Below are 54481 nucleotides of genomic sequence, written 5' to 3'. Positions count from 1 at the left end.
TCGCCAAGTCGCTGGACCTGGACGGGATCATCGCCAAGGTCAACGGCGGCTACGCGCAGCGCGGCACCGGCCCGATCCCGCCGGTGTTCGGCGACTACCACTTCACGCCGGAGCAGGCGCACCCCTACGACCCGGCCGCGGCCAACGCCGACCTGGACCGGGCGGGCTACGCGCGCGGCGCGGACGGCATCCGCGTCTCGCCGCAGGGCAGGCGGATGGAGCTGCGGCTGCTCGGGCACGCGAGCCGCGCCTACGACGAGCAGGCCGGCGAGTTCGTCAAGCGGTCGCTGGCCGACCTGGGCATCGTGGTCGACGTGCAGATCGTGTCGGACAACCAGCTCAACGAGTCCAGCACGGCCGGGACGTTCGACCTGGTGTTCTCCGGGTGGGGCACCAACCCGGACCCGGACTTCATCCTGTCGCTGCACACGTGCGGCCAGCGGCCCAACGCCGACGGCAAGGGCGGCACCACCGACACGTTCTTCTGCGACCCCGAGTACGACGCGCTCTACGCGCGGCAGCGCGCCGAGTTCGACCCGGCGAAGCGGCGCGAGCTCGTGCGGCAGATGCAGCAGCGGTTCTACGACCAGGTGCCGGCCGTGGTGCTGGGCTACGACAACGCGCTGGAGGCCTACCGCAGCGACAAGTTCGCCTCGTTCCCCGTGCAGCCCGACCCGGGCGGCGTGATCATGGCCCAGAACGGCGTGTGGGGCTACTACGGCGCGACGCCGGTCGCGTCGACCGGGGAGCCGACCGGGTCCGGCACGGGCTTGGTGCTCGGCGTGGTCGGCGGCGCGTTGATCGTGCTGGTCGGCGGCGCGTGGCTGATCGGCCGGCGGCGCGGGCTGCGCGCGGAGGACCGCGAGTGATCCGGCACCTGGCGGGCAAGGTCGGCGGCGCGCTGGTCAGCCTGTTGTTCGTGGTGGCGCTGGGGTTCCTGCTGTTCCGGGTGATCCCCGGCGACCCGGTGGTCGCGATGACGCGCGGCCGGCCGGTGACCGGCGACCAGCTCGCCGAGCTGCGCGCGCGGCTGGGCGTGGACAAGCCGTTGGACGAGCAGTTCCTCGACTACCTGACCGCGGCGCTGCGCGGCGACTTCGGCACCTCCTACGTCTACAGCAGGCCGGTGCTGGAGCTGATCGGCGAACGGCTGTGGCCGACCGTGCTGCTGACCGGCACGTCGACCGTGCTGGCCGTGGTGATCGGGCTGTGGCTGGGCATCCGGGGCGCGTGGCGGCGCGGGTCGCGGTCGGACCGGATCTCCACCGGGCTGGCGCTGGCGCAGTGGGCGATGCCGACGTTCTGGCTGGGCATGCTGCTGTCGCTGGCGACCGGCGACCTGTTCCCCAGCGGCGGCATGCGCTACCCGGACACGCCGCCGGACTTCCTGTCGCAGGCGGTCGACGTGGCCCACCACATGGTGCTGCCGTGCCTGACCATGATCGCCGTGGTCTACGCGCAGTACCTGCTGGTGATGCGGTCGTCGTTGCTGGAGGAGATGCACGCCGACTACCTGACCACGGCGCGGGCGAAGGGGTTGCGCGACGACCTGGTGCGGCGGCGGCACGCGGTGCCCAACGCGCTGCTGCCGACCGTGACCCTGGTGTTCCTGCACCTGGGGCTGGTGGTGTCGGGCGCGATCACGGTGGAGACGGTGTTCTCCTGGCCGGGGCTGGGGCTGTTGACCTACGAGGCGCTGACCGGCCCGGACCTGCCGCTGCTGCAGGGCACGTTCGTGGTGCTGGCGGGAGCGGTGATCACCATGAACGTGTTCGCGGACCTGCTGTACCGGGTCCTGGACCCGCGGGTGCGTGCGTCGTGACGACGATCGCGTGGCAGCGGCGGCGGGCCGCGGCGCGGGCGACGTGGCGGGAGTTCGCCTCCCAGCGCGGCGGCCTCGTGGGGCTGATCGGGTTGGCGGTGATCGCGGTGCTGGCGGTGCTGGCGCCGTGGGTGACCGACGCGTCGGGGCTGGACGTGACGCGGGTGACCGCGCGGCCGTGGGAGCCGCCGTCCTCGGAGCACTGGCTGGGCACGGACCACAACGGGCGTTCGGTGCTGCTGCTGACCTGGTGGGGCACCCGGATCTCGCTGGTCGTGGGCCTCGCGGCCACGGTGTTGTCGGTGCTGATCGGCACCGTGGTCGGGATCGCGGCGGCGCACTTCGGCGGGTGGCTGTCGGCGGTGCTGATGCGGTTCACCGACTTCTTCCTGGTGCTGCCGTCGCTGGTGCTGGCCATCGCGCTGTCGACCGTGCTGCCGCGCGGGCTCGGCACGATCGTGCTGGCGATCGGGGTGACGTCGTGGCCGGCGACGGCGCGGCTGGTGCGGGCGCAGACGCTGGCGGTGGAGGCGCGGCCGTTCATCGAGCGGTCCCGCGCGTTGGGCGGCGGCCACGGGCACGTGATCGGGCGGCACGTGCTGCCCGCCGTGCTGCCGCTGGTGTTCGTGAACACGACGTTGACGGTGGCCAGCGCGATCGTGGCGGAGTCGACCCTGTCGTTCCTGGGGTTGGGCGACCCGACGCGGGTGTCGTGGGGGTCGCTGCTGCACGCGGCGAACATGCACGGCGCGGTGTCGCAGCGGGCGTGGTGGTTCCTGGTGCCGCCGGGTCTGGGCGTGGTGTGCGTGGTGCTGGCGTTCACGCTGTGCGGGCGGGCCCTGGAGACGGTGCTCAACCCGCGGCTGAAGGGGGAGCGGTGAGCAGCCTGCTGGAGTTGCGCGACCTGAGCGTGCATTACCGGACCGCGCGCGGCGAGGCGACCGCGGTGCGGTCGGTGTCGCTGGCGCTGGAGGCGGGGCGCACGCTGGGGTTGGCGGGGGAGTCGGGCTGCGGGAAGTCGACGGTGGCGATGTCGGTGCTGCGGTTGCTGCCGCGCAACGCCCGCGTCGAGGGCCAGGTGCTGCTCGACGGCGAGGACGTGCAGGGGATGTCGTGGGGCCGGCTGCGGGCGGTGCGGTGGGCGGCGGCGTCGGTGGTGTTCCAGGGCGCGATGCACGCGTTGAACCCGGTGCACCGGGTGGGGGAGCAGATCGCCGAGCCGATGCGGCTGCACGGCGTGACCGGGTCGGTGTCGGCGCTGCTGGACCAGGTGGAGCTGCCGGCGCGGGCGGCGCGGGCCTACCCGCACGAGCTGTCGGGCGGGCAGAAGCAGCGGGTGATGATCGCGATGGCGTTGGCGTGCGAGCCGCGCCTGGTCATCGCCGACGAGCCGACCACGGCGCTGGACGTCGTGGTGCAGGCGCAGGTGCTCGACCTGCTCAAGCGGCTGGTGGCCGAGCGCGGGATCGGGCTGGTGATGATCAGCCACGACCTGTCCGTGCTGGCCTCGACGTGCGACCGGCTGGCCGTGATGCGGCACGGGCAGGTCGTGGAGGAGGGGCCGGCGCGGGAGGTGATCGCGGCGCCGACCCACCCGCACACGCAGGCGTTGGCGGCGGCGTTCCCGACCGTGGGCGATCCGGCGTCGAGGCACGTGACGCCGTCGGAGGTCGCCCCGGACGGGCCGGTGCTGCTGCGGGCGGAGGGCGTGCGGGTGTCGTTCGGCGCGACGCAGGCCGTGGCCGGGGTCGACCTGGAGGTGCGGGCCGGGGAGATCGTCGCGCTGGTCGGCCAGTCGGGCTCGGGCAAGACGACGTTGGCCCGCACGTTGCTGGGACTGCAGAAGCCGACCGCGGGCCGGGTGCTGTTCGAGGGCGTCGAACTCCCCCGGTCGGCGGCGGGTCTGCGCGCGTACCGGCGGCAGGTGCAGCTGGTGCTGCAGGACCCGACGAGCGCGCTGAACCCCCGGCACTCGGTGTACGAGGCGGTCGCGGAGGGCCTGCGCATCCACCGGGTGCCCGGCGACGAGTCCGCGCGGGTCGCCGAGGCGTTGTCGCAGGCCGAGCTGCGGCCACCGGAGCTGTTCTTCCCGTCGTTGCCGCACGAGCTGTCCGGCGGCCAGCGCCAACGCGTGGTGATCGCGGGCGCGTTGGCGCTGGGCCCGCGGCTGCTGGTGGCCGACGAGCCGGTGGCGTCGCTGGACGCCTCCGTGCGCGGGGAGATCCTGGCGCTGCTGCTGCGGCTGCGCCGTGAGCTGGGCCTGGCGGCGCTGGTGATCACCCACGACCTCGGTCTGGCGTGGACGATCGCCGACCGGGTCGCGGTGATGTACCGGGGCGAGCTGGTGGAGCAGGGCATGGTGGAGCAGGTGCTGCTGTCACCGCGGCACGACTACACGCGCACCCTGCTCGCGGCCGTGCCTCACGACCAGCGCAACACCCGGCCGAACTGGACCAGCTCGCCGTAGTGCTCCGGGCGGCGCGCGCCGAGCGCCAGGTCGAGCAACGGCTTCGCCGCCTCGGCCGGACTGGCCGCGCCGCTCATGTCGGAGAACCACGGGCGGGAGGCGTCGGTGTCGACCAGGCCGGGGCAGACGGCGGCGATCAGCGTGCCGGTGGCCGAGTCGGCGTCGCGGCGTTCGGCGGCCACCGCGCGCACGGCGGCGACCTGGCCGACCTTGGACGGGATGTTGATCCAGTCCGGCCAGCCCTGGGCGGCCGCGGTGCCGTCGAGCACGGCGTCGCGCCAGGCGAGCATCGTGGCGTCGACGTCGTCGAGCGACCGTGCGGCGAAGTGCTCGTGCAGGTGGTGGGGCAGTTGGCGCACGGTGCCGAAGGAGCTGGCCACGACCAGCAGCGCGCCGCCGGGGCGCAGCAGTGGGGTGAACGCGCGCAGCACGTGGGTGGTGCCGAGGTTGTTGGTGGCGACGAAGGGTCCGACCTGGTCGCCCCACGGCGCGCCGGGGGTGAGCCTGGCGGCGGCGTTGGAGAGCATGACGTCCACCCCACCGTGCCGTTCGCGCAGGTCGTCGGCGAAGGCGGCGACGGCGTGGCCGTCGCTGACGTCCAGCACGTGGGTGCGGATCGCGGCGTGGTCGATGCGGGCGGCGGCGTCCGCGACCCGACCGGCGTCGCGACCGGTGAGGTAGACGACGTCGGACGGGGCGGCGCGGTGCGCGAGGCCTTCGGCGAGGGCGAAACCCAGGCCCTGGTTGGCGCCGGTGACGACGGAGATGCGGGTCATGTCGGCCATGATCGCGCAGGTCCAGGAACCGATCGGTTCCTCACGTATCGCTCTGACCTGCGCTTTCACGCCCCGTGTCGTGCACGAACGGGTGAACCTGCTCGCGACCTTCAAAGAATACGGCGTTATCATTGAACTCGAACGTCGGTTGAAACAACGAGGCCGGCAACCAACCCATGGCCCGCCAGCTCACCGGAGGCCGCCTCGGGACACTCGCCTCAGAACAGTCGCGCCGGGACACTCGCCCTCGGGACGCCCCGGTAGACCCCGTCCCTGAACATCCCCCGGGACCACCACCCCGGGCCTCGGGACATCGGACACCGGCCGCCTGCCTACCCGCCCACGGACCCCGCCGCCCTCGCGCCCGCCGCACTACGTGCTGCCGCCCTGCTATCGCACCGCGTGCCGCCGCACGTCGAGCGGTTCGTCCCGTGGCGGGGCCTGGCGCCCCGCGTCGAGCACATCGGCATCGACGCCCGCGTCTACGCCCGCGCCCACGTCGGCGTCCCGCCGGGCGTCGAGCAGTTCGCCGGTGTGCTCCTCGGCCCACGCCGCGAGCGCGCGGACGGGTGTGAGCAGCGACCGACCCAGGTCGGTCAGGTCGTGCCACCCGTCCACGCTCGTCAGCAGCCCGTTGCCCCGCAGCCGGGCCAGGGTCTGGGTGAGCATCTTGTTGCTGATGCCGCCGATCCGGTCCAGCAGCTCCCCGTACCGCAGCGGCCCGTCGCCCAGCGCGACGACGACCACCACCGACCAGGTGTGCCCGACGACCTCCAGGGTCGTGCGGGCGGGGCAGTCGGCGAGGAACACGTCGAAGTCGCTCACCAGTCACAAATACCGCTTGAGCTCCCGCTTCGCCAACGACATCCGGTGCACCTCGTCGGGGCCGTCGGCCAGGCGCAGGGTCCGCGCCGCGGCCCACAGCTCGGCCAGCGGGAAGTCCTGGCTCACGCCGCCCGCGCCGTGCGCCTGGATCGCCTTGTCCAGCACCCACTCGGCCATGAGCGGCGTGCCGATCTTGATGGCCTGGATCTCGGTGTGCGCGCCCTTGTTGCCGACGGTGTCCATCAGCCACGCCGTCTTGAGCACCAGCAGCCTGGCCTGCTCGATCCGCACCCGCGACTCGGCGATCCACTCCTGCACGACACCCTGGCGCGCGATCGGCTGCCCGAACGCGACGCGCGAGATCGCGCGGCGGCACAGCAGTTCCAGCGCGCGCTCGGCGATACCGATCAGCCGCATGCAGTGGTGGATGCGGCCGGGACCGAGACGGGCCTGGGCAATCGCGAAGCCCTCGCCCTCGCCGGCGATCAGGTTGTCGGCCGGCACGCGGACGTTGTCGAAGACGATTTCGGCGTGCCCGCCGTGGGAGGCGTCGGTGTAGCCGAACACGTGCATGCCGCGCTTGACGTGCACGCCCGGCGTGTCGCGCGGCACCAGGATCATGGCCTGCTGGCGGTGCCGTTCGGCGTCCGGGTCGGTCTTGCCCATCACGATGAAGATCGCGCAGTTGGGGTTCATCGCGCCCGACGACCACCACTTGGTGCCGTTGACGACGTACTCGTCGCCGTCGCGGGTGATGCTGGTGGCGATGTTGGTGGCGTCGGAGGACGCGACGTCCGGCTCGGTCATGCAGAACGCCGACCGGATCTCGCCGTCCAGCAGGGGCCGCAGCCACTGCTTCTTCTGCTGCTCGGTGCCGAACATCGCCAGCACCTCCATGTTCCCGGTGTCCGGCGCGGCGCAGTTGAGCGCCTCGGGCGCCAGGTGCGGGCTGCGGCCGGTGATCTCGGCCAGCGGCGCGTACTGCAGGTTGGTCAGGCCGCCGCCGTGCTCGGGGTCGGGCAGGAACAGGTTCCACAGGCCCTGCCTGCGCGCCTCCGCCTTCAGCTCCTCCAACACCGGCGGGCGCGCCCACGGGTCCGCGGCGTCGGCCAGCTGCCGTTCGGCGACCGGCTCGGCGGGGTAGACGAACTCGTCCATGAACCGCAGCAGCTTCTCGCGCAGTTCCTCGGTCTTGGCGTCGTAGGCGAAGTCCATCAGTGCTCCCCTGAGCTCGCGGCGAGTCCCTGGCGCACCAGCGGCAGGGTGAGTTGGCCGATCTGGTCGAACCCCGCTCCCACGGTCTGGCCGTGGGTGAAGCGGAAGTGGATGCCTTCGAGGATCACGGCGAGCTTGAAGTAGGCGAACGCCGTGTACCAGGCCAGTCCGCCGGTGTCGGCGCCGCTGCGCTCGGCGTAGCGGCGCACCAGCTCGTCGGTGCCGGCGAACCCGGGCAGCGTCGGCACGGTGCCGGTGATCGGGTCGTCCTCGCGCGCGCCGATGCCGTTCCAGTACACGCACAGCAGGCCGACGTCGGCGAGCGGGTCTCCCAGCGTGGCCATCTCCCAGTCCAGCACCGCGCTGATGTCCAGCGGGTCCTCGGTGACCAGGACGTTGTCCAGCCGGTAGTCGCCGTGCACGATCGTGGCGCGGGCGGAGTCGGGGACGCTGTCGGCGAGCCGGTCGCGCAGCTCGTCGATGCCGGGCAGCTCACGGCTGCGGGAGGCGTCGAGCTGCTTGCCCCAGCGGGCGACCTGGCGCTTGAGGAAGCCGTCCGGTCGGCCGAAGTCGCCCAGGCCGACCTCCTTCGGGTCGACGGCGTGCAGGTCGGCGAGCACGTCGACCAGCCGTTCGGACAGGGTGCGTGCCTTGTCCGGGATGAGCCAGGGGCACTGGTCGCGGTGCCGCAGCGCCACCCCGGGCACCTCTTCCATCAGGTAGAACGGCGCGCCGATGACGTCGGTGTCCTCGCACAGCAGCTCGACGCGCGGCACGGGCACGGCGGTGTCGGCCAGGGCCTTGATCACCCGGTGTTCGCGGGACATGTCGTGCGCGGTGGCCAGCACGTGGCCCAGCGGCGGGCGGCGCAGCACCCAGCGCTCGTGGCCATCGGTGACGCGGTAGGTCAGGTTGGACCGTCCGCCGGGGATCAGGTCGCCGGTCAACGGGCCGGTGCCCAGGTGCGCGGCGAGCCGGTCGAGGTCCAGGCCCGGTAGTTCGGTCATGCGGCGACTCCCCTGAGCTGGGCGATCACCGCACGGGTCGTGTCGGCGTCGGTGTGCCGGTGGGCGTGCAGGCCGACCGCCTGCGCCGCGTCGACGTTGACCGGCGCGTCGTCGAAGAACACGCACCGTTCGGCGGGCAGGCCGATCTGGTCCAGCGTGTGCCGGAAGATGCGCGGGTCGGGCTTGCGCAGCCCGATCCGCCCGCTGATCACGATCGTGTCGAACAGCTCGAGCAGCAGCTCTTCGGGGTAGCCCTCGCCCCAGCTGTTGGACAGCAGCACGGTCCGCAGACCGTCGGCGCGCAGTTCGCGGACCAGGTCGACCATCTTCGGGTCGGGGTGGGCGCTGCCGAACATGCGGCGCAGCAGGCCCTTCGACGCCACCTCGCGTCCGTCGAGGGTGGTCAGTTCGGCGGCCAGGAGCGCTTCGAACTCGCCGGTCTCGAGTTCGCCGGTCTCCAGTCGGGCCACCGGGCTGTCGGGCAGCGCGTCGCGGCCCATCCAGTCCCGCATGGTCCGGCGGTAGTGGTCCCGGTCGATGTTCTCCGAAGTCAGCCAGTCCTCGATGAAGGCGGGCACGGAGACCGTGAGCACGCCACCCCAGTCCAACACCACCGCGTCGATGCGCCGTTCGTCCACGTCGCGAGGGTACCGACCGGTCGGTATGTGGGCAACCCCGCGTCGTTGTCCCCCATTTCCGGAAAACGTGAACAGCGTGTTCGTGTTTGACAATTCGGCATTTGTTTCGGCATCGTCCGACTCGGCGATCGAACCGTGCTCCCCATGGTCCTCACCAGGGCTTATGAGTCGTGCCTTCTTGTCTTGTCCGGAGGAAGCAATGCCGATTCTGGTCACCGGTGCGACCGGCACCGTCGGACGATGCGTGGTGCGTCGACTGCTCGACGCGGGGCGGTCGGTCCGGGCGTTGACCCGTGATCCGGCGGCTGCTCGGCTGCCTGCGGCCGTCGAGGTGGTGGCCGGCGACTTCACCGACCCGGCGTCGCTGTCGGCGGCGTTGCGCGGGGTGGAACGGGTGCACCTGGTGTCGATGGAAGGCGACGGCCCGGCCATCGTGGACGCGCTGGTGGGCGCCGGGGTGCGGCGGGTGACGCATCTCGGGCACAACGACCCGAGCCGGTCCGAGGACGATCCGCTGGAGTCGTGGCACCGGGTGTTCCACCGGGCGATCGAGGCCTCCGGGATGGAGTGGACGCACCTGTTCCCGGGCGAGTTCATGGCGAACACGAGGGAGTGGGCGCCGTCGATCCGCGACGAGGGTGTCGTGCGAGCGCCGTTCGGTGATTGGCACAGCGCGATGGTGCACGAGGACGACATCGCGGCGATCGCGGTGACGGCGCTGGTGGAGGACGGGCACGGGGGCCGGACCTACCAGCCGACCGGGCCGGCCCCCGTGCGTCGGCGGGACGCGGTGCGGATGATCGGTGAGGCGATCGGCCGTGACGTGCGGTTCGTGGAGCTGACCCCGGCCGAGGCCCGTGAGCTGTGGCGTGACGTCTACCCGGCCGTGGTGGCCGAGTGGTTCCTGGAGATGGGCCGTCATCCCGAGGGCAACAGCTGGGTGTCGCCGGACGTCGAGCGGGTGCTGGGTCGGCCCGGCCTGACGTTCGACCGGTGGGCACGCGACCACGCCGCCGACTTCCGCTGAGCTGCGGCAGTCGTGCTGGTGGCAGTCCAGTCGCGCCGGCCCGGTGGTGGTGGCCGCGCGTTCGTCAGTCCGGTTCGGGCAGGGCGTTGCGCAGCCGGATCCCGCTGAACCCGAGCGTGCTCGTGACCACCCGCCGCCAGAACGGCCACAGGTTGGCCATCAGCCGCAGCTCGATGCCCGCGTCCTCGTGCAACGCGAGCAGGTCGCCGACCGCTTCGGGCGCGCCGAGCGGTTCGACCGGTTCGGTGGCCACGTGGGCGTTGGTCGGTTCACCGAACGGCCGGAACGCCCCGGCGTCGAACCGGTAGGCGTAGAGGCGGGTGGTCTGCATCCGACGCAGCCAGCCGAACTCGATCGCGTGGACCCGCTCGACGCCCAGCCACGCCCGGTCCTCGGCGCTGGTGGTGGGTTCGACCCACGTCAGCGCGCGCGGGCACTGGCGCGGGAACCAGTAGTCGGGCGACCGTGCGTGGTCCACGGCCCACACGTACGCCTCGGGTTGCCGGGCGGTGGCGGCGACGTGCGGCTCGAACCGGGTGATCGCGGGGTCTTCGGAGAAGTGCAGCACTTCCCCCTGTGCCGGTCGCATGGTCGGCGATCCTGTCGGATGCCAGCCGGCACGATCCACCGATTTCCGCCGATGCCACGCCGATTGCCGGGCCGGCGACCGACCGGGCGGTCGACCGCGTTGCGGCGGCACCGCGTCGATGGATCCGTCGGCGTAGTGCGGTGGGTGTGGGCGAAGTCGTGGTCGGTGGACGACGTGCGCCGGGCCTACCTGCCGTAGACCCGGCGCACATCCGGTATCCGACGGCGTCGACGTGTCAGGCGTTGATCTCCTTCGGGGCGTCGTCGGTCTGGCCGATGGCGATCTTGCGCGGCTTCGCCTTCTCCGCGATCGGGATGCGCAGCGTCAGCACGCCGGAGTCGTAGTCCGCCTTGATCCGGTCGACGTCGAGCGAGTCACCGAGGAACAGTTGGCGCGAGAACACGCCCAGCGGTCGCTCCGACAGCTGCATCTCGACGTCGTCGGTGCGGTTGGGGCGACGCTCGGCCTTGACGGTGAGCACGTTGCGCTCGACGTCGAGGTCGATGGCGTCCGGCGTGACACCGGGCAGGTCGAACTCCACCACGAACTGGTCCCCGGCGCGGTAGGCGTCCATCGGCATGGGCGTCGGCCGCGACCAGGTGCCCGGCCCGCTGAAGAACTGCTGCGCCAGCCGGTCCAGCTCCCGGAACGGGTCCGTGCGCATCAACATCGGGAACACCTCCTGGTCTACGTGGTCAATGCGCTGGTGATTGCGCTGCGATTCAGTTGTACCACGTCGTCATCCGGTTGACAAGACCAGATGTCGTCGGTAAGTTGACGTCATGGCGATCGGGGATTACGAGACCGTCCGAGCGGCGGCGACCGGGGAAGACCTCAGTGCGGGGCAGGTGCTGTCCGCACTGGTCCTCCTGCGGCGCTTGCGCGACGAGCTGGCCGGATGGGAACCGCAGCTGATCGCCGCGGCACGCGAGTTGGGCACCAGCTGGGCCGAGCTGGCGCCCGCGCTCGGGGTGGCCAGCAGACAGGCGGCGGAGCGCCGGTACCTGCGGCTGCGCCCGTCCGACCTGGGCGCGACGGCCGAGGGCCGGGTGCGTGCCGAGCGGGACCGGCGGGCGGCCGACCGCGCGGTGTCGCAGTGGGCCCGGGACAACGCGGCGTCGTTGCGCAGCCTGGCCGGTCAGGTCGGCCGGATGGACGTCGTGGTGCGCGAGGCGCTGGCGGCCGACGACGCCGTGGCGCTGCTGGAGCCGTTGATGGCGGCGCTGAGCAGGATGCGGACCAGTCACCCGGAGCTGGCCCAGGAGATCCAGGCCGTCGGCGACCAGGCGGAGGAGGTGCGACGCGACACCCAGACACTGCGGGACAACCAGATGCTCCGCGACAACCAGTGACCATCCCCTAACCTCCGCTAACCACCACGTGGCGAACACTGGCCGTCACCTCACGTCGGCTGTGGCCGTCACCTGACATCGGCCGGTGGCTGCCGTCAGGGCGGACGACCGGCCGTCATCCGCAGCGCTCGTGCCGCCCGCCGGACGCCGTGGAGGGTCGGTCGACCTCCTGACGGACCGTCGCGGCAAGCCGCTCTGACGACTCCGTGGGGTGCACCGGGAATCCTGCGGGTGGCACCTCCTGCCGAGCGGCCAGTCGCGCGTCGCGGTGGTGACCCGAGCCTCCGCGACGGCGGTCCGAGCTGTCGGTCGGGCCGTGGATCGGGTCACCAGGTCGTGGGTCGGTCCGGTCGCCGAACGCGGCGGCGGCCGTGGTGCCGGCCGTCGGGTCGGCGGCGGAGGGTAGTCCGTCGAGGGTGGGTCGGGATCAACCGATCGGCTCGGTCGGGGTGGACCTTCTCCCGACGGGATCGGGTCCTTTCGTGGCTCGTGGTCGTCGGGTTCCGCTGTCACGGTGGAGAGGCTTTCCACGATGGCAGGGGGATGGAATGCCGATCTCTGAACGGGTAGTGGCGTTGGTGGCGGCGGCTTCGGCGGTGGCGTTGCTCGGGGGCGGGGGCACGTCGGCCTCGCCGGGGCGGCCCGAGCGGTCGGGTGACTGGGTCACCTGGTCGAAGGACGCGTCCGGGTCGCGGTATGCGGCGGCGGAGTGGCGGATCACGCCTCGCACCGTGTCGAAGCTGAAGGTGAAGTGGGCGTTCGCGTTCCCGAAGTCGGCGGCTCCGGTGCGGAGCCAGCCCGCCGTGGTCGGCGGGGTGGCGTTCTTCGGCGGGCCGGACGGGAAGTTCCACGCGCGGGACGCGCAGACCGGCGCGGAGGTGTGGACGACGGACCTCTCCGGCATCGCTCCGGGCGCCCGGCCGGCAATCCCGTGGGACAGCCCGTCGGTGTCGGGCGGGCGGGTGTACTTCGGCGACATCCGGGGCTTCGTCTACTCGCTGGACCAGGCCACGGGTCGGGTGGTGTGGGCCGAGCAGGTCGACGCGCACCCGGCGGCGACGGTGACCAGTTCACCGATCGTGCACGACGGGAAGGTGTACGTCGGCACGTCGAGCGGTGAGAACGCGGCCACCAGCCCGGACGGGACCGACGACCCGAACTACCCGTGCTGCACGTTCCGCGGCCACCTCGACGCCCTCGACGCGCGCACCGGCGAACTGGTGTGGCGCCACTACACCGTGCCCGAACCGCAGGCGGTCGGGACGTGGCCCAGTGGCGCGACCCGGTACGAGCCGTCGGGCGCCGGGGTGTGGAGCTCGCCGGTGGTCGACCCGCGCAGCGGCACGGTGTACGTCGGCACCGGCCAGAACTACACCGGCAGCGCGGGCGACTTCGACACGTTGCTGGCGCTGGACCACCGCACGGGCGCGGTGAAGTGGCGCAACCAGGTCACGAAAGCCGACACGTGGCGCGGGTTGTGCACCAGCCCCGACCCGGAGGGCTACTGCCCCGGCCTGAAGGACGGCTCGGCGTTGGACTACGACATCGGCGCGACGCCGAACCTGTTCACCGTCGACGGGCGGCGGCTGGTCGGGGTCGGGCAGAAGATGGGCGTCTACCACGTGTTCGACGCGGCGACCGGCGAGGTGGTGTGGCGTCGGCAGCTGGGCGTGCCGCTGCCCAACGGCGGCATCTCGGGCATCCAGTGGGGCACGAGCTACGACGGGCACCGGCTCTACATCGCGACGTACTTCGCCGACCCGGGCACGGTGTTCGCGGTGGACCCGGCCACGGGCCGCGTGCTGTGGGAGACGCCGAACCCGGCGGACGGCTGCACGACCGGCGGCGCCGCGGCGCACCCGGAGGTCTGCACGCTGGGCCACGGCCCGGCGGTGACGAGCAGTCCGGGCCTGGTGTGGGAGGGCGGCAACGACGGCAAGCTGCGGGCGTACTCGGCGCGTGACGGCCGGGTGCTGTGGACCTACGACACGATCCGGGACTTCACCGGCGTCAACGGCCTGCCGGGTCGCGGCGGCACGATCTCCGGTGGTGGCGGTGGCGCGGTCGTGGCCGACGGGATGGTGTACGTGCAGGCGGGCTACTCGCCGGAGTACCCGAACCCGGACGGCGGCGACGTGCTGCTCGCGTTCGGCCTGTGACCGTCGGACCGGGGGAACGGCCGGACCCGGTGAGGACCGGCGACTGGAGCCGGTGACCGGGTCAGGTGGCAGCGACGGCGGCGACGCCGGGGTGCTCACGTCACGACGGTGACCACCCCGGTGCCGCCGTCGACCTCGACCGGCACGCCGAGGGGCACGGTGAGCTGGCCCTCGCAATGCCCGAACCGGGCGTCGGCGACGATCGGCACACCGAGTCCGCCGAGCCGGTCGGCGAGCACGGCGGACGGGTCGCCGCACCCCGTCCACGAGCCGAGGACGAGCCCGGCGACCTGGTCGAACCACCCGGACCGCAGCAAGTCGGTGAGCATCCGGTCGAGGCGGTACGGCTCTTCGTTGACGTCCTCGAGCAGCACGACCGCGCCGGGAGGCGGCGGCGCATCGAGCAGGCTGAGGTTGCCGCCCACGGCGACACCCCGCGCGACTCCGGGCGCCATGCCGACGCCCCGGTAGGACGTCACGCCGGTGAACAGGGCGGTGCGGAGCCGTTCGCGGGCGTCGGTGTCCTCGACGAACGCCCTGGTGCCGATCATCGGCCCGAACCACGTGGGCACGCCGTGCGCCAGGAACCGCTCGTGCAGCACGGTGGTGTCGCTGGAGCCGACGAACACCTTGCCGTCCGCGGCGGCCGCGACGGCGGTCCAGTCGACCAGGTCGACCATGCGCAGGCTGCCATAGCCGCCCCGGGCGCACAGCACCCCGGCCACGGTCGGGTCCAGCCAGGCCCGTTCGAAGGAGCGGGCGCGGTCGGCGTCGTGGCCGGCGAGGTAGTCCAGCGTCGGGTGGGTGTCCAGGGCGTGGGCGTCGATCCGCACGTCCAGGCCCCATTTGCGCAGCCACGCGGTGCCTGCGTCGAGGAGTTCGGCCGAGCACGGTCCGGCCGGGCTGACCACGACGACCCGGTCGCCGGGCCGCAGCAGCGCGGGCCCGGCCGCAGCGGACCCTGAGGTGGCGGACCCTGAGGTGGCGGCACCCGAGCGGGCGGCGCCGGCCGCGTGGGGCGTCACCGGCGCAGCTCCAGGACCGCGATCCCCTCGGGCGTGAAGCCGAACACCTGCCCGTAGAACGACAGCTCGGCCTCCAGCGCGGCGACGATCGTCTCGGCCTTGCGGAACCCGTGCTGCTCGCCCTCGAACGTGAGGTAGGCGTGCGGGATGCCGGTGCCGTCCAGCGCGGAGGCGAACCGGTCGGCCTGCTCCGGCGGGCAGATCTCGTCCTCCAAACCCTGCAGCAGCAGCACCGGCCCGGCCAGCCGGTCCACCCGGTGCGACGGCGACCGCTCCGCGTACCGGTCGGCGGCGGCGGGCCAGGGCCCGACCAGGCCCTCGACGTAGCGGGACTCGAAGTCGTGGGTCTCGCCGCCCTCGCCGGTCCAGCCGGCCAGGTCGAGGATGGGGAACGCGACCATGCCGCACCGGTAGGTCTTCACCGAGGTCAGCGACGCGGCCGAGGTCCAGCCGCCCGCGCTGCCGCCGCGGATGGCGAGCCGGTCGCCGTCGGCGGCGCCGGAGTCGGCCAAGGCCTGGGCGACGGCGGCGCAGTCGTGCACGTCGACCACGCCCCACTGCTCGCGCAGCCGTTCGCGGAACGCCCGCCCGTAGCCGGTGGAGCCGCCGTAGTTGACCGCGACCACGCCGATGCCGCGGCTGGTCAGGTAGGCGAGCTCCGCGTCGAGCACGGGCGCGGAACGGCCGGTGGGCCCACCGTGGACGTGCACGACGTAGGGCGGTTTCTCGCCCTCGGGGGCGGCGAAGTCGGGGTTGCACGGCGGGTAGACGTAGGCGGGCACGTCGCCGTCCGGCCCGCTGAACACGCGTTCCTCGGGCACGGGCAGGTACTCCACCGGCAGCGCCGACTCGGCGGAGGTGTGCTCGGTGAGCACGCCGGTGGACAGGTCCAGCGACACCACGGCGGACTCGGCGAGCGGTCCGGCGGCGCCGCTGACCAGGACGCCGTCGTGCACGGCGAGGTGCGCGTGCCAGACGGGCTGGTCCACGTCGACGTCGGTGACGGTGCCGCTGCGCTCGTCGAGCACGGCCAGCGCGCCGGAGCGCAGCACGGCGTAGCGGCCGGGGCCGATGGCGGCGAACCAGCGGTTGCCCAGCCGCCACATCGGCCCGCCCAGCTCCGCCGCGCACGGCGCGAGGTTCTCCGCCGTGCCGTCCAGGCCGATGCGGAACAGGTTCCACCAGCCGTCGGGATCGGTCAGCGCGAGCAGGGAGTCGCCCTCCCACTCGACCTGGCACACGGCCTCGGTCTCGCCGCCCGCCAGGACGCGGTGGTCGGAGGAGCCGACCTCGGCGACGCACAGCTCGGTGCCGTCCCACGGCATGCGGGGGTGGTCCCAGCCGATCCAGGCGTAGTGGCGGCCGTCGGGCGAGAGCCGCGGCCCGGTCATGAAGTGGTGGCTGGCGGCGAGCACCCGCGGCGGGGAGCCGTCCAGCGGCAGCGCGACCAGTTCGCGGCGCACGTCGGTGCGGGCGTCGCCGGTCACCGTCTCGCGCACGCACCACACCTCGGCGTGGCCGGGTCCGGCGGTGAGGTCGGCGTAGCGGTAGCCGTGCCGGCGCGCGGGCTCGGGGCTGAGCGGGACGGGCCGCGGGTCGTCGGGGTCGAACAGGTAGACGCGCTGGTCGTCCCAGTTCGTGAACGCCACCCGAGTCCCCTCGGGGGTGTCCAGCACGACCCAGGGCCGGCCGCCGTACTCGTGGACGCGGTTGCGCACGTTCCACGGCGGGGGCAGCAGGTCCTGTCCGTCGCGCACCAGCGCGACGCGGCCGCCCTCGGCGGGTCGTCCCTCGGCCCACCAGGGACGACCGTCGTGCAGGTCGACCCACTGCAGGCCCCCGCCGGCCGCGGCGGCGTCGGCCGCGGCGATGGGCGATGTCCACGTTCCGTACGGTGCGATCTTCACCACCCGGCGACCTTATCCGGGTGCGCGGCGCCGACCGGCCGGCGGTCGTGTTCGCCGGTCGTGGAAAAGCAAGGGGCAGGGCTGCCGATCTTGCTCGCGTGGCCTAGGGTCGTCGTTGTCATGGCACGCGTCATCCACGTATTCCGCCAGCCCGACCGGTTCGTCGCCGGCACAGTCGGGCAGCCTGGCGAGCGCACGTTCTACCTGCAGGCCTCCGAGGAGGCCCGGCTGGTCAGCGTGGCGCTGGAGAAGCAACAGGTCGCCGTACTCGCCGAGCGCATCGGCTCGCTGCTGGAGGAGGTGCACCGGCGGTTCGGCGCCGACGTCCCCGACGCGGTCCCCGAGGACCTCCGGGACACCGAACCGCTGGCGGTGCCGGTCGAGGAGGAGTTCAAGGTCGGCACGATGGGGCTGGGCTGGGACGCCGAGTCCCGCGCGGTGGTCATCGAACTGCTCGCGATCACCGAGGAGGAGGTCGACGAGGCGGTGGTGCTCGACGACACCGAGGAGGGTCCGGACGCGGTGCGGGTGTTCCTGAGCCCGGTGGAGGCGCGGGCGTTCGCCGAGCGCGCCGACCGGGTGGTGCGGGCAGGGCGCAAGCCGTGCCCGCTGTGCGCGGAGCCGCTGGACCCGGAGGGGCACGTGTGCCCGCGGCAGAACGGCTACCGCCGTTCGGACGAGGGCTGAGCGCGGCGGTGGGTCCGGCGGACGACGGGGTGCTCGACTTACTGCGGCGTGGCCGCATCGACGTCGAGGGCCGGCTGGTGGACGCGTCGAACGCGACGCTGTTCTGCAGGATCAGCCTCGACGGCGTGACCGCGCAGTGCGTGTACAAGCCGGTGCGCGGCGAGCGGCCGTTGTGGGACTTCCCCGACGGCACGCTGGCGGGCCGCGAGGTGGCCACGTACCTGGTGTCGGAGGCGGCCGGTGTGCACGTGGTGCCGCCGACGGTGCTGCGGGAGGGTCCGTTCGGGTCGGGCATGGTCCAGTTGTGGGTGGAGACCCGCGAGGACGACGACCTGGTGGACATCGTGCCGGTGGACGAGGTGCGGCCGGGGTGGCGTTCGGTGCTGCGGGCGCACGACCGGTACGGGGAGCCGGCGGTGCTGGTGCACGCCGACCACCCGCGGGTGCGGTTGATGGCGGCGTTCGACGTGGTGGTGAACAACGCCGACCGCAAGGGCGGTCACGTGCTGCACGCGCTCGACGGCGCGGTGTACGGGGTGGACCACGGGATCTGCCTGCACGGCGACGCCAAGCTGCGCACGGTGCTGTGGGGGTGGTTGGGCGAGGAGCTGCCCGGGGAGGCGGTGGAGTCGCTGCGGCGGCTGCGGTCGTGCCTGGACGGGGAGCTGTCGCAGCGGCTGCACGAGCACCTGACGCGCGCGGAGGTGCGCGCGTTGACCGAGCGGGTGGAGAAGCTGCTGGCGGCGGGGGTGTTCCCGAAGCCGTCCGACGAGTGGCCGGCGATCCCCTGGCCCGCGTTCTGACCGGGCCGCGCGTGCCCGCCGGGCCCGGGTCCTGACCGGCGCGGACGCCGGCGGGCGGATCCGGGCGGGGAACCTTCTGGCGTCGCGGGTGCGTGTTGTCTACTTGCCGCGTGGACGTCGAACTGCGCGAGGTGACCGCTGCCGACGTGTTGCTGTTCTTCGAGCACCAGCGCGATCCGGAGGCGGTCCGGATGGCCGCGTTCACCCCGTCGGACCCGTCGGACCGGGCGGCGTTCCTGGTGCGGTGGGCGCGGATCCTGGCCGACGACTCGGTGGCGGCGCGGACGGTGGTGTTCGACGGCGACGTGGTGGGCCACGTGGGGCGGTTCACCCGGTTCGGTGGGCCCGAGGTGACGTGCTGGATCGACCGCGAGCACTGGGGCAAGGGGTTGGCGACGGCGGCGTTGCAGCGGTTCCTGCGGGAGGAGCCGCTGCGCCCGCTGTACGCGCGGGCGGCGGTGGACAACGTGGGGTCGCTGCGGGTGTTGGAGAAGTGCGGGTTCGTGCCGGTCGGCGAGGACGTGGGGTTCGCGGAGGGGCGTGGTGAGGACGTGGAGGAGTTCATCCTGAGGTTGGACGGCTGAATGGCGTCGTTGGAGGACCGGATGACGCGGCGCTTCGGGCCGGGGGTGCGGTCGTGGCTGGACGGGCTGGACGCGCTGGTGGCGGGGTTGTGCCGGGACTGGGGCCTGGAGGTGGTGCGGTCGTTCTCCGGCGGCACGTCGCACGCGCTGCTGTGCACGCGCGGCGGTGAGCCGGTGGTGTTGAAGGTGACGCCGGAGCCGGCGATCTCGGTGCAGGAGCACGCGGCGCTGCGGGCGTGGGAGCCGTCGCCGCGGATGGTGCGGGTGCTGCGGGCGGATCCGGCGCGGGGCGCGTTGCTGCTGGAAGGGCTGGTGCCGGGCACGCCCGCCGCGGACGGTCCGGGGTTGGCCGAGGTGCTGCGGGCGCTGCACGTCGCGCCGCCGGAGGGGTTCCCGCCGTTGCACGAGCGGGTGGACTTCATCTTCGGTGTGCTGCGCCGGCGGCACCCCGGCGACCACGACGCGGCGCACGCGAAGGCGGCGGCGCTGGCCCGTGACCGGGTGGCGGCGACGTTGCTGCACGGCGACCTGCACTTCGGCAACGTCCTGGACGCGGGCGAGCGCGGGTTGGTGGCGATCGACCCGCGGCCGTGCGTGGGCGACCCGGCGGTGGACGCGGTGGACTTCGCCTACGCCTCTCCCGACCTGCGCGACGGGATCGAGCGCTGGTCGGCGGTGGTGGACGGGGACCGGTTGGCGGCGTGGTGCGAGGTGTTCGCCGGGTTCTTCCCCGGGCACCCGTCGGTGGCCGGGGGCCGGTAACGTCGCCGGCCGTGCGATCACACGACTACGGCCGCGACGTGCTGTCGGGCCGCAAGCGCAGGACGGTGCCCGAGGTGGTGGCCGAGGTCGGGCTGGTGGCGGAGGACCCGGCGTCGGGGTTCTGCGGCGCGGTGGTGCGGTTCGAGCACGGCCAGGTGGTGCTGGAGGACCGGCGGGGGCGGCACCGGCTGTTCCCGCTGCGCCCGGCGGGGTTCCTGGTGGACGGGCAGCCGGTGACGCTGGTGCGGCCCGCGCCCGAGGCGGCCGCTCCCGCGCGCACGGCGTCGGGCTCGGTGAAGGTCGAAGGGCTGCGGGCCCGCACGGCCCGGGACAGCCGGATCTGGGTGGAGGGCCTGCACGACGCGGAGCTGGTGGAGCGGGTGTGGGGGCACGACCTGCGCGTGGAGGGCGTCGTGGTCGAGCCGCTGGACGGGGTGGACGAGCTGGCCGGCCGGATCGCGGAGTTCGGCACGGGCCCGGGGCGGCGGCTGGGCGTGCTGGTGGACCACCTGGTGGCGGGCAGCAAGGAGTCGCGGCTGGTCTCGGCGATCCGGGACGAGGACGTCCTGGTCACCGGTCACCCGTACGTGGACGTGTGGCAGGCGGTGAAGCCGGCGTCGGTGGGGATCGCGGCGTGGCCGGTGGTGCCGCGGGGCGTGCCGTGGAAGGAGGGTGTGTGCGCCGCGCTCGGCTGGGGCGAGCCCCATGAGGGGTGGCGTCGGGTGTTGGCGGGGGTGTCGGGGTTCCGGGACCTGGAGACGCCGTTGATCGGCGCGGTGGAGCGGCTGATCGACTTCGTGACCGAGCCGCAGGACTGAAACCCCCACCCTCGGTCGCGGATAGTGCGAGGATGGGTGGGTGGCCGCGCTGATCTGGTTGATCCTCGGTGTCGTCCTGGTGGCGGCCGAGATCCTCTCGGGCGACTTCGTGCTGGTCATGCTGGGTCTGGCCGCGTTCGGCGCGGCGGGCGCGTCGGCGTTGGGCGCGGACGTGGTGCTCAGCGCGATCGTGTTCGGCCTGGTGTCGCTGGGGCTGGTGGCGGGCGCGCGGCCCGCGATCAAGCGCCGGATGGCGTTGGGCCAGGGCCACCGGTCGGGCGTGGAGGCCCTGGTGGGCAGCACGGCCGTCGTCGTGTCCACTGTGGACGGCCACGGCGGTAGGGTGCGGATCGGCGGCGAGGTGTGGTCGGCGCGGTCGTTGGACCACGAGGTCATCGAGCCCGGCGCCGAAGTCACTGTTGTCGAGATCTCGGGCGCGACCGCAGTGGTGCTGTCCGGGGCCTGAGTGGAGGCGGGGAGAGTTGACCACCACGCTGATCGTCATCGCGGTCCTGGTGCTGTTCGTCCTGATAGTCACGGTGAAGTCGGTGCTGGTGATCCCGCAGGCCACGGCCGCGGTGATCGAGCGGCTGGGCCGCTACCGCACGACCGCCGCGCCGGGGTTGAACATCCTGGTGCCGTTCTTCGACCGGGTGCGGGCCCGGATCGACCTGCGCGAGCAGGTGGTGTCGTTCCCGCCGCAGCCGGTGATCACCCGGGACAACCTGACGGTGTCGATCGACACGGTCGTCTACTTCCAGGTGACCGATCCGCGGGCGGCGGTGTACGAGATCTCGAACTACATCGTGGGTGTGGAGCAGTTGGCGACCACGACGCTGCGCAACCTGGTCGGCGGGATGAGCCTGGAGGAGACGCTGACGTCCCGTGACCAGATCAACAACCAGCTGCGCGGGGTGTTGGACGAGGCGACGGGCCGGTGGGGCATCCGGGTGGCGCGGGTGGAGCTGAAGGCGGTCGACCCGCCGCCCTCGATCCGCGACTCGATGGAGAAGCAGATGCGCGCGGACCGGGAGAAGCGCGCGATGATCCTCAACGCCGAGGGCCAGCGGGAGGCGGCGATCAAGTCCGCGGAGGGCCAGAAGCAGGCGCAGATCCTCTCGGCGGAGGGCGCGAAGCAGGCGGCGATCCTGGGCGCGGAGGCGGAGCGGCAGTCGGCGATCCTGCGGGCGCAGGGTGAGCGGGCGGCCCGGTACCTGCAGGCGCAGGGTCAGGCGAAGGCGATCGAGAAGGTGTTCGCGGCGATCAAGGCGGGCAAGCCGACGCCGGAGGTGCTGGCCTACCAGTACCTGCAGACGTTGCCGCAGATGGCGCAGGGCGACGCGAACAAGGTGTGGCTGGTGCCGTCGGACTACGGCAAGGCGCTGGAGGGTTTCGCGAAGATGCTGGGCGCGCCGGGCGAGGACGGCGTGTTCCGCTACGAGCCGCCCGCCTACGAGCAGCCGGTGAGCTCGGCGCCGGAGCAGGACGACGCGTCGGTCGCGGAGTGGTTCGACACGGCTCCGGACCCGGCGGTGGCGGAGGCGGTGCGCGCGGCGGAGGCCGTGGCGCGCAAGGAGGTGCCGGGCCCGTTGGAGCAGGCGTCGGTGGAGCGCGGGGCGGAGCGCGGCACGTTGGGGTCGTCGCCGGCGGCGCGCGAGGTCGGGGCCGGGGAGCCGCGTCCGCTGCAGGAGTGAGCACCGGTCAGTGATCTTGGACGCAGTGGTGGGGCGTCGGCGGTGGTCGCCGGCGCCCCCTTTCGCGTGGTCGGGGCGGGTCCGGCGGGCGGAAGGGCGTCCGAGCGGGTCTCGTCGGGCCGGTCGGGGTGCGGTTGGATGTCGCGGTGGACGCTTTACCCGGTCGTGCGGCGGCCGCGCTGGCCCGTGTCGACGTCCCGTGGTCGGCGCGGTGGGACGAGTTGGCGGCGGTGGTGGCGGAGCTGTCGGCCCTGGTGCGGGGCGGGCCGGGCGCGGCGGTGGTGGCGCGGGAGTTGGCCGAGGTGCTGGTGCGGGCCGCGCAGGGCGGCGAGCAGCGGGTGGCGTTGGCCGGGTTGGTGGATCGGGTGTTGGACCTGCACGCGGTGGCGTGCGCGGCCGGGCCGTCGGTGGACGGTGGTGAGTTGGCGGCGTGGCTGTTGTGGGTGCAGACGGGGTTCGCCGAACCGCCGGAGGTGCGGTTGGCGGCGTACGCGTCGGCGTTGGGCGAGGACGGGCTGGCGTCCTACCGGGCGGAGGCGGTGGCGCGGTTCGAGCGGCTGCCGGTGATCGGGTTCGGGGAGACCGGCCGGTACGACCGGGAGCGGTGGGCGTTGCTGCGGGTGATGGAGGAGTTGGCCGAGCACACCGGTGACGTGGACCTGCAGGTGCTGGTGCTGTCGCGGGACCTGTCGTCGGGCTGGCACTACCTGCGGGTGGCGACGGTGCTGCGGGACGCGGGCCGGTCGGCGGAGGCGGTGGCGTGGGTGGAGCGGGGTCTGGCGGCGACGGGCGGGCGTGGCGCGGCGACCCCGTTGGTGGACCTGGGCGTGGACGAGTGCCTGCGCGCGGGGTGGCTGCAGCGGGCGGTGGACCTGCGGCGGCGGGCGTTCCTGGCGCATCCGGTGTGGGAGGCCTACGTGCGGCTGCGGTCGGTGGCGTCGTCGTCCGGTGACTGGCCCGCGGTGCGCGAGGAGGTGCTGGGACGCCTGGCCGAGGGGCCGGACGACGTGCTGCGGCGGGTGGTGCAGGGCGAGGTGGACGCGGTGGCGGGCGGCCCGGTGCCGGAGTGGTTGCGGCGGTGGCGGTCGGAGCTGGCGCGGCGGGAGCGGTAGCGGCGCGTCCCGCGCGTTCGACTCGGGGGTTCCGGAGCGTCGGACACGCGCGCGGGTCAGGGGTAGGCGGGTGGGCGGCGGTCGGTCCAGGGGCGGGCGCGTTCGAGTTGGCCGGCGGCGGTGAGGATGGTGCGGTCGTCGTCGGTGGTGGCGACGAGCTGCACGGCCAGGGGCAGGCCGGTGCGGGTGTGGCCGGCGGGGACGGCCGCGGCGGGGTTGCCGGTGATGTTCCACAGGGGCAGGAACGTGGTCATGCGGGCGGCGGCGAGCAGCGCGGCGAGGGTGGGTCGGCGGTTCCACTCGCCCACGCGCAGGGGCGGCCGGGTGAGCACGGGGGTGAGCAGCAGGTCGTGGTGGTCGAAGAGCCGGTTGGCGTGGTCGGTGAGCTTCGCGGTCTGGGCGAGGGCGGCGCGCACGGCGGGCGCGGGCAGGGAGCGGCCGAGGGCGGCGACGGCGCGGGTGCGGGCGTCGAGCCGGTCGGGTCGGTCCAGGGCCTGTTCGGTGGTGGCGGCGCTGTGCAGGTAGCGGGCGGCGAGCACGGCGGGTCCGGCGACGTCGTGCAGGTTGTCGGGGTCGACGCGGGTGACGTCGTGGCCGAGGTCGGCGAGCAGGCCCGCGGTGTCGAGGACGGCGTCGCGGACTTCGGGGTCGACGGGGATGCCGCGTCCCCAGGTGCGCAGGGACACGGCGATGCGCAGGGTCCGGGTGGCGGTGACGGCGGCGGCGTGGTCGCCGCCGGGCGCCAGGACGTCCAGGAGCAGGGCGGCGTCGGCGACGTGGCGGGTGATGGGTCCGGCGGCGACCAGGCCGCCCCAGACGTCGCGGTCGGGGGTCAGCGGCACGTGGCCGCGTTGCGGTTTGAGGCCGAACAGGCCGGTGCAGGCCGCGGGGATGCGGACGGAGCCCGCGCCGTCGGTGCCGACGGCGGCGCCGACGAGGCCCGCGGCGACGGCGGCGGCCGACCCGCCGCTGGACCCGCCGGGCGAGTGGTCGGGCGACCAGGGGTTGCGGGTGGCGCCGGCCCAGGTGGACTCGGTGTACGGCCACAGGCCGAGTTCGGGCATGCGGGTGCGGCCCACGACCACGGCGCCGGCCTCGCGCAGGCGGCGGACGATCTCGGCGTCGGCGGGCGCGGTGGTGTCGACCGCGGCGGTGCCCTTGGTGGTGGGCAGTCCGGCGATGGCGAGGTCTTCCTTGACCGCGACGGGCACGCCGAGCAGGGGCGCGTGCTCGCCGCGGGCGAGGCGGGCGTCGGCGTGCTCGGCGTCGGCGAGGGCGCGGTCGGTGAACACGAGCCGGAACGCGTTGAGGCTCCGGTCGTGCCGGTCGATGCGGCGCAGGCATTCGGCGACGAGGGCGCGCGAGGTGAACGCGCCCGATCGCAGCAGCTCGGCCTGTCGGGCGGCGCCCGCGAAGCACGCGTCGGTCAGGTCCATGGGGCGGACTCTAGGGCAGGAGCGGGTGCGGGTGGATCAGGCCGCCGGGGTGATCGGGTCGCGCCGCCGGCGGTGCCGCAGGCCGCGGTGCGCGAGCAGGGCGATGAGCAGCAGCGGCCACGGGAACGGCAGGGGCGAGGCGATCCAGGCGACGGCGAGGACGAGCAGCGCGATCGGCAGCAGGGGCGGCCGGTGCCGTGCGGGCGGGGCGGGCGGTGGCGGCGGCTCGGGCAGGTCGGCGGTGAGGGTGGCGAGCTCGTGGTGGTGGACGGCGGTGTAGGCGGCGGCGATGCGTTCGTCGGCTTCGGCGAGGGTGAGGCGGCCGTCGCCGACGGCGTCGCGCAGCCGCGCGGCGGTGCGTTCGCGGTCGGCGTCGGAGGCGCGCGGGGCCGGGCTGTGGGTCGGTTCCATGCCGTCGATGCTCCGCTCGGGCGCGTGTCTCGGCGTCGGGCACGAAGCGGTGACGGGAAGTACGTCCGTGGACGTAGGCGGGACGGGCATGATCGGGGGTATGTCGTCGTGGCTGATGCCGTTGGCGGTGGCCGTGGTCATCGTCTGGATTGGCGTGCGTCATGTGCGCGCGTCGCGTTCGGAGACGTTGTTGGACGAGCACGCGCGGCGGCGGGTGGGGCCGGAGGCGGGTGCGGCCCAGGCCCCGGTGTCGGTGTGGCGTGAGGCGAACCGGTTGTTCCGGGCCGGCGAGGAGGAGGGGTTGTTGCTGCTGGCCGAGATCGGCCGGCAGGCGCCGCGGCGGCGGCAGGCGGTGGTGACGTCGTGGCTGGCGGCGTTGCGCGGCGGGGTGAGCCTGGGGTTGGACGCGCCGTGGCGCACGGCGGTGCAGCGGGAGCTGGTGTCGCACCTGCGGCCGGGCGCGGACTTCTGGCCGGGGATGGACGTGGTGGCGCCGGGGGCGATCCTGGTGGACTTCGACCTGTCGGGGTGCCGGGTGAACCGGGTGGACCTGATGGGCGCGGTGTTCCTGGGCGACGCGCGGTTCGAGGCGATGACGGTGACGGGTGACGCGAACTTCGCGGGCGCCCGGTTCCTGCGGCACGCGGTGTTCACCGACGCGTTGTTCGCGCGGTCGGCGTCGTTCGGGTTGGCGGTGTTCGCGGGGAACGTGTCGTTGCGGTCGGCGCAGGTGGCCGACCAGTTGGTGTTCGCGCGGGCGAAGGTGTCGGGTCGGGCGGACCTGCGGCGGGCCGAGGTGTCGGGCCGGGCGGATTTCCGGCACGTGCGGTTCGGCGGGCGGGCGTTGTTCGGCGACGTGGTGTTCCACCAGGACGCGTGGTTCCGGCACGCGTGGTTCCGTGGTCGCACGGACGTGGGGTCGGCGTTGATCGGCGAGGCGGCGGAGTTCGGCAACGCCCGCTTCGGCCGCCGCGTCATGCACTGACCGACCGGCGGGGACCCGCGCCGGTCCCGGTCGGCACGGGCGTGGTCGGGTGCTTGTGCGGGAGCGCGGGTGTGGGTCAGGCGGTGCGGGTGCGGTGGTCGGCGACGTGGACGCGGTTGGCGCAGCGGGTGGTGCAGAAGCGGCGGCGGCCGTTGCGGGAGGTGTCGACGTAGACGGTGGCGCAGCCGGGCCGTGCGCAGCGGCCGAGGCGGCCGGGGTCGTCGCAGACGACGTGGGCGAGGCCGGCGGCGGTGAAGGCGCGCAGCCGCTGCGGCGTGGGCGCGTGTTCGGGCGCGAAGTGCAGGTGGGGCCGCCTGCCGTCGTGGGTGGAGATGTAGGGCTTGGCGGCGGCTTCGGCGAGCAGGTCGTTGACGAGGGCGATCTGGTCGGGGGTGTGGTCGAAGACGGGTGCGAGGCGGGCGGCCCAGGCGGTGAGCTCGCGGGCCTGGTGGTCGTCGAGGGCGCCGAGGGGTTTGTAGCCGTGCTCGCGCAGCAGGTCGAGCAGCTCGTCGGCGGTGCTGCGGGGGTCGGCGTTGACCAGGGCGGCGGCGAGTTCGGCCGCCGCCCCGCCGTAAGGGTTGAAATGCACTGAACCATGACACCACGCTGGTCGGGTGAACACCAGATGCCCTTGTTGCGGGTGGCCCAGCGCCGAGCGCGTGTATCCGGTCTCGTCCCACGGCGCGGTGGACTACGTGCGGTGCGTGTGCGGGGTGTGGTTGGTGCTGGAGGCGGGGCGGGTGGTGGCGACGGCGGGCCGACCTCGATCGACTAGTGTCCCGTCACCGTGACGAGCCGTCGGGACCTGCTGTGCGACTGTGCGATCTCGGTGCTGGCGGCGGAGGGCGGCCGCGGCCTGACGCACCGCGCGGTGGACCGGGCGGCGGGTGTGCCGGAGGGCACCACGAAGAACTACTTCCCGTCGCGCGACGCGTTGCTGGGCGCGGCGGCGGCGCGGATGACCGCGTTGCACGCGGCGGCGGTCCGGCGGTTGCGGGAGACGACACCGGCCGGGATCTCGCCGGCGGAGGTGGCGCAGCTGTACCCGGCGTTGCTGCGGCGCGCCGTGGTGGAGGACCCGACGCAGCTGTTGGCGATGGTCGAGCTGTACCTGGAGGCGGTGCGCCGGCCGGGTGTGCGCGCGGCGTTGGGCCGGATGGCCGTGTCGAACGCGCAGGCCGGCGCGGGGCTGCACGCGGCGGCGGGCCTGCCGAGCACGGCGCGGGACGCGGGCCTGCTGGACGCCTACTTCCTCGGCGTGGCGGTGTCCCTGCTGGCGTTGCCCGCGGACGCGTTGGCGGCGGTGGGCCTGGACGACCCCCACGCGGTGGGGCTGGGCCTGTTCCGCGCGGCGGTGCCGGGACGGTCAGGCGACGGGGACGAGCCGTCGCACGGCGGTGGCGACGAGCCCGGTGGCCGGGGTGGGGGCCGCGCCGCAGCTCGCGGGCCGGGCGGCCGGTAGGTCGCGCCCGGCGACGGTGACCTGCCAGGCGCTGCCGTCGACGTGGTGGACGGTGTCGCCGCGCACGGTGAGCACGTCGCGGTCCTCGCCGGTGAGGTCGCGGACCGCGAGTTCGGCGACCTGGCCGTGCGACGGGTGGGTGGAGCGGCCCCGGCAGCGGTCGGTGACGACGTGGCCGCGGGCGGCGTGGTCGAGCAGCCGGGCGGCGAACTCGGTGTCGAGGCGGCCGTAGGTGTAGCCGGTGGGCAGCAGCACGCCGGTGGGCGCGAAGCGGTGACCACCGGTGTGGGTGCACTCCCAGACGGCGTCGGGCCGGGTCGCGGCGAGGGCTTCGGCGAGGGGCCGCCCGCGCAGGGCGCAGCACACGTCGCGGCGGCTGTTGGCGCACACGAGCAGCAGCGGCCCCGTGACGGGCGTGCCGAACCCGGCGGGTTCGCCCGCGGCGAGGGCGGCGAAGTCGACGTCGAGCAGGGCCGCCGGGTCGGCGACGTCGGTCCGCTCCAGCCACGGCCGGCCGGGGGTGGTGGCGGCGAGGTAGACGCGCCGCGGCGCGTCGTGGTGGGTGTCGGCGTGGCGGCCGGGACGGCGGATCAGCAGGACCCGCACACCCGTGTCGGCGGCGCGGCGGGCCAGTTCGGCGCCGAGCGCGGGGTCGAGGCGGCTCTGGGTGAGCGCGTCGCGTCCCCAGGGCCCGGGCTGTTCGAGGCAGATCCAGGCGGCGGCGGTCGCGGCGGTGCCCGCCTGGGGTTCCTCGAGGTCCGCGGAGATCGCGGCGCAACGCGGCTCGGTCACGCCTTCAGGGTGCCCTGGCGCGGCCGTTCGAGTGACACCGGGGTGCGGGTTCATGCGTTCGGGAAGCTCGTGGTTGCTGTGCGTGTGCCGTGTTCGCGAGGGGTGGACGCCGTCCGGGCCCGTCGGGACGTAGGTTCGGGGTCATGGTGATCACGGGTGAGGCGGCGGGCGTGCGCTTCCTGGCGGTGCCGCCGGCGCGGACCGGCCGGCGGTTGGTGGTCGTGTGGCACCTGCTGGGCGAGCCGGGCACACCGGAGGCCATGGCCGAGGCGCTGCCGCTGACCGGGGTGGACGCGTGGCGCCTGTACGCGGCGCTGCCGCCGTGGGGCGAGGGCCCGGACCAGGTGGTCGACGGCTACGCGGCGATGGTGGAGTCGGCGGTGGCCGCGATGCCCGCGCTGGTCGCGGCGGCACGCGCCGAGCTCGGGTGCGACGACGGGCCGGTCGACCTGGTCGGCGGTTCGGCGGGCGGGCACGTCGCGCTGACCACCGCCCTGCGGCGCGTCGTGCCGGTGCGGCGGGTGGCGGTGGTGAACCCCGCGGTGCGGGTGCAGGCGGTGGTGCAGGCGTCCATCGACGTGGGCGCCCTCGACTCCTACACCTGGACGGACGCCTCGCGCGCCGCGGTCGAGCCGCTGGACGTGCTCGACCGGGCCACCGCGCTGGACGTGCCGCTGCTGGTGGTGCGGGGCGCGCAGGAGTACCCGGCGTTCCGGCCGGTGCAGGCCCAATTGTGCGCGGCCGTGCCCGGCGCGCGCCTGGTGGACGTGCCAGGGCTGGCGCACATGCTGGTGACCGCGCAGGACGTGGTGGACGCGGAGGTGACGGCGTGGCTGGCCTGATCGTGGTGACGGGCGGCAGCCGGGGCATCGGCGCGGCGGTGGTGCGGCGGGTGGCCGCCGACGGGCACCGGGTCGTGATCGGCTACCGGGCCGCGACGGCGCAGGCCGAGGCCCTGGCACGGGAGGTGGGCGGCGTCGCGGTGCGGGCGGAGGTGTCCGACGAGGCCGACGTGGACGCCCTGTTCGACGCCGCCGCGGAGCTGGGCCAGGTGACGGGCGTGGTCGTCAACGCCGGGATCACCAGCCCGGTGGGCCCGCTGGCGCAGCTGCGGCCCGAGGACCTGCGCCGGGTGATCGACGTCAACGTCGTGGGCGCGCTGCTGTGCGCGCGGCGGGCGGCGCAGGACCTGGTGGCGGGCGGGTCGATCGTGTCGCTGTCCTCGGCCGCCGCCACGCTGGGCTCACCGGGCGAGTACGTGCACTACGCGGCGAGCAAGGCGGCGGTGGACGCCATGACCGTGGGGTTGGCCAAGGAGCTGGGTCCGCGGGGGATCCGGGTGAACGCGGTGGCGGCGGGCACGGTCCGCACCGCGATCCACGAGCTGTCCGGCGTGCCCGACCGACCCGACCGGGTGGCGTCGGCCATCCCGTTGGGCCGACCCGGCGAGCCGGAGGAGATCGCGGAGGCGGTCGCCTGGCTGTTGAGCGGGGCGGCATCGTTCACGACCGGCGCGGTGCTGCGGGTCGCCGGAGGGCTGTGAGCGCCCGTCGGCACCGGCCCGCGGCCGTGGCGGTGACGCCGGTACTACTGTCACCGCATGGTGCGACGGCCGCTGGCCCCCTCCGATCGCCGTGAACGCCCCGGCGGACCGGCGCGCGGCACGGCCGGGGACGCCGCGGTGCACGAGCGCGGCCGGGCGCTGACACCGGCGTCGGCTGCGGCGGGGCGGGCGTCGGTCCGGTGATCACCGGACCGGTGGAGGACTTCGTCCGCTCGGTGACGAGCGCGCGCCCCGTGCCCGTGGCCCCGGACATCGTGCTGCGCACCGCGGACGACGTGACGGCGCTGTGGGAACGCACCGGCTCGCCCGAACCGCCGTTCTGGGCGTTCCCGTGGGCGGGCGGCCAGGCGCTCGCCCGACACGTGCTCGACCACCCCGACCTGGTGGCGGGTCGCCGGGTGCTGGACCTCGCGTCGGGCTCCGGGCTGGTGGCGGTCGCCGCGGCCCGCGCGGGCGGCCTGGTCACGGCCAACGACATCGACCCGGTCGCGGTGGCGGCGATCGGCCTCAACGCCCGCGCCAACGACGTCACCGTCACCATCGCCGCCGGCGACCTGCTCGACACCGAACCCGACGTCGACGTGCTGCTGGCCGGCGACGTCTTCTACGACCGGGACATGGCCGCCCGCGTCGAGCCGTTCCTGCTGGCCGCGCACCACCGCGGCGTCCTGGTGCTGGTGGGGGACCCACAGCGGTCCTTCATGCCGCGCGGCTGGACGCTGGTCGACGCCCTCCCGGTGCCGGTGCCACCACACCTGGAAGGCGTCGCGGTCAGGACGACCAACGTCTGGCGCCCCTAGCGGAGACCGACCGCGGCCCTACCGGGACGCGCGACCCGTGGCCGGGTCGGGGACCAGGCGGAACAGGTCGCGGGTCGGGTGCACGTCGACCGGGATGCCCGTCCCGACCTCGACGACCTCCTCCCCGGCGACGAGGTGGCTCGTGGTGAACGGCGACCGGCCCGGCACGGAGACCAGCATCCGGATCCTCGTGCAGCGCTCGTCCTCGCCGCACCACACCCGCTCCGCGGACGTCACCTCGCCCACGACCCGCACGCCGGCCGCGTCCAGCTCACGCCACACCCGCAGGTCCCGCGCGGTGCCCACGACGGCCACCAGCAGGACGAGCACGGTCAGAGGCGTCCAGACCAGACCGGTCACCACGACGGCCGTCCGGTCGTCGTCCGGGACGTACCCGCCGAGACCGGCCAGCAGGATCACGGGACCGGCGCACACGACCAGGAGCCCGAGCACCGTCCAGAGCGGCTGCTCGAACCAGCCCGTCGGACGGTTCACCGGACCTTCGGCCTCCGGTAAGCCACCGCCCGTCACGACGTGGCCCGGGGGAGCGCGGTACCTCGCGAAAGTCGTGACACGGCCGGAATATAACCGACCTCGTCGAGTCGTCGCGGGAGATCCGGACGGGCGGGCGCGCAACCACGCCCGCCCGTCCGGGATGGCGGACCCGGATCGGCGGCCACCCGACCGTCGACGACAAAGGCGCTCAGCGCCGCGCGAACCGGTCCGTCGCGGCCAGCACCGCGTCCGCCATCCCCGGATCAGACACCGCGTGCGACGCGCCCTGCACCACCACCAGCTCCGCGTCCGGCCACGTCCGCGCCAGCTCCCACGCCGTCCACAACGGACCCTGCAGGTCCAGCCGACCGTGCACCAGGATCGCCGGGATGCCGTGCAACCGCTCCACGTCCCGCAACACCTGCCCGTCCTCCAACCAGACCTTGTGGCTGAAGTAGTGCGCGCACAGCCGCGCGAACGCCATCCGCCACGCCGGATCCGCCATCCGCGGCCCCGGCCGGTAGTCCGGGTCCAGCGACACGATCGAGGACTCCCAGTCCGTCCAGTCCGTCGCCGCCTTCTCCCGCACCGCCGGATCCGGGTCGTTCAACAACGCGTGGTAGGCCGCCACCAGGTCCACGGCGCCCTCGCCCGCGCCGTCGCGGAACCTCGACCACTGCTCCGGGAACAACATGCCCAGCCCGTGGTAGAGCCAGTCCAGCTCGGCGTGCCGGCCCGAGGTGATCGCGACCAGCACGATGTCCGTCACCCGCTCCGGGAACAGCTGCGCGTACCGCAGGCCCAGCGTCGACCCCCACGACCCGCCGAACACCATCCACCGCTCGACGCCCAGGTGCTCGCGCAACCGCTCGATGTCGGCCACCAGGTGCGCCGTCGTGTTCACCGACAGATCCGTCGCGTACTCGCTCGCGTGCGGCCGGCTGCGCCCGCTGCCGCGCTGGTCCAGCAGCACGATCCGGTACGCCTCCGGGTCGAACTGCCGGCGCATGCCGGGGGAGCAGCCCGTGCCCGGACCGCCGTGCAGGCACACCACCGGCTTGCCCTCCGGGTTGCCGCACACCTCCCAGTACACGAGGTTGCCGTCGCCGACGTCCAACATCCCGTGCTCGTACGGCTCGATCTCCGGGTACATCCACCCCTCCTCACAAATACAACAGTGCTGTTACATTAGGCGGGTGGACCACGCACCCGCCGGCGACTACCTCGGCACCCGCCTCCGCCACCTGCTCGACCTCCTCGAAGGCGACGTCGCCCGCGTCTACACCGACCTCGGCCTACCGGGCTTCCGCCCCCGCTACACCCCGGTCATCCGCCTCGTCCACGCCAGGGGACCGCTGTCCATCCGCGACCTCGCCGACACCATCGGCGTCACCCACTCCGCCATCAGCCAGACCGTGAACCAGATGCGCCGCGACGGCCTCGTCGACCTCCACCCCGGCGACGACGCCCGCAGGCGCATCGTCCACCTCACCGACCACGCCCGCGCCATCCTCCCCACCCTCGACGCCGAGTGGCACGCCACCACCGCCGCCGCCCGCGACCTCGACGCCGACCTGCCCTACCCGCTCACCGACCTCGTCGCCGCCGCCCTGCGGGCACTGGGGGAGAAGCCGATGAGGGACCGCATCCGCGACCGGATGTGAAACCCTCGTCACCGACTCCGCCGGCCACATCGACGCCCACCGCGACCACGGCGTCGGAGCGCAGTGCAGAGCAGAGCAGACGCAGTCGGCGCGGAAGCCGGGAAGCGGCCTCACCGCACCGCGTTGGCCGCCACCAACTCCGCACCCAACCGCGCCAACTCCGCCCGCACCGGCGCCGACTCCACCACCTCCACCAACGCACCCCACCCCGCCAACACCTGCGCGATCATCAGCGCAGTAGTGGCCGACAACCGCAACCGCACCCGACCACCCACCTCCTCCACCACCTCGCAGTGCCTCCCGAACTGATCACGCAACACGTGCGCGAACCGCGACTCCACCGACACCACCGCCGACACCGACGACCGCCGCCGCTCCACCTCCGACACCACCCGCTCCCACGCCACCGACAAGTCGAACCCCTCCGGCCGCACGAACACCTCGTCCGTCACCCGCGCCGACACCACCCGATCCACCCGGAACGTCCGCTCACCCCCACCCGTGCCCGCCACCAAGTACCAAACCTCGTCCTTGTCCACCAACCCCCACGGCTCCACCACCCGCTCCGACCGCACCCGCCCACGCCCCTCGTACACCAACACCACCCGCCGACGCCCCACCACCGCCTCCTGCAACACACCCACCAACCCCGGCCGCTCCCGACCCACACCACCCCACCCCGCCGCATCCACCACCACCGCGTCCGCCGCCGCCCGAGCGCCCTCCCGGAACGTCTCCGGCAACGCCCGCACCAACTTCCGCAACGCCGCCCGCACCTCAGGCGACCCCGACGCCGCAGGCCCCACCAACAAGAACAACGCCCGCGCCTCCGACGACGTCAACCCGCTCAGGTCCGTCCGCGCACGCCCCACCAACCGCCAACCACCACCACGCCCCGGCTGCGGGTACACCGGCACACCCGCCGACGACAACGCCTCCAGGTCCCGACGCGCCGTCGCCACCGACACCTCCAACTCACCCGCCAACTCCGCCGCCGTCACCTGCCCCCGCGCCTGCATCAACAACAGGACGGCCACCAACCGGTCCGCACGCATGAACCCAGTCTCGCCCACAAAGTGCTCACTCCGTGAGCACTTTGACCGCCAAAGTAGGGGACAAGCGACAACCACCGACCGAACAGGAACCACCATGCTCCGCGGACTCACCACCACCAGCTTCTTCGCCGACGACCTCGACGCCGCCGCCACCTGGTACACCCGACTCTTCGGCATCGAGCCCTACTTCACCGTCCCCGGCGGCTACGTCGAGTTCCGCATCGGCGACTACGAACACGAGTTCGGCATCGTCAAGAGTGACTACGCACCCCACGACACCCACACCGGCCCCGCCGGCGCCATCACCTACTGGGCCGTCGACGACCTCCACGCCACCCTCGACCGCCTCACCGAACTCGGCGCCACACCCCACGACGCACCCAAGGTCCGCGGCGAGGGCTACGTCACCGCCAGCGTCGTCGACCCCTTCGGCAACGTCCTCGGCATCATGGCCAACGCCCACTACCACGACATCCTCGACCGCCTGACCACCACCCGAACCGCCTGAACCGACACCGAAGCCAGGGGGCTGTATCGGTTCCGCGAACCCGATACAGTCCGCTCCTTCCCAGCGCCCGCACCACCGCGCCCCAAGGAGCCCGGATGCCGCCGCGGATCTCCGTCGTGATCCCCACCTACAACCGCGCCGAACTCCTCCGCCGCACCCTCGACAGCCTCACCGACCAAACCCTCCCACCCGACGACTACGAGGTCATCGTCGCCGACGACGGCTCACACGACCACACCGCCGACGTCGTCACCACCTTCCACGACCGCCTCCACCTGCACTACCACCACCAACCCGACCTCGGCCGCCGCGTCGCCCACGCCCGCAACGCCGGCGCACGCCACGCCACCGCACCCGTCCTCGCCTTCATCGACTGCGGCACCCTCGCCGGACCCGACCTCACCCGCGCCCACGCCGACGCCCACACCGCCCACCCCACCCTCAACCTCGGCTACGTCCACGGCTACCGCCCCTGGGACCCCACACCCGGCCTCGCCGAAGCGATCACCACCGGAACCCCGAAGCAGGTCCACCACGACTTCAAGGACCACCCCGGCTTCCGCGACATCCGCCACGAACCCCTCGCCGCCGTCGACTTCCAGCCCGACCGCCTCGCCTTCCCCTGGCTCTACGCCTGGGGCATGAACCTCTCCGTGCGCACCACCGACTTCCACGCCGTCGGCGGCTTCGACGAACGCTTCGTCACCTGGGGCACCGAAGACATCGAACTCGGCTACCGCCTGCACCGACACGGCCTCGCCACCCACTTCGACCTCACCGCCTGGGCCGTCGAACCACCCCACGAACGCGACACGGGGGAGATGCTCGCCAGCGCCAAGCGCACCATGCGCCAGTTCCTCGACAAGACCCACGAACCCGGCGTCGAACTCGTCTGGGCCTCCCTGGAACGCGACGACCCGCTCATCGCCGAAGCCGAGCACCGCACCCTCACCACGTGGACCGACCGGGCACGCGACCTCGACGTTCGAACAGAGATCGAACAACACACCGCCGACGCCGGGGGACCGGTGTGCGTCGTCGGCTGCGGCGACGACATCCCGGAGAACCTGCCCGAGGGCAGCGTCCTGATCGACTTCGACGCCGAGCTCCTGGCGAAGGCCGGCGGCGCGCACGCCCGCCACCACGCCATCGGCCTGCAGATCCCGCTGCCGGACGACGCGGTGCAGCGCGTCGTGGTCACGTCACGGCTCGACGGCATGTGGCGCACGTGGGGCGACGTCATCACCGCGGAGGCGAAGCGGGTGGGCAGGGAAGCGCCCCGGACGCTCCCCGAACGTTCTACTTAACATAATGTAGATTATCGGCGTTACGGACAGGCTGGTCGGCAGGGGTCGCGGACGCCACGGACCGCAGGCCCGGCCACACCGGTGCGACACGACGTCCGCACGTTGCGTCGCGCGCTCGACACCTCGCGACCCGCCGCCGTGCGTTCACGCCGTCGGCAGCGCGGCCGGTGCGGCCCGGCCGCCCTGGGGCACGGGCGGAGCCCCCGGGTCGGGAAGGTCGAGACAGCGCCGAGCCGTCGGAACTCCGATACGGCACCGTAGAAACGTCACAGTGACGGATCATGGGTGGTGTCAGCGGATGTCGGACCGACGGACGTGCCGGGCCCGCGTCGGCAGTTGATCATCGAGGCGGGCCACCGGAGCCCTCGGCGCGAACCCCGCGGCCCGCCCGCCAGGCATCCCTTGGGCACGACGTCACGTTCGCGCGTGTCGCACGCAAAATCCGTGTTCCAGGGGCCGGATCGGCCGCCGGCAAAGCGTTCGAGAGGGGCATCCCCCGATCGGAGCCCGAGCCCCTTCCGGACCCGCTTTTGATGGATAATCCCCATTATCCATGAGTTGATCTTGATTGCGGGGGACCAGCGCGGGGGCGAACGTCGACGCCCCGTCTCGTCAGGAACCAGGACTCCCCGCTCACCGGGCGAGCCGAGCCCGCGGCCTCAGGACGTCGGCAGCCTCGGACCCGTCGTAACGCCCACGCGCGGGTAGCCCGCTCCCCCGTGCGAGACGGCGTAATCCTCCCCTGTCACGACTCTCGCGCAGTCCGGCGGTACTGCTGCGTGCCGTTCCGGTCCCGGACGGCGATCCCCTTCGCGCGGAGCTCGTCGAGTGCTTCCGCCGCCGCGCCGGGTTTCTTGTCGGCGAGGGCGCGGTGGCGGGTGCGGAGCAGGGTGTGGGTGGCGGGGTCGAGGTCGGGTGTGCCGTCGATCCAGCGGGTGAAGTCGGCTTCGTGCGGGTCGGTGGTCCCCCGCCACGGGTAGTCGAACCGCTCGAACGCCTCGCGCAGTCCCCTGGTGGGCAGGTCGGTGGCCTGGACGCGGGCGATTTCGCCGCCGTCGTGGTCCAGGACGACGAGGTCTCGGCCGTCGGTGAAGACGGCGTTCGTCCGGTCGCGGCGCAGGTGCAGTGCGGTGTCGTCGTGGTGCACGGCGATGTGGTCGCGGTGCACGGTCACGACGGGGCTTTCCCGGCGGGCGGTGGCGGCGAGCCAGGTCCCGGTGGCGGCGCCGAGGAGGGTGAGCACGGGTACGGCCCAGGTGGTGGGCAGTTGTGCGGCGATCCGGAGCGGGGCGGGGGCCGAGCCGGTGAGGTCGAGCAGCCAGTTCGCCAGTGGCGGGGTGCCGAAGGCGGCGGCGCAGCCGAGTGCGGCTCCGCCGAGTCGGAGGAGCCAGAGCCAGGTGGTGGGCATCCGGACGGTGGCGGTGTGGTGGTCGGTGGTGGTCCCCGTCATGTGTCCTCCGGGTGCTGTGGTGGTGGTGCGAGGTAGTGGGTGACGGTGCGGCGGAGTGCGGGGCGGGGGTCGTGGGCGGGGTCGGCGTTGAGGAAGACGGCGTCGACGACGGCCAGGAGCCAGCGGGCGGTGTGGTCGGGGTCGAGGGTGGGGTCGACGGTGCCGTCCTGGATGCCGCGGGTGATCAGGTGTGCGAGTCCGTCGTGGAGGATGCGGGCGTTGCGGGCGACGATGTCGACGAGTTCGGGGTCGCGGCCGGCTTGGCGCAGGAGTTCGACGAGCAGGCCGGGTGCGGTGGGGTCCTGGGCGTCGGCGGCGAGTTCGGTGACGAGTTCGGTGATGGCGGTGGCGGGGTGTGGTGTGTCGGTGTGGCGGGCGACGAGGTTCTCGGAGCGGGGCAGGTCGCGTTCGAAGACGGAGCGGAAGACGGCCTGTTTGTCGGGGAAGTAGTAGAAGACGCCGGCGGGGCTGAGTCCGGCGGCGCGGGCGATCTGGGCGACGGTGGTCTGGTCGAAGCCGTGGGCTGCGAAGAGTCGGGCGGCGGCGAGGGTGATGGCTTGTCGGCGTTGTGCGACCTGCCGGGTGTCGACGGTGCGTGCCACGGCGCGCCCTTTCTTTGACTGATCGTTCAGTCGAACTATACCGCGGCGCCGGTGGCCGGGTTTTGTCGGTGGTGTTTGGTAGGAAGATCGACATGCTGGTGCTTGCCGCTCAGGAGTCGTTCTTCCTCGCTCGTCGGCCGCGGAAGGATTCGCCGCACACGACGGCGGCGTACCGGCGTGACCTGGCGGGTGTGACGGCGTTGTTGTCGGAGGTGACGGGTACTCCCCCGGAGTCGCTGGTGATGTCGGAGTTGACGACGCGGAACCTGCGTGCGGCGTTCGGGGTGTTCGCGGACTCGCACGCGAAGTCGTCGGTGTTGCGGGCGTGGTCGACGTGGAACCAGTTCTTGACGTTCTGCGTGGCGGAGGAGTTGGTGGCGGGCAATCCGATGGGTGCGGTGGCGCGGCCGAAGACCCCTCCCCTGGTGCCGAAGCCGTTGCGGGGTGAGGACACGCCGGAGCGGTTGTTGGCGGCCGCGGCGGAGGGTGCTCGTCAGGGTCGTGATCCGTGGCCGGAGCGGGATGTGCTGGTGTTGGCGTTGGGGTTGGTGGCGGGGTTGCGGTCGGCGGAGATGCGGACGTTGACGCACGGGTCGGTGGTGGGTCGGCCGGGTGAGCGGCGGTTGCACGTGGCGGGTAAGGGCAATCGGGACCGGTCGGTGCCGATCGAGCCGGCGATGGACCGGATCATCGAGCAGTACGTGGAGTCGTGTCGGCGGCGTTTTCCGCAGGGGCGGTTCGACCGGGGGTCGGCGTTGTTGCGTGATCGGCATGGTGAGCCGATCGGGCGGGGTGGGTTGGAGTACTTGGTGCGGTCGTGCTTCCGGTGGGCGGGGTTGCACGACCGGGTGCCGTCGGGGGCGAACCTGCACGCGTTGCGGCACACGTTCGCGACGCGGTTGGCGGAGGACGGTGCGACGGCGTCGGAGATCATGGCGTTGTTGGGGCACGCGTCGTTGGCGACGTCGCAGAACTACATCGAGGCGACGGCGCGGGAGCGGCGGGCGGCGGTGGCGGGCAATCGGACGTACGCGTCGTTGGCGCGGTTGCCGCGCGCGGAGTAGGTGTTCGAGCCGGGTGGGGCCGTCGGGTCGACCGTCGCGAGTGCTCGGCGGCGTCCGCTCTCCACGCCCGGATCGCTGGGAGGTGGAAGGCGGAACCGCCCGCGTTCGAGGCGGGGTTCAGGGCCTCGTTCTAGCCGAAGTAGCGCCAGGCGCGGATGTTCGCGACGTTGTTGAGGTTGCCGGGGTCGCACCACTCCAGGACGAGCGGGTAGTGGTCGCCCGGCACATCGGTTCCCCACGGGACGAGGCATCCACCGAAAGCCCTGTTCCACAGCATCACCCAGCCGTTCTTGCCCCTTGCGTCCCAGCGGCTTTCGACTCCGGTGCAGTCGCCCAGGTCGATCCAGCCCGCGGAACGAGCGACGAGGCAGTTGCCGGACGCGGCGTGTTCCAGCTGGAGGTTGTCCATTCCGCTGGTGTAGTACCAGAGCTGGTTGTCGACGTCTTCGTGGCCGCACCGGTGGAGGTAGGGTTCGGCCCCGTCACCGTCGAGGCACCAGCCGGGGTTTCCGACGTTCTCGTAGTGCGTGTACCCGGAGGCGGCGGACGCCGGCGTGAGGCCTGCTGTCGTCGTCAGCGCTGCGGCCAGGACCGCGGTGACCACCAGCCGCCCGAGTTTTCCGATTCGCGACATTCTGATCATCCGCTTCTCCGTTCCTCCAGCGGCGACGGGTCGGCGCGTCCGCCCGGTCAGCTCCCCCACAAGTGCATCGGGCCAGGTTTTCAGCCTGACTTTGGGTGTGGAAGTGGTGACTGGGCGTGCCACCCTGACAGCTCAGTCGCTGGTCGGGGCCGTGTGGGTGACGTCGGTCGGGTCCGGGTGGGGCCGTCGTGCTCGGGAACGCGCTGCGGGGTAGTCCGTGCGGGTGACTTGGGTGAGTCGATGTTCGCACAGGTGTACGCAGGGGTTATGAGGGCTGTGTGGCGTGGTTCGGTGTCGTTCGGGTTGGTGGTGTTCCCGGTGCGGTTGTTCGGGGCGACGCGGGAGCGTGGTGTGCGGTTCCACGAGGTGCACCGGCTGGACGGTGGGCGGGTGCGGCATCGGCGGGTGTGTTCGGTGTGCGGTGCGGGGGTGGAGTTGTCGGAGGTGGCGAAGGGGTTCGTGTTGCCGGATGGTCGGTTGGTGATGGTGGAGGCGGAGGATCTGGCGGGGTTGTCGGCGGGGGTGGAGCCGACGATCGAGGTGGTGCAGTTCGTGGGTGTGGACGAGGTGGATCCGGTGTTGTGGGGTCGGTCGTACTTCGTGGAGCCGGAACGGGTGGCGGTGGGGTCGTACGTGGTGTTGCGGGATGTGTTGGTGCGGTTGTCGCGGGTGGCGGTGGTGCGGGCGGGGTTGAGGGGTCGGGAGGTGTTGGGGGTGGTGCGGCCTCGGGGTGGGGGTTTGGTGTTGCAGACGTTGGTGTGGCCGGGTCAGGTGCGGGAGCCGGGTTCCGATTTCTCGGGTGTGGTGTCGGGTGGTGCGGAGTTGGCGGTGGCGGAGGCGTTGGTGGAGTCGATGACGGCGCCGTTCGACGGGTCGGTGTTCTCCGACGGGTACGGGGAGCGGTTGGAGGGGTTGATCGAGGCGAAGTCGGCGGGTGCGGCGGAGGTGCCGGTGGCGCGGGGGCCGGAGGAGACGGGTGGTGGGGTGGATCTGTTGGGTGCGTTGCGGCGGAGCGTGGAGCGGGTGCGGTCGGGGCGGTCGCGGCGTGAGGGTGGTTGAGGGTTGCGGTGTTGGGCGGCGGGCCCGGTGTTTGTTAGCCCGTTCGAGTGACGCCCTGGTGCGGATCGCGCTGTTCGCGGGTAGTCACGTGGCATGAGGTCCGTGTGGCGTGGGGCGATTTCGTTCGGGTTGGTGACGATCGGTGTCCGGTTGTACACGGCCACGGAGGAGCACGACGTCCGGTTCCACCAGGTGCACCGTGAGGACGGTGGGCGGATCCGGTACAAGCGGGTGTGCCAGGTGTGCGGTGAGGAGGTCCCCTACGCCGACATCGCGAAGGGGTACGAGCTGGACGACGGCCGGGTCGTGGTGATGGACGCGGAGGACTTCGACAAGTTGCCGGTGAACACCGATCGGGCGATCGAGGTGTTGGAGTTCGTGCCGGTGGAGGAAGTGGATCCGATCTACTTCCAGAAGTCGTACTACCTGGAGCCGGACAAGGCGGCGACGCGTCCTTACGTGTTGTTGCGGACGGCTTTGGAGCGCAGTGGGCAGCTCGCGGTGGTGAAGATCGCGATTCGTCAGCGGGAGACGTTGGCGTTGTTGCGGGCGCGGGACGACTTGTTGGTGATGCACACGATGTTGTGGCCGGACGAGGTGCGGAAGCCGGATTTCGAGTTCCTGGACGCGGACGTGGAGGTGCGGCCGCAGGAGTTGAAGATGGCGTCGTCGTTGGTGGAGAGCATGGCGGGGTCGTTCGATCCGGGTGAGTTCTCGGACGACTACACGGTGGCGATGCAGAAGGTGATCGAGGCGAAGGCGGAGGGTGCGGAGTTGCCGGAGCGGCCGGAGGTGGAGGAGGCCGGTGAGGTGATCGACCTGATGACGGCGTTGGAGCGGAGTGTGGAGCAGGCGAAGTCGGCGCGGGGTGGGCGGTCGGCGGCGCGGAAGCCGGCGGCGAAGAAGTCCGCGTCGGGTTCGGGGTCGGGGTCGTCGCGGAAGGCTCCGGCGAAGAAGAAGGCGAAGCCCGCCTGAGGGCGTGGCGGCGGGGATGGGTGGGGATCTTTCGGAGTACCGGCGCAAGCGGGATCCGGGGCGGACGCCGGAGCCGGTGCCCGGTGACGATCCGGTGGTGCCGCGTGGTGGTGACGACACGTTCGTGATCCAGGAGCACCACGCGTCGCGGTTGCACTGGGACGTGCGGTTGGAGCGGGGCGGGGTGTTGGTGTCGTGGGCGGTGCCGAAGGGGTTGCCGCCGGAGCCGGGGACGATCCGGTTGGCGGTGCGGACCGAGGATCACCCGTTGGAGTACGCGTCGTTCTCGGGGGTGATCCCGAAGGGCGAGTACGGCGCGGGTGAGATGGTGATCTGGGACCGGGGTCGGTACGAGACGGTGAAGTGGTCCGACCGCGAGGTGGACGTGGTGTTGCACGGTTCGCGGGTGGAGGGCGAGTTCGTGTTCTTCCGCCGTGGGTCGACCGGCGGGGCGGGCAAGGACTGGATGGTGCGGCGGCGGCACGGGGCGGTGCGTGCGGACTGGGTGCCGTTGCCGGAGTCGTTGTCGCCCATGTTGGCGACGCCCGCGGCGGAGTTGCCGGGGCCGGCGGCGAAGTGGGCGTTCGAGTTCAAGTGGGACGGGGTGCGGGCGATCGCCCGGGTGGAGGGTGGTCGGGTGCGGTTGACGAGCCGGTTGGGCAACGACGTGACGGGGACGTACCCGGAGTTGCAGGGGTTGGGTGCGCAGCTGGGTGTGACGCAGGTGTTGTTGGACGGGGAGATCGTGGCGTTGGAGGGTGGGCGGCCGAGTTTCGGGGCGTTGCAGCAGCGGATGCACGCCTCGGCGGCGCAGGCGCGGCGGTTGGTGGCGGGGACGCCGGTGACGTTCCTGGTGTTCGACGTGTTGCACCTGGACGGCTCCCCCACGGTGGAGTTGCCGTATGCGCGGCGGCGTGAGCTGTTGGAGGGGTTGGGGTTGACGGGTGCTCATTGGTTGACGCCGAAGGCGTTCCCGGGTCAGGGGGCGGCGGTGTTGGCGGCGAGCCGGGAGCAGGGGTTGGAGGGGGTGGTGGCGAAGCGGCTGGATTCGCGGTACGTGCCGGGTCGGCGTTCGCCGCAGTGGGTGAAGGTGACGGCGGTGACGACGCAGGAGGTGGTGATCGGGGGGTGGCGGCCGGGTGAGGGCAAGCGCAAGGGGGTGGTGGGTTCGTTGTTGCTCGGGATCCCGGACGGTGAGGGCGGGTTGGTGTTCGCGGGGTCGGTGGGCACGGGGTTCGACCAGGCGGAGTTGGAGCGGTTGACGGCCCGGTTGTCGGAGTCGGGGGCGGCGGGGTCGCCGTTCACGTCGGAGGTGCCGCGGGAGCGGGCGCGGGGTGCGCGGTGGGTGCGTCCGGAGTTGGTGGGCGAGGTGGCGTACCGGCAGTGGACGGCGGACGGCCGGTTGCGGTTCCCGACGTGGCGGGGGTTGCGGCCGGATCGGGCGCCCGGGGAGGTGCGGCGTGGTGACGGGTGAGGCGTTGGTGCGGGTGGAGGGTCGTCGGTTGAAGCTGACGAACCTGGACAAGGTGCTGTACCCGGAGGTGGGGTTCACCAAGGCTGAGGTGATCGACTACTACACGCGGATCGCGCCGGTGTTGTTGCCGCACGTGGCTGGTCGGCCGATGACGGTGCGGCGGTACCCGGACGGGGTGGACGGGAAGTCGTTCTTCGAGAAGAACGTGCCGTCGCACGCGCCGGAGTGGGTGCGGACGGTGCGGGTGGAGACGCCGGGGTCGTCGCGGGGCGCGGAGTACGCGGACTTCGTGGTGGTGGACGACCTGGCGACGGTGGTGTGGTTGGCGAACCTGGCGGCGTTGGAGTTGCACGTGCCGCAGTGGACGGTGGGAGCGCGGGGTGGGCGGCACTCCCCCGACCTGCTGGTGTTCGACCTGGATCCGGGTGAGCCGGCGACGGTGGTGGAGTGCTGCCGGGTGGCGTGCCGGGTGCGGGAGGTGTTGGAGGGCGACGGGTTGGCGCCGGTGGTGAAGACGTCGGGGTCGAAGGGGTTGCAGGTGTACGCGGCGGTGTCGGTGTCGTCGGCGGAGCGGACGTCGGAGTACGCGAAGGGGGTGGCGCAGCGGTTGGCGGGCGAGTGGCCGGAGGAGGTGGTGTGGCGGATGGCGAAGGCGCAGCGGACGGGGAAGGTGTTGATCGACTGGTCGCAGAACAACCCGGCGAAGACGACGGTGGCGCCGTACTCGTTGCGCGCCCGGTCGCGGCCGTCGGTGTCGGCGCCGGTGTCGTGGGACGAGGTGGAGGCGTGCCGGGTGGTGGAGGACCTGGTGTTCCTGGCCGACGAGGTGCGGGAGCGGGTGGACGCGGGGGGTGACCTGTTCGTGGCGGGCGAGCCGTCGCCTCTGCCACGGTGACCGGGTTGTCGTGGTCGGCTGATCGGGAGGAGGGGTTGGTCGTGGGGTCGTCGGAGGAGCGGATCAGGGCGGCACACGTGGGTGCGGCGCCGAGGTTGGCGGGCCGGGTGGTGTTGGTGGAGCACGATCCGGCGTGGGCGGGGCTGTACGAGCGTGAGGCGGCGCGGATCCGGGGCGCGTTGGGTGACCTGGTGCTGGGGTTGGAGCACGTGGGGTCGACGTCGGTGCCGGGGTTGGCGGCGAAGCCGATCGTGGACGTGGTGCTGGCGGTGGCGGATTCGGCGGATGAGCCGTCGTACGTGCCGGCGTTGGAGGCGGCGGGGTACGTGCTGCGGATCCGGGAGCCGGAGTGGTTCGAGCACCGGATGTTCAAGGGACCGGACACGGACGTGAACCTGCACGTGTTCACGGCGGGTGAGCCGGAGGTGGCGCGGATGGTGGCGTTCCGGGACCGGTTGCGGGTGTCGGAGGCGGATCGGGTGTTGTACGAGCGGACGAAGCGGGAGCTCGCGGCGCGGGAGTGGACGTACCTGCAGCAGTACGCGGACGCGAAGGCGGGGGTGGTGGCCGACATCCTGGGCCGCGCCTGACCGCCGCTCCCCCGGTCCGGTGGCGGGGTTCCGGTCCGGTGCGGGTTCGGGGTGCGGGAGGATTCGCGGGTGCGGTTCGGGGTGTTGGGTCCGATGGTGGTGCGGCGTGCGGACGGGACGGAGGTCCGGGTCGGTGGGCCGCGGTTGCGGGCGTTGTTGGCGGTGTTGCTGGTGGACGCGGGCCGGGTGGTGGGTGTCGACCGGGTGAGCGAGGCCCTGTACGGGCCGTGTCCGCCGGCGGGGGCGGGCAACGCGATCCAGTCGCAGGTGTCGCGGCTGCGGTCGGTGCTCGACGTGGAGGTGGAGCGGTCGGCGGCCGGGTACCGGCTGGTGGTGGATCCGGGCGAGGTGGACGCGCTGCGGTTCGAGGACCTGGTGGCGCGGGGGTTGCCGGGTGAGGCGCTGGCGTTGTGGCGTGGTCCGGCGTTGCGGGACGTGGGTGACGCGCCGTTCGCGGCGGTGTGCGCGGCGCGGTGGGAGGAGCTGCGGCTGCGGGCGGTGGAGGACCACGAGGGCGTGTCGGTGGGGTTGGTGCGGGAGTTGGTGGCGGCGCACCCGACGCGGGAGCGGTTGGTGGCGCGGTTGGTGCGGGTGCTGCACCGGGAGGGGCGGCAGGCGGAGGCGTTGGGGGTGTTCGAGCGGACGCGCCGGTTGTTGGCCGAGGAGTTGGGCGCGGACCCCTCCCCCGGGCTGGTGGCGGCGCACGGCGAGGTGCTGCGGGGTGAGGGGCCGGTGGCGCGGCGGGTGCTGCCGGCGCAGTTGACGAGTTTCGTGGGCCGTGAGGAGGAGGTGCGGCTGGTCGGGGCGGCGTTGGGGTCGTCGCGGTTGGTGACGTTGACCGGTCCGGGTGGTGCGGGCAAGACGCGGTTGGCGGTGGAGGCGGCGGCCCGGGAGCGGGGTGAGGTGTTCTTCGTGGACCTGGCGCCGTTGGCGGTGGGCGGGGACGTGCCGCGGGCGGTGGTGTCGGCGTTGGGGTTGCGGGAGGACGGGATGCGGCCGGTGACCGCGCCGGTGGAGCGGTTGGTGGCGGCGTTGCGGGACCGGCCGGTGCTGGTGGTGTTGGACAACTGCGAGCACGTGGTGGACGACGCGGCGGCGTTGGCGGCGGGGTTGTTGGCGCGGTGCGCGGGGTTGCGGGTGTTGGCGACGTCGCGGGAGGCGTTGGGGGTGACCGGGGAGGTGGTGCGGCCGGTGCCGCCGTTGGAGTCGGGCGGGGCGGGGTCGGCGGCGGTGCGGTTGTTCGCGGATCGGGCGGTGGCGGTGAACCCGTCGTTCCGGCTCGACCCGGGGACGGCGGAGCTGGTGGTCCGGATCTGCCGGGCGTTGGACGGGTTGCCGTTGGCGATCGAGCTGGCGGCGGCGCGGGTGCGGTCGTTGCCGGTGGCGGAGGTCGCGGCGCGGTTGGGTGACCGGTTCCGGTTGTTGTCGCGGGGCAGTCGGGCGGCGGTGGCGCGGCATCGGACGCTGCACGCGGTGGTGGAGTGGAGTTGGGGGTTGTTGGACGACGAGGAGCGGGTGGTGGCGCGGCGGTTGACGGTGTTCCGGGGCGGGGCGACGTTGGGCGCCGCGGCGGCGGTGTGCGGGGTGGCGGGCGTGGACGAGGTGTTGCCGTCGTTGGCGGACAAGTCGTTGGTGGAGGTGTCCGGGGACCGGTATCGGATGTCGGAGACGATCCGGGCGTTCTGCGCGGCCCGGTTGGCGGAGTCGGGTGAGGAGCCGGGGCTGTTGCGGGCGCACGCGGAGCACTTCGCGGGGGTGGCGGCCGAGGCGGCGCCGCACCTGTACGGGGCGGCGCAGTTGGTGTGGTTGGGGCGGTTGGCGGCGGAGCACGAGAACCTGACGGCGGCGGTGCGGTGGGCGGCGGCGTGCGATCACGGGCTGGCGTTGCGGTTGGCGGCGGACCTGGGGTGGCCGTGGTGGTTGCGGGGGTTGCGCGCGGAGGGCGCGTCGTTGGCGGCGGAGGTGGTGCGGGCGGTGGGGCCGACGCCGCCGCCCGGGTTGGCCGAGGAGTACCTGTTGTGCCTGGTGAACGCGTCGTCGACGGGTGCGGCGGGGTTGCCGGGGTCGCCGTCGCCGCGGGATCCGTCGCCGGCGGGGCTGCCCGGTCCGCCGGCGCGGCCGTACCTGACGGTGTTGTGGGGCATGGCGCACGGGGTGCCGAAGCTGGACCTGGCGGAGATGGAGGCGTTGCGGGACCGGCTGCTGGGGTCGGATCCGTGGAGTCGGGCGTTGGGCCGGTTGGGGTCGGGGATGGGGCTGCAGTACTCGGGGCGGCTGCGGGAGGCGTGGGAGGAGCACGCGGCGGCGTTGACGGGGTTCCGGGCGGTGGGTGAGCGGTGGGGCATGGCGCTGGCGTTGGCGCAGCTGGCCGAGTTGGCGCGGGCGGGTGGCCGGTTGGCGGAGGCGATGGGGTTCCTGGACGAGGCGTTGGCGTTGTCGCGGTCGTTCGGGGCGACCGAGCACACGGCGAGCCTGCTGTGCCGCCGGTCGGAGTGGGCGTGTCAGTCCGGTGACCTGGACGGCGCGGTGGCCGACGTGGAGGAGGCGGCGGTGCTGGCGCGCTCGCAGGGCACGGTGGAGACGTTGGCGCAGGCGTGGCTGGGTGCGGCGGAGGTGGCACGGCGTCGCGGTGACCTGGAGGGTGCGCGGCGGTGGTGCGAGGAGGCGTTGCGGGTGTGCCCGCGGGGCTGGTTCGGGCCGGAGGAGGTGCGGGCGTCGATCCTGGTCGCGGTGGGGCGGGTGGAGTCGGCGTGCGGTGACCGCGAGGCGGCGGTGCGGGCGTGGGCGTCGGCGGCGGTGTCGGCGCGGGAGTGGGGCAACCAGGTGGTGTTGGCGCGGGTGGTGGAGGCGCACGCGGCGTCGGCGGTGGCCGACGGCGACGGGGTGCGGGCGGCGCTGCTGGCGGGGGTGGCGCGGGGGTTGCGCGGCGAGGTGGCGGTGGTGGACCCGGAGGTGCTCGCGATGGAGGCGGCGGCGCGGGCCCTGGTCGGTGACGGGGTGTTCGCGGAGGTGTCGGCGCGGGGCGCCGGGTCGGGGCCGGACGAGGTGGCCGCCCTGCTCGACGCGTGACGTCGCCCCGACCGGCCCGGGCTGGTCGGGGCGGGGAAAGTCGGGCAGGCCCGGGGCGTGGCGGGTGGTGCCCGTCGGGTGTGGCGGGGCGTGCGGTCGGGCGTCGTCTCCTAGGCTGGTGGGCATGCCGAGAATCGCCACCGCCGACTCCGTGTCCCGTGACGAGTTGGTCGCGTTCCTGCGGCCACGCCACCGCGCCCTGCTGGTCACCGCGCGCGCCGACGGGCGTCCGCAGGTGTCGCCGGTGACGTGCGGGGTGGACGAGGAGGGGCGGGTGGTGGTGTCGACGTATCCGCAGCGGGCGAAGTCGCGCAACGCCCGGCGGGACGAGCGGGTCACGGTGTGCGTGCTGTCCGACGACTGGGACGGCCCCTACGTCCAGGTGGACGGTCGAGCCGAGGTGCTGGACCTGCCGGAGGCGTTGGAGCCGCTGGTGGACTACTACCGGTGCATCGCGGGCGAGCACCCGGACTGGGACGAGTACCGGGACGCGATGCGCCGGCAGGGCAAGTCGCTGATCCGCGTCACGATCGACCGGTGGGGTCCGATCGCGACCGGCGGGTTCCCGCCCGACCTGGCCGGCTGACCACTCCCCTCCGCGCCACTCCCCCACGCACCGCTCGTCTTTGCGCCGCTCCCCCCGGCGAGCCCGATCACCGCGAGCCGGACCCGGTTGCCGAACGCCGGGCCTCCACGCCCCGATCACTGAGTGCCGGGACGACTGGGCGCCCGGATCCCCATGTGTCCGGATCCCCGGGTCACCGCAGGGGGCGGGCCCGCCACACCACGGCGAGCGCGGGGCCCCCGCCGGGGCCCGGTTCGACCCGCTGCACGGTGAAGCCCTCGCGCTCGTAGAACGCGGCCGCGCGTGCGTTGGCCGCGTAGTGCTCGATCCACAACCGGTCGGCGTCGGCGGGCAGCCGTCGGGTCAGCGCGTCGAGCAGCGCGGGCCCCAGGCCGTGGCCGCGGTGGCCGGGGTGGACGTAGAGCTTGTAGACGACGTGGTCGGCGCCCAGGCGGCCGCGCTGCCCGACGCCGACCAGCTGTCCGTCGATCTCGGCGACGACGAGCAGCCCGTCGGCCGCGGCGGCGGCGAGCCGCGCCTCGTCCCACCACCGGCGGACCTGGTCGGCGGCGGCTTCGGCGCCGATCAGCGGGGTGTAGTGGGCGGGGACGTGCTCCTCGCCGAACCGGCGGACGGCGGCGGCGTCGTCGGGCCCGGCGTCCCGCACGACCGGCCCGGTCCCCGCGTGTTCCTCGCCCATCGCGGTCTTCAGGCGTGGGCCTGGTGGGCGACGCTCCAGGCGCCGCCCCAGCCGGCCGGGTTCTCCAGCAGCGCGAACACCGTGCCGGCGGGGTCGGCGACGGCCGCGACGACACCGGTGGGGACCTCGCGGGGGCCGACGAGGACGGCGCCGCCCATGTCGGTGGCCTCGGCGAGGGCGGCGGTGACGTCGGGGACGGCGAAGTAGCAGGTCCAGCCGCCCTGGGCGGTGAGGCGGCCGGCGACGGGGCGGCGGTCGTCGGCGACGGTGGCGTCGTAGAGGGTGAACTCGCCGTCGGGGTCGCGGACCTGCCAGCCCAGGGCACCGGCCCAGTGGTCGTCGTCGGCGGCGTCGCCCATGAGTTCCACCCAGCACGGTTCGCCGGGGCGTGGTTGCGGCGCCCACGGGCCGTGCAGGACGCGGCCGGTGTCGACGGCGGCGCCGACGCCCAGGTCACGGGGTGGGGTGCCGGCGAACACGACGCGCCAGGCTGGGTCGCCGGGGTGCACGCGGGCGGCCAGGCGGTCGCCGACCCAGCCGGTGAACGCGCCGTCGGGTTCGGCGATGAGCACCCAGCCGAGCAGGTGGGCGTAGAACTCGGCGATCGGTTCGGGGCGGGTGGTGCTCAGCTCGACGCGGCGGACACCGCGTGCGGGGCTGTCGGGGGTACCGGGCACGGCGGTGGCTTCCCATCGGGGGGCGGGGCGGCGGTGATCAGGAACGCGCCCCATCCTCCGCACCGGCCATGCGTGGCGACAATGCTCCGTTCGGCGGCTGCGACTGGGCCGAGAGGACCCGGTCGAGCGGCTGGGGGCGGCCGAGGTGGAAGCCCTGGCCGCTCTGCACGCCCAGCCGGACGAGGGCGTCGACCTGGGCGGGGCGCTCGACCCACTCGGCGACGGCGGTCAGGCCCAGGCCCTGGGCGATCTGCACGATCCCGGCGACGAGCACGGCGTCGGTGGAGCGTTCGTCGATGCCGCGCACGAACTCGCCGTCGATCTTGATGCCGGTGATGGGCAGGTGCTTGAGGTGGACGAACGAGCCGAACCCGGAGCCGAAGTCGTCGAGGATGATGCGGCAGCCGAACGCGCGCAGCTGCAGCGACAGGGCGCGGGCGGCGTCGAGGTTGGTCACCGCGGCGGTCTCGGTGATCTCCAGGCCCAGCCGGCCGGGCGCGACGCCCGCGGTGGCGAGCCGGTCGAGCACGAACCCGCCGAAGTCCTCGTCCTCCAGGGTGCGGCCGGAGATGTTGACGTTGAACCGCAGCCGCGGGTCGGGGTGGCCGACGAGGGCGTCGATCGCGGTGGACAGCACCCACCGGTCGATGTCCAGCACGAGGTCGGAGCGTTCGGCCTCGGGCAGGAACTCCGCCGGCCCCAGGTAGGGGTCCTGGCCGTCCTCCAGCCGCAGCAGCAGCTCGTGGCCGAGGGTGGTGCCGGTGGCCAGCTGCACCATGGGCATGGCGTGCAGGGCCAGGCCGCCGCCGTCGAGCGCGGCGCGCAGCCGGTCCAGCACGGAGACGCGTTTCGCGGTGTCGGCGTAGTGGCCGGGCTCGTAGACGGTGACGCGGTTGCGGCCGGCGGCCTTGGAGGCGTAGAGGGCGAGGTCGGCGTTGGCGAGGACGAGCTCCCACGTGTCGCCGGGCCCGTACTCGGCGACGCCGGTGGACACGGTGATGCTGCGGGCGGCGCCGACGAGCGGCAACGCCGCTACGGCATCGCGCAACCCCTCGGCGACCCGGGCGGCGTCGGCGGGGGTCGCGCCGGGCAGCACGACGGCGAACTCGTCGCCGCCGAGCCGGCCGATCAGCTGCGACGGCGACAGCCGTGACCGCAGCGTCGAGGCCAGCGCTTTCATCAGCCGGTCGCCGACGGCGTGGCCGCGCAGGTCGTTGACGTCCTTGAAGTTGTCCAGGTCCAGCAGCAGCATCGCGCCGGGGCCGCCGCCGGCGAGCTGCCGTTCCAGCTCGCGGGTGACCGCGCGCCGGTTCGCCAGCCCGGTGAGCGGGTCCTGCTCGGCCAGCGCCAGCAGCTCGTCGTGCACGCGGCGGGCGCGGGTGATGTCGTGGGCGGTGCCCAGCACCCGCAGCGGCGAGCCGTCCTCGTCGGTGACGACCTCGCCGAAGCACTCGAACCACCGCTCGGTGCGGTCCCGGCCCAGCAGCATGCGGTGGGTGTAGGAGAACCCGGCGCCCGACCGCATGGCCTCCTCGAGGGTGGCCTGGATCATCGACAGGTCCTCGGGGTGCACCACGGCGGCGTAGCCGTCGAAGTCCAGCTCGGTGTCGGGGCCGAACCCGAACATCTCCAGCAGCGTGTCCGACCACACCACGCGGTCCTCGGCGATGTGCCACTCCCACGTGCCCATGCGGCCCAGCACCTGCGCGCGGCGCAGCGCGTCGGCCTCGTGGGTGGCCTCGAGCTCCCGGTCGCGCCACGCGGTGACGTCCACCACCCGGTACAGCAGCCGATCCTCGGCGTCGGACCCGGTGGCGGCGTCGGGGAGGGTCTGGCAGGTGACCTCCAGCCAGCGGTGCCCCTTGCGGTAGGCGCTGGGGGTGAGCAGCGCCAGCCCGGCCCGGGGCCGTTCGGGCGCGCCGGGCAGCAGCGCGGGCAGCGACCGGCCGACCACGTGGTCCACCGGCACGCCCAGGATCTCCGCCAGCGCGGGGTTCACCCAGGCCAGCGTGCCGTTCGCGTCCGTCACACCGAAACCGACGTCGGCCCGGTCGAGCACCTCGCGGTGCAACGCGCCGTTGCCGTTCACGCGCTCCTCCTCGCCCACCCGCGGGCCATGATGGTCGAGACCACGCGCGGGGGGCAAGCCGACGACCTTCAGCGCAACCGCTCCAGACCACGCGCGGTGTCCACCAGTTCCCCCGCCAACCGCCGCAGCTCGGTGCCGTCGGCGCCGTCCGCGGCGGCGGTGGCGACGTCCTCCGCGGCGCACCGCAGCTGGAACAGCCGGTCCTGCAGGTCGGCCAGCTCCCCCGCGGACAGCACCACGGCGTCCTCGGGCAGCCCGCCCCGCTGCACGGCGGCGCGGCGTTCGTAGGCGCGCTGCCGGCACGGCTGCGCGCAGTACCGGCGCGGCCGCCCGATCCGGCCGCTGTCGGGCAGACGGCGTCCGCACCAGGCGCAGTGCCTGGCTTCCTCACGGCGTGCCGCGACGGGCTCGGTCACCAGCTCCATGGCGGGCGACGGTATCCGGCTACCCACCGGTCACCGCCGCGCCACGCCGCCAGGGCAGACTCCGGGTGTGACCGCGAAGCACCCGTACCTGTCCGGACCGCACCCCCGCGCGTTCGCGCACCGGGGCTGGCACCTCGACGAGCTGTCGGGGATGGAGAACTCGCTGGCCGCGTTCCGCCGCGCGCACCAGGAGGGCTACCGGTACCTGGAGACCGACGTGCACGCCACCTCCGACGGGGTGGTGGTGGTCCACCACGACGCGACCCTGGACCGCACCACGGACGCGACCGGGCCGGTGGCCGCGCAGCCGTGGTCGGCGGTGCGGCGCGCCAACGTGGGCGGCCGCGAGCCGATCACCAGGCTGGAGGACCTGCTGGAGGACCTGCCGCAGGCGTGGGTGAACATCGACGTCAAGGCGGACTCCGCGGTGGTGCCGGTGCTGGAGGTGCTGCGCCGCACCGGCTCGCTGCACCGGGTGTGCCTGGCGTCGTTCTCGGAGAAGCGGCTGGCCCGGCTGCGGCGCCTGGGCGGCCCGGGGTTGCTGACGTCGATGGGGCCGCGGTCGGCGGGCGCGCTGTGGGCGGCCGGGCGGATGCCGCTGGTGGGGCTGCCGGTGCGGGGCATGGTCGCGCAGGTGCCGGTGAACCAGGGCCGGCTGGTGGTGGTGGACGGCCGGTTCGTGGCCGCCGCGCACCGCCGCGGTCTGGAGGTGCACGTGTGGACCGTCGACGACGAGCCGGAGATGCGGCGGCTGCTGGACCTGGGCGTGGACGGGCTGGTCACCGACCGGCCCGACCGGCTGCGCGACGTGCTGGTCGACCGGCGGGCCTGGGCGGGCGGCTGACCCGCCGCGTGGCGGGCGGGCGGACGGTTGGCAACAGCTTGGTGGTGATCACCACCAGTGGATGGCGGGCGATATACAGTCCGCCCCCATGAGCGTGGCCGACAGCACCGCACCCGCCGTGGACCGCAAGCGGGAACAGCGCGGGTGGACCTGGTACGACTGGGCGAACTCGGTGTTCCCCACCTCGGTGGTCACCGTGTTCCTCTCCGGCTACCTCACCGCGGTGGCCAAGGAGGCCGCGGTCGCCGACACCGCCCGCAACGGCCCGAACCCGTGCGCGGACGGGTCGCTCAAGCAGTGCGACATCTCCCTGTTCGGCGCCTACTTCCCCGCCGGGTCGCTGTGGGGCTACCTGCTGTCCATCGCCACCCTCGTGCAGGTCGTGGTGCTGCCGGTGATGGGCGCGATCGCCGACCGCACCCAGAACAAGCGCCGCATGCTCGGCGGGTTGGCGTTCACCGGCTCCGTCGCCACCGTCGCGCTGGCCGCGGTCGGCGGCGACGACTGGCACCTCGGCGTCGTGCTGTTCGTCCTGGGCAACATCTGCTACGGCGCGTCGGTCGTCGTGTACTACGCGTTCCTGCCGGAGATCGCGACCCCCGACGAGCGCGACGCGGTGTCCACCCGAGGCTGGGCGTTCGGCTACCTCGGCGGCGGGTTGGCGTTGGCGGTGCAGCTGGCGCTGTTCATCGGCCACGACGCGATCGGGTTGAGCGAGGGCGCGGCGGTGCGGGTCGGGTTCGTGTTCTCCGGCCTGTGGTGGGCGGGGTTCACGCTCATCCCGCTGGCGCGGCTCAAGCGGCACCAGCCGCCCCACGGCTCGGAGTCGGGCGCGTCGGTGATCACCGCCGGGTTCGCCGAGCTGCGCCAGACGATCCGGCAGGCCCGGCTGTTCCCGTTGACGCTGGCGTTCCTGGGCACCTACCTCATCTACACCGACGGCATCGCCACCGTCGCGAACGTGTCGGCCCAGTACGGGCGCGACGAGCTGCTGCTGGACGAGACGGTGCTGATCACCACGATCCTGATCGTGCAGTTCGTCGCGTTCCTGGGCGGCATGCTGCACGGGCGGGTGGCGAAGTCGTGGGGCGCGAAGCGCACCATCATGGTCAGCCTGTGCGTGTGGATCGTGGTGGTCGGGGCGGCGTTCTTCGTGCAAGCCGGGCAGCAGGTGCAGTTCTACGGGCTCGCGGTGGGCATCGGGCTGGTGCTGGGCGGCACGAACGCGTTGTCGCGGTCGCTGTTCAGCCAGATGATCCCGCCCGGCCGCGAGGCCCAGTACTTCTCGCTCTACGAGGTCGGCGAGCGGTCCACGTCGTGGCTGGGGCCGATGGTGTTCGCCGGTGTCGGCCAGGCCACCGGGTCGTTCCGGCTGGCGATCATCTCGCTGGTGATCTTCTTCGTGGCCGGGTTCGTGCTCATGATCTTCGTGCCGGTGCGCAAGGCGATCGCCGCGTCCGGCAACCCGGTGCCCGCCAAGGTGTGACCCGGCGTGGGGGGCAGGGGGGGGGGGGGGGGGGAGGGGGGGGGGGGGGGGGGGGGGAGGGAGCTAGAGGGGGGGGAAAGAGAGCAGGGGGAGCAAAGAAGAAAAAACAAAAACACCAAGGCGGAG

At 73.3% G+C, this 54481-nt stretch carries 58 protein-coding genes (1 of these 58 cut by a window edge); 35 read left to right on the top strand and 23 right to left on the bottom strand.

What is annotated here, in order from left to right:
• The 4 genes in view from ACZ7GX_RS20465 to ACZ7GX_RS20450 are tightly spaced (each overlapping or abutting the next) and all read left to right on the top strand, a layout consistent with a single transcriptional unit that may run on beyond the window.
• On the top strand, positions 1 to 869 hold the 3' end of the coding sequence (locus ACZ7GX_RS20465; protein ID WP_498778723.1) for an ABC transporter substrate-binding protein. The gene continues 877 nt to the left of window position 1, outside the view; the window shows 869 of its 1746 coding nt (coding positions 878-1746); its start codon lies beyond the left edge, outside the window; the stop codon is at positions 867 to 869.
• A complete protein-coding gene (locus tag ACZ7GX_RS20460) occupies positions 866 to 1822 on the top strand; it encodes an ABC transporter permease (protein WP_498778631.1) in 957 nt (318 codons plus the stop codon). Before ACZ7GX_RS20465 ends, ACZ7GX_RS20460 begins: the two co-directional genes overlap by 4 nt.
• Positions 1819 to 2703 (top strand): ABC transporter permease, encoded by an 885-nt coding sequence (locus tag ACZ7GX_RS20455; RefSeq protein ID WP_498778630.1) that lies wholly within the window; start codon positions 1819 to 1821, stop codon positions 2701 to 2703. Before ACZ7GX_RS20460 ends, ACZ7GX_RS20455 begins: the two co-directional genes overlap by 4 nt.
• Entirely contained in the window at positions 2700 to 4289 is a 1590-nt protein-coding gene (locus ACZ7GX_RS20450) for a dipeptide ABC transporter ATP-binding protein (RefSeq protein ID WP_498778629.1), read from the top strand. The genes ACZ7GX_RS20455 and ACZ7GX_RS20450 overlap by 4 nt, the downstream gene beginning before the upstream one ends.
• On the opposite strand, the gene ACZ7GX_RS20445 is transcribed toward ACZ7GX_RS20450, so the two are convergent.
• The 5 genes from ACZ7GX_RS20445 to ACZ7GX_RS20425 form a co-directional block, all read right to left on the bottom strand.
• Positions 4244 to 5065 (bottom strand): SDR family NAD(P)-dependent oxidoreductase, encoded by an 822-nt coding sequence (locus tag ACZ7GX_RS20445; protein WP_498778628.1) that lies wholly within the window; start codon positions 5063 to 5065, stop codon positions 4244 to 4246. The two genes, ACZ7GX_RS20450 and ACZ7GX_RS20445, sit on opposite strands and share 46 nt — an antisense overlap.
• Before the next feature lie 390 nt (positions 5066 to 5455).
• Positions 5456 to 5890 carry a winged helix-turn-helix transcriptional regulator gene (locus ACZ7GX_RS20440; protein ID WP_498778627.1) on the bottom strand — a complete coding sequence of 145 codons (435 nt, stop codon included), beginning with the start codon at positions 5888 to 5890 and terminating at the stop codon, positions 5456 to 5458.
• A gap of 3 nt (positions 5891 to 5893) precedes the next feature.
• Entirely contained in the window at positions 5894 to 7105 is a 1212-nt protein-coding gene (locus tag ACZ7GX_RS20435) for an acyl-CoA dehydrogenase family protein (RefSeq protein WP_498778626.1), read from the bottom strand.
• Positions 7105 to 8112: a phosphotransferase family protein gene (locus ACZ7GX_RS20430; protein ID WP_498778625.1), complete on the bottom strand. Its 1008-nt coding sequence runs from the start codon at positions 8110 to 8112 to the stop codon at positions 7105 to 7107. The genes ACZ7GX_RS20435 and ACZ7GX_RS20430 overlap by 1 nt, the downstream gene beginning before the upstream one ends.
• Complete coding sequence (locus ACZ7GX_RS20425) at positions 8109 to 8750, bottom strand: HAD family hydrolase (RefSeq protein WP_498778624.1); 642 nt, start codon at positions 8748 to 8750, stop codon at positions 8109 to 8111. Before ACZ7GX_RS20425 ends, ACZ7GX_RS20430 begins: the two co-directional genes overlap by 4 nt.
• A 163-nt stretch (positions 8751 to 8913) precedes the next feature.
• On the opposite strand from ACZ7GX_RS20425, the gene ACZ7GX_RS20420 reads away from it, so the two are divergent.
• Positions 8914 to 9777, top strand: coding sequence for an NmrA family NAD(P)-binding protein (locus ACZ7GX_RS20420; RefSeq protein WP_498778623.1), 864 nt, complete (start codon positions 8914 to 8916; stop codon positions 9775 to 9777).
• A 64-nt stretch (positions 9778 to 9841) separates the two neighbouring features.
• Here the strand turns inward: ACZ7GX_RS20420 and ACZ7GX_RS20415 are convergent, their stop codons facing one another.
• On the bottom strand, positions 9842 to 10366 hold the full coding sequence (locus ACZ7GX_RS20415) for a DUF6886 family protein (protein WP_498778622.1): 525 nt from the start codon (positions 10364 to 10366) through the stop codon (positions 9842 to 9844).
• Positions 10367 to 10417: 51 nt separating this feature from the next.
• Here ACZ7GX_RS20415 and ACZ7GX_RS20410 point away from each other — a divergent pair, with 51 nt between their 5' ends.
• Complete coding sequence (locus tag ACZ7GX_RS20410; protein ID WP_498778621.1) at positions 10418 to 10564, top strand: hypothetical protein; 147 nt, start codon at positions 10418 to 10420, stop codon at positions 10562 to 10564.
• Between the two features lie 37 nt (positions 10565 to 10601).
• Here ACZ7GX_RS20410 and ACZ7GX_RS20405 read toward each other — a convergent pair whose 3' ends face one another.
• Complete coding sequence (locus tag ACZ7GX_RS20405) at positions 10602 to 11036, bottom strand: Hsp20/alpha crystallin family protein (RefSeq protein ID WP_498778620.1); 435 nt, start codon at positions 11034 to 11036, stop codon at positions 10602 to 10604.
• A gap of 112 nt (positions 11037 to 11148) precedes the next feature.
• Between ACZ7GX_RS20405 and ACZ7GX_RS20400 the strand changes: the two genes are divergently transcribed.
• Complete coding sequence (locus tag ACZ7GX_RS20400; RefSeq protein WP_498778619.1) at positions 11149 to 11718, top strand: hypothetical protein; 570 nt, start codon at positions 11149 to 11151, stop codon at positions 11716 to 11718.
• A gap of 548 nt (positions 11719 to 12266) precedes the next feature.
• On the top strand, positions 12267 to 13877 hold the full coding sequence (locus ACZ7GX_RS20395) for an outer membrane protein assembly factor BamB family protein (RefSeq protein ID WP_498778618.1): 1611 nt from the start codon (positions 12267 to 12269) through the stop codon (positions 13875 to 13877).
• Between the two features lie 95 nt (positions 13878 to 13972).
• Here the strand turns inward: ACZ7GX_RS20395 and ACZ7GX_RS20390 are convergent, their stop codons facing one another.
• On the bottom strand, positions 13973 to 14902 hold the full coding sequence (locus ACZ7GX_RS20390; protein WP_498778617.1) for a S66 peptidase family protein: 930 nt from the start codon (positions 14900 to 14902) through the stop codon (positions 13973 to 13975).
• Positions 14899 to 16812: a prolyl oligopeptidase family serine peptidase gene (locus ACZ7GX_RS20385; protein ID WP_498778616.1), complete on the bottom strand. Its 1914-nt coding sequence runs from the start codon at positions 16810 to 16812 to the stop codon at positions 14899 to 14901. Before ACZ7GX_RS20385 ends, ACZ7GX_RS20390 begins: the two co-directional genes overlap by 4 nt.
• 117 nt (positions 16813 to 16929) lie before the next feature.
• Between ACZ7GX_RS20385 and ACZ7GX_RS20380 the strand changes: the two genes are divergently transcribed.
• The 8 genes from ACZ7GX_RS20380 (at position 16930) to ACZ7GX_RS20345 (ending at position 23269) form a co-directional block, all read left to right on the top strand.
• Complete coding sequence (locus tag ACZ7GX_RS20380; protein WP_230567929.1) at positions 16930 to 17496, top strand: DUF3090 domain-containing protein; 567 nt, start codon at positions 16930 to 16932, stop codon at positions 17494 to 17496.
• Between the two features lie 29 nt (positions 17497 to 17525).
• Entirely contained in the window at positions 17526 to 18299 is a 774-nt protein-coding gene (locus ACZ7GX_RS20375) for an SCO1664 family protein (protein WP_498778615.1), read from the top strand.
• A 110-nt stretch (positions 18300 to 18409) separates the two neighbouring features.
• On the top strand, positions 18410 to 18883 hold the full coding sequence (locus ACZ7GX_RS20370; protein ID WP_498778614.1) for a GNAT family N-acetyltransferase: 474 nt from the start codon (positions 18410 to 18412) through the stop codon (positions 18881 to 18883).
• Positions 18884 to 19645, top strand: coding sequence for an aminoglycoside phosphotransferase family protein (locus tag ACZ7GX_RS20365; RefSeq protein ID WP_498778613.1), 762 nt, complete (start codon positions 18884 to 18886; stop codon positions 19643 to 19645).
• A gap of 11 nt (positions 19646 to 19656) precedes the next feature.
• A complete protein-coding gene (locus ACZ7GX_RS20360) occupies positions 19657 to 20463 on the top strand; it encodes a DUF3097 domain-containing protein (RefSeq protein WP_498778612.1) in 807 nt (268 codons plus the stop codon).
• Positions 20464 to 20503: 40 nt separating this feature from the next.
• A complete protein-coding gene (locus ACZ7GX_RS20355) occupies positions 20504 to 20929 on the top strand; it encodes an NfeD family protein (RefSeq protein ID WP_498778611.1) in 426 nt (141 codons plus the stop codon).
• Between the two features lie 16 nt (positions 20930 to 20945).
• Positions 20946 to 22157, top strand: coding sequence for an SPFH domain-containing protein (locus ACZ7GX_RS20350; protein ID WP_498778610.1), 1212 nt, complete (start codon positions 20946 to 20948; stop codon positions 22155 to 22157).
• A gap of 146 nt (positions 22158 to 22303) precedes the next feature.
• Positions 22304 to 23269 carry a hypothetical protein gene (locus ACZ7GX_RS20345; RefSeq protein WP_498778609.1) on the top strand — a complete coding sequence of 322 codons (966 nt, stop codon included), beginning with the start codon at positions 22304 to 22306 and terminating at the stop codon, positions 23267 to 23269.
• A gap of 56 nt (positions 23270 to 23325) precedes the next feature.
• Here ACZ7GX_RS20345 and ACZ7GX_RS20340 read toward each other — a convergent pair whose 3' ends face one another.
• A complete protein-coding gene (locus tag ACZ7GX_RS20340) occupies positions 23326 to 24705 on the bottom strand; it encodes an amidase family protein (RefSeq protein WP_498778608.1) in 1380 nt (459 codons plus the stop codon).
• 36 nt (positions 24706 to 24741) lie between these two features.
• Positions 24742 to 25116, bottom strand: a complete 375-nt coding sequence (locus ACZ7GX_RS20335) for a DUF1707 SHOCT-like domain-containing protein (protein ID WP_498778607.1) — start codon at positions 25114 to 25116, stop codon at positions 24742 to 24744.
• Between the two features lie 100 nt (positions 25117 to 25216).
• Here ACZ7GX_RS20335 and ACZ7GX_RS20330 point away from each other — a divergent pair, with 100 nt between their 5' ends.
• On the top strand, positions 25217 to 26101 hold the full coding sequence (locus ACZ7GX_RS20330; RefSeq protein ID WP_498778606.1) for a pentapeptide repeat-containing protein: 885 nt from the start codon (positions 25217 to 25219) through the stop codon (positions 26099 to 26101).
• A 76-nt stretch (positions 26102 to 26177) separates the two neighbouring features.
• On the opposite strand, the gene ACZ7GX_RS20325 is transcribed toward ACZ7GX_RS20330, so the two are convergent.
• The gene (locus ACZ7GX_RS20325; protein WP_498778605.1) at positions 26178 to 26690 is read right to left on the bottom strand and encodes a CGNR zinc finger domain-containing protein; all 513 of its coding nucleotides are present in this window, start codon (positions 26688 to 26690) and stop codon (positions 26178 to 26180) included.
• Between the two features lie 198 nt (positions 26691 to 26888).
• Between ACZ7GX_RS20325 and ACZ7GX_RS20320 the strand changes: the two genes are divergently transcribed.
• Positions 26889 to 27563, top strand: a complete 675-nt coding sequence (locus tag ACZ7GX_RS20320; RefSeq protein WP_498778604.1) for a TetR/AcrR family transcriptional regulator — start codon at positions 26889 to 26891, stop codon at positions 27561 to 27563.
• Here ACZ7GX_RS20320 and ACZ7GX_RS20315 read toward each other — a convergent pair.
• A complete protein-coding gene (locus tag ACZ7GX_RS20315) occupies positions 27468 to 28355 on the bottom strand; it encodes a ferredoxin family protein (protein WP_498778603.1) in 888 nt (295 codons plus the stop codon). The genes ACZ7GX_RS20320 and ACZ7GX_RS20315 overlap by 96 nt on opposite strands.
• A 143-nt stretch (positions 28356 to 28498) precedes the next feature.
• Here ACZ7GX_RS20315 and ACZ7GX_RS20310 point away from each other — a divergent pair, with 143 nt between their 5' ends.
• Genes ACZ7GX_RS20310 through ACZ7GX_RS20295 form a run of 4 tightly spaced genes read left to right on the top strand, consistent with a single transcriptional unit; the run spans position 28499 to position 30719 of the window.
• Positions 28499 to 29197, top strand: a complete 699-nt coding sequence (locus tag ACZ7GX_RS20310) for an alpha/beta fold hydrolase (protein WP_498778602.1) — start codon at positions 28499 to 28501, stop codon at positions 29195 to 29197.
• Positions 29185 to 29898 (top strand): SDR family oxidoreductase, encoded by a 714-nt coding sequence (locus ACZ7GX_RS20305; protein WP_498778601.1) that lies wholly within the window; start codon positions 29185 to 29187, stop codon positions 29896 to 29898. The genes ACZ7GX_RS20310 and ACZ7GX_RS20305 overlap by 13 nt, the downstream gene beginning before the upstream one ends.
• A 57-nt stretch (positions 29899 to 29955) precedes the next feature.
• Positions 29956 to 30102, top strand: coding sequence for a hypothetical protein (locus ACZ7GX_RS20300; protein ID WP_498778600.1), 147 nt, complete (start codon positions 29956 to 29958; stop codon positions 30100 to 30102).
• Positions 30099 to 30719 (top strand): class I SAM-dependent methyltransferase, encoded by a 621-nt coding sequence (locus ACZ7GX_RS20295; protein WP_498778599.1) that lies wholly within the window; start codon positions 30099 to 30101, stop codon positions 30717 to 30719. Before ACZ7GX_RS20300 ends, ACZ7GX_RS20295 begins: the two co-directional genes overlap by 4 nt.
• A gap of 18 nt (positions 30720 to 30737) precedes the next feature.
• On the opposite strand, the gene ACZ7GX_RS20290 is transcribed toward ACZ7GX_RS20295, so the two are convergent.
• Both ACZ7GX_RS20290 and pip read right to left on the bottom strand, forming a co-directional pair.
• Complete coding sequence (locus ACZ7GX_RS20290; RefSeq protein WP_498778598.1) at positions 30738 to 31214, bottom strand: hypothetical protein; 477 nt, start codon at positions 31212 to 31214, stop codon at positions 30738 to 30740.
• A 208-nt stretch (positions 31215 to 31422) separates the two neighbouring features.
• Positions 31423 to 32367 (bottom strand): prolyl aminopeptidase, encoded by a 945-nt coding sequence (pip, locus tag ACZ7GX_RS20285; protein WP_498778597.1) that lies wholly within the window; start codon positions 32365 to 32367, stop codon positions 31423 to 31425.
• A gap of 43 nt (positions 32368 to 32410) precedes the next feature.
• Between pip and ACZ7GX_RS20280 the strand changes: the two genes are divergently transcribed.
• On the top strand, positions 32411 to 32878 hold the full coding sequence (locus tag ACZ7GX_RS20280) for a MarR family winged helix-turn-helix transcriptional regulator (RefSeq protein ID WP_498778596.1): 468 nt from the start codon (positions 32411 to 32413) through the stop codon (positions 32876 to 32878).
• 110 nt (positions 32879 to 32988) lie between these two features.
• Here ACZ7GX_RS20280 and ACZ7GX_RS20275 read toward each other — a convergent pair whose 3' ends face one another.
• Positions 32989 to 33933, bottom strand: coding sequence for a helix-turn-helix transcriptional regulator (locus ACZ7GX_RS20275; protein ID WP_498778595.1), 945 nt, complete (start codon positions 33931 to 33933; stop codon positions 32989 to 32991).
• A 94-nt stretch (positions 33934 to 34027) separates the two neighbouring features.
• Between ACZ7GX_RS20275 and ACZ7GX_RS20270 the strand changes: the two genes are divergently transcribed.
• Both ACZ7GX_RS20270 and ACZ7GX_RS20265 read left to right on the top strand, forming a co-directional pair.
• The gene (locus tag ACZ7GX_RS20270; RefSeq protein WP_498778594.1) at positions 34028 to 34441 is read left to right on the top strand and encodes a VOC family protein; all 414 of its coding nucleotides are present in this window, start codon (positions 34028 to 34030) and stop codon (positions 34439 to 34441) included.
• A gap of 95 nt (positions 34442 to 34536) precedes the next feature.
• Positions 34537 to 35748 carry a glycosyltransferase family 2 protein gene (locus ACZ7GX_RS20265; RefSeq protein WP_498778593.1) on the top strand — a complete coding sequence of 404 codons (1212 nt, stop codon included), beginning with the start codon at positions 34537 to 34539 and terminating at the stop codon, positions 35746 to 35748.
• 745 nt (positions 35749 to 36493) lie between these two features.
• On the opposite strand, the gene ACZ7GX_RS20260 is transcribed toward ACZ7GX_RS20265, so the two are convergent.
• Together ACZ7GX_RS20260 and ACZ7GX_RS20255 are read right to left on the bottom strand one after the other, a co-directional pair.
• Positions 36494 to 37198, bottom strand: a complete 705-nt coding sequence (locus ACZ7GX_RS20260) for a YqeB family protein (RefSeq protein WP_498778592.1) — start codon at positions 37196 to 37198, stop codon at positions 36494 to 36496.
• Positions 37195 to 37800, bottom strand: coding sequence for a TetR/AcrR family transcriptional regulator (locus tag ACZ7GX_RS20255; protein ID WP_498778591.1), 606 nt, complete (start codon positions 37798 to 37800; stop codon positions 37195 to 37197). Before ACZ7GX_RS20255 ends, ACZ7GX_RS20260 begins: the two co-directional genes overlap by 4 nt.
• Positions 37801 to 37892: 92 nt before the next feature.
• Between ACZ7GX_RS20255 and ACZ7GX_RS20250 the strand changes: the two genes are divergently transcribed.
• Positions 37893 to 38864 carry a tyrosine-type recombinase/integrase gene (locus ACZ7GX_RS20250; RefSeq protein WP_498778590.1) on the top strand — a complete coding sequence of 324 codons (972 nt, stop codon included), beginning with the start codon at positions 37893 to 37895 and terminating at the stop codon, positions 38862 to 38864.
• 130 nt (positions 38865 to 38994) lie between these two features.
• Here ACZ7GX_RS20250 and ACZ7GX_RS20245 read toward each other — a convergent pair whose 3' ends face one another.
• Positions 38995 to 39630: a ricin-type beta-trefoil lectin domain protein gene (locus ACZ7GX_RS20245; protein ID WP_498778589.1), complete on the bottom strand. Its 636-nt coding sequence runs from the start codon at positions 39628 to 39630 to the stop codon at positions 38995 to 38997.
• A gap of 144 nt (positions 39631 to 39774) precedes the next feature.
• Here ACZ7GX_RS20245 and ku (ACZ7GX_RS20240) point away from each other — a divergent pair, with 144 nt between their 5' ends.
• The 7 genes from ku (ACZ7GX_RS20240) (at position 39775) to ACZ7GX_RS20210 (ending at position 48155) form a co-directional block, all read left to right on the top strand.
• Positions 39775 to 40566, top strand: a complete 792-nt coding sequence (ku, locus tag ACZ7GX_RS20240) for a non-homologous end joining protein Ku (RefSeq protein ID WP_498778588.1) — start codon at positions 39775 to 39777, stop codon at positions 40564 to 40566.
• Positions 40567 to 40659: 93 nt separating this feature from the next.
• Positions 40660 to 41541 carry a non-homologous end joining protein Ku gene (gene ku / locus ACZ7GX_RS20235; RefSeq protein ID WP_498778587.1) on the top strand — a complete coding sequence of 294 codons (882 nt, stop codon included), beginning with the start codon at positions 40660 to 40662 and terminating at the stop codon, positions 41539 to 41541.
• A gap of 16 nt (positions 41542 to 41557) precedes the next feature.
• On the top strand, positions 41558 to 43015 hold the full coding sequence (gene ligD / locus ACZ7GX_RS20230) for a non-homologous end-joining DNA ligase (protein ID WP_498778586.1): 1458 nt from the start codon (positions 41558 to 41560) through the stop codon (positions 43013 to 43015).
• On the top strand, positions 43005 to 43910 hold the full coding sequence (ligD, locus tag ACZ7GX_RS20225) for a non-homologous end-joining DNA ligase (RefSeq protein WP_498778722.1): 906 nt from the start codon (positions 43005 to 43007) through the stop codon (positions 43908 to 43910). The genes ligD (ACZ7GX_RS20230) and ligD (ACZ7GX_RS20225) overlap by 11 nt, the downstream gene beginning before the upstream one ends.
• Positions 43911 to 43951: 41 nt before the next feature.
• The gene (locus tag ACZ7GX_RS20220; RefSeq protein ID WP_498778585.1) at positions 43952 to 44500 is read left to right on the top strand and encodes a GrpB family protein; all 549 of its coding nucleotides are present in this window, start codon (positions 43952 to 43954) and stop codon (positions 44498 to 44500) included.
• Between the two features lie 69 nt (positions 44501 to 44569).
• Positions 44570 to 47569, top strand: a complete 3000-nt coding sequence (locus tag ACZ7GX_RS20215) for an ATP-binding protein (RefSeq protein ID WP_498778584.1) — start codon at positions 44570 to 44572, stop codon at positions 47567 to 47569.
• 124 nt (positions 47570 to 47693) lie between these two features.
• Positions 47694 to 48155: a PPOX class F420-dependent oxidoreductase gene (locus ACZ7GX_RS20210; RefSeq protein ID WP_498778583.1), complete on the top strand. Its 462-nt coding sequence runs from the start codon at positions 47694 to 47696 to the stop codon at positions 48153 to 48155.
• 172 nt (positions 48156 to 48327) lie between these two features.
• Here the strand turns inward: ACZ7GX_RS20210 and ACZ7GX_RS20205 are convergent, their stop codons facing one another.
• The 4 genes from ACZ7GX_RS20205 to ACZ7GX_RS20190 form a co-directional block, all read right to left on the bottom strand.
• Entirely contained in the window at positions 48328 to 48834 is a 507-nt protein-coding gene (locus ACZ7GX_RS20205) for a GNAT family N-acetyltransferase (RefSeq protein WP_498778582.1), read from the bottom strand.
• An 8-nt stretch (positions 48835 to 48842) separates the two neighbouring features.
• Positions 48843 to 49511: a VOC family protein gene (locus ACZ7GX_RS20200; RefSeq protein ID WP_498778581.1), complete on the bottom strand. Its 669-nt coding sequence runs from the start codon at positions 49509 to 49511 to the stop codon at positions 48843 to 48845.
• Positions 49512 to 49548: 37 nt separating this feature from the next.
• On the bottom strand, positions 49549 to 51600 hold the full coding sequence (locus tag ACZ7GX_RS20195) for a putative bifunctional diguanylate cyclase/phosphodiesterase (protein ID WP_498778580.1): 2052 nt from the start codon (positions 51598 to 51600) through the stop codon (positions 49549 to 49551).
• Positions 51601 to 51668: 68 nt separating this feature from the next.
• A complete protein-coding gene (locus ACZ7GX_RS20190) occupies positions 51669 to 52025 on the bottom strand; it encodes a hypothetical protein (protein WP_498778579.1) in 357 nt (118 codons plus the stop codon).
• Between the two features lie 67 nt (positions 52026 to 52092).
• Here ACZ7GX_RS20190 and ACZ7GX_RS20185 point away from each other — a divergent pair, with 67 nt between their 5' ends.
• Positions 52093 to 52869 carry a glycerophosphodiester phosphodiesterase family protein gene (locus ACZ7GX_RS20185; RefSeq protein ID WP_498778578.1) on the top strand — a complete coding sequence of 259 codons (777 nt, stop codon included), beginning with the start codon at positions 52093 to 52095 and terminating at the stop codon, positions 52867 to 52869.
• 88 nt (positions 52870 to 52957) lie between these two features.
• Positions 52958 to 54355: an MFS transporter gene (locus ACZ7GX_RS20180; RefSeq protein WP_498778577.1), complete on the top strand. Its 1398-nt coding sequence runs from the start codon at positions 52958 to 52960 to the stop codon at positions 54353 to 54355.
• Positions 54356 to 54481 lie beyond the last annotated feature (126 nt).

Source organism: Actinosynnema sp. NPDC037264 (genome assembly GCF_055603705.1).
Note: the sequence above shows the minus strand (reverse complement) of the source record. Positions and strands in the feature narration are given on the sequence as shown.

What these genes read in the sequence shown, in the direction of transcription:
- ACZ7GX_RS20210 (WP_498778583.1), top strand. Translation starts at nt 47,694, where the DNA reads ATGCCGAGAATCGCCACCGCCGACTCCGTGTCCCGTGACGAGTTGGTC.
- ACZ7GX_RS20435 (WP_498778626.1), bottom strand. Translation starts at nt 7,105, where the DNA reads ATGGACTTCGCCTACGACGCCAAGACCGAGGAACTGCGCGAGAAGCTG.
- ACZ7GX_RS20405 (WP_498778620.1), bottom strand. Translation starts at nt 11,036, where the DNA reads ATGTTGATGCGCACGGACCCGTTCCGGGAGCTGGACCGGCTGGCGCAG.
- ACZ7GX_RS20445 (WP_498778628.1), bottom strand. Translation starts at nt 5,065, where the DNA reads ATGACCCGCATCTCCGTCGTCACCGGCGCCAACCAGGGCCTGGGTTTC.
- ACZ7GX_RS20330 (WP_498778606.1), top strand. Translation starts at nt 25,217, where the DNA reads ATGTCGTCGTGGCTGATGCCGTTGGCGGTGGCCGTGGTCATCGTCTGG.
- ACZ7GX_RS20205 (WP_498778582.1), bottom strand. Translation starts at nt 48,834, where the DNA reads ATGGGCGAGGAACACGCGGGGACCGGGCCGGTCGTGCGGGACGCCGGG.
- ACZ7GX_RS20270 (WP_498778594.1), top strand. Translation starts at nt 34,028, where the DNA reads ATGCTCCGCGGACTCACCACCACCAGCTTCTTCGCCGACGACCTCGAC.
- ACZ7GX_RS20275 (WP_498778595.1), bottom strand. Translation starts at nt 33,933, where the DNA reads ATGCGTGCGGACCGGTTGGTGGCCGTCCTGTTGTTGATGCAGGCGCGG.
- ACZ7GX_RS20335 (WP_498778607.1), bottom strand. Translation starts at nt 25,116, where the DNA reads ATGGAACCGACCCACAGCCCGGCCCCGCGCGCCTCCGACGCCGACCGC.
- pip (WP_498778597.1), bottom strand. Translation starts at nt 32,367, where the DNA reads ATGTACCCGGAGATCGAGCCGTACGAGCACGGGATGTTGGACGTCGGC.
- ACZ7GX_RS20250 (WP_498778590.1), top strand. Translation starts at nt 37,893, where the DNA reads ATGCTGGTGCTTGCCGCTCAGGAGTCGTTCTTCCTCGCTCGTCGGCCG.
- ACZ7GX_RS20265 (WP_498778593.1), top strand. Translation starts at nt 34,537, where the DNA reads ATGCCGCCGCGGATCTCCGTCGTGATCCCCACCTACAACCGCGCCGAA.
- ku (WP_498778587.1), top strand. Translation starts at nt 40,660, where the DNA reads ATGAGGTCCGTGTGGCGTGGGGCGATTTCGTTCGGGTTGGTGACGATC.
- ACZ7GX_RS20190 (WP_498778579.1), bottom strand. Translation starts at nt 52,025, where the DNA reads ATGGAGCTGGTGACCGAGCCCGTCGCGGCACGCCGTGAGGAAGCCAGG.
- ACZ7GX_RS20300 (WP_498778600.1), top strand. Translation starts at nt 29,956, where the DNA reads ATGGTGCGACGGCCGCTGGCCCCCTCCGATCGCCGTGAACGCCCCGGC.
- ku (WP_498778588.1), top strand. Translation starts at nt 39,775, where the DNA reads ATGAGGGCTGTGTGGCGTGGTTCGGTGTCGTTCGGGTTGGTGGTGTTC.
- ACZ7GX_RS20420 (WP_498778623.1), top strand. Translation starts at nt 8,914, where the DNA reads ATGAGTCGTGCCTTCTTGTCTTGTCCGGAGGAAGCAATGCCGATTCTG.
- ACZ7GX_RS20430 (WP_498778625.1), bottom strand. Translation starts at nt 8,112, where the DNA reads ATGACCGAACTACCGGGCCTGGACCTCGACCGGCTCGCCGCGCACCTG.
- ACZ7GX_RS20415 (WP_498778622.1), bottom strand. Translation starts at nt 10,366, where the DNA reads ATGCGACCGGCACAGGGGGAAGTGCTGCACTTCTCCGAAGACCCCGCG.
- ACZ7GX_RS20380 (WP_230567929.1), top strand. Translation starts at nt 16,930, where the DNA reads ATGGCACGCGTCATCCACGTATTCCGCCAGCCCGACCGGTTCGTCGCC.
- ACZ7GX_RS20340 (WP_498778608.1), bottom strand. Translation starts at nt 24,705, where the DNA reads ATGGACCTGACCGACGCGTGCTTCGCGGGCGCCGCCCGACAGGCCGAG.
- ligD (WP_498778586.1), top strand. Translation starts at nt 41,558, where the DNA reads ATGGGTGGGGATCTTTCGGAGTACCGGCGCAAGCGGGATCCGGGGCGG.
- ACZ7GX_RS20400 (WP_498778619.1), top strand. Translation starts at nt 11,149, where the DNA reads ATGGCGATCGGGGATTACGAGACCGTCCGAGCGGCGGCGACCGGGGAA.
- ACZ7GX_RS20395 (WP_498778618.1), top strand. Translation starts at nt 12,267, where the DNA reads ATGCCGATCTCTGAACGGGTAGTGGCGTTGGTGGCGGCGGCTTCGGCG.
- ACZ7GX_RS20180 (WP_498778577.1), top strand. Translation starts at nt 52,958, where the DNA reads ATGAGCGTGGCCGACAGCACCGCACCCGCCGTGGACCGCAAGCGGGAA.
- ACZ7GX_RS20310 (WP_498778602.1), top strand. Translation starts at nt 28,499, where the DNA reads ATGGTGATCACGGGTGAGGCGGCGGGCGTGCGCTTCCTGGCGGTGCCG.
- ACZ7GX_RS20260 (WP_498778592.1), bottom strand. Translation starts at nt 37,198, where the DNA reads ATGACGGGGACCACCACCGACCACCACACCGCCACCGTCCGGATGCCC.
- ACZ7GX_RS20365 (WP_498778613.1), top strand. Translation starts at nt 18,884, where the DNA reads ATGGCGTCGTTGGAGGACCGGATGACGCGGCGCTTCGGGCCGGGGGTG.
- ACZ7GX_RS20410 (WP_498778621.1), top strand. Translation starts at nt 10,418, where the DNA reads ATGCCACGCCGATTGCCGGGCCGGCGACCGACCGGGCGGTCGACCGCG.